The sequence below is a fragment of the Chiayiivirga flava genome, from assembly GCF_014202825.1.
Taxonomy (GTDB): Bacteria; Pseudomonadota; Gammaproteobacteria; order Xanthomonadales; family Xanthomonadaceae; genus Chiayiivirga; species Chiayiivirga flava.
Genome location: NZ_JACHHP010000004.1, coordinates 401734 through 458976, shown reverse-complemented (window position 1 = coordinate 458976; position 57243 = coordinate 401734). Strand labels below are relative to the sequence as shown.

General features: G+C 67.7%; 46 protein-coding genes (2 of these 46 cut by a window edge). 23 read left to right on the top strand and 23 right to left on the bottom strand.

Translation table 11 applies throughout. The annotated features are described in order from the left end of the window. Both HNQ52_RS12785 and HNQ52_RS12780 read left to right on the top strand, forming a co-directional pair. Positions 1–129, top strand: partial view of a putative signal transducing protein gene (locus HNQ52_RS12785; protein WP_183961556.1) — the 3' portion only. The gene continues 312 nt to the left of window position 1, outside the view; only the last 129 of its 441 coding nucleotides appear in the window; its start codon lies off the left edge, out of view; it ends in the stop codon at positions 127–129. Positions 130–150: 21 nt separating this feature from the next. Further along, the gene (locus tag HNQ52_RS12780; protein ID WP_183961555.1) at positions 151–1377 is read left to right on the top strand and encodes a sigma-70 family RNA polymerase sigma factor; all 1227 of its coding nucleotides are present in this window, start codon (positions 151–153) and stop codon (positions 1375–1377) included. Between the two features lie 7 nt (positions 1378–1384). On the opposite strand, the gene miaA is transcribed toward HNQ52_RS12780, so the two are convergent. After that, positions 1385–2338, bottom strand: a complete 954-nt coding sequence (gene miaA / locus HNQ52_RS12775) for a tRNA (adenosine(37)-N6)-dimethylallyltransferase MiaA (RefSeq protein WP_183961554.1) — start codon at positions 2336–2338, stop codon at positions 1385–1387. A gap of 118 nt (positions 2339–2456) precedes the next feature. On the opposite strand from miaA, the gene HNQ52_RS12770 reads away from it, so the two are divergent. The 6 genes from HNQ52_RS12770 to HNQ52_RS12745 all read left to right on the top strand — a co-directional run bounded on the left by HNQ52_RS12770 (position 2457) and on the right by HNQ52_RS12745 (position 9777). Then, complete coding sequence (locus HNQ52_RS12770) at positions 2457–3119, top strand: peptidylprolyl isomerase (protein ID WP_183961553.1); 663 nt, start codon at positions 2457–2459, stop codon at positions 3117–3119. A 307-nt stretch (positions 3120–3426) separates the two neighbouring features. Next, a complete protein-coding gene (locus HNQ52_RS12765; protein WP_183961552.1) occupies positions 3427–4611 on the top strand; it encodes a hypothetical protein in 1185 nt (394 codons plus the stop codon). A gap of 142 nt (positions 4612–4753) precedes the next feature. Further along, a complete protein-coding gene (gene dxs / locus HNQ52_RS12760; protein ID WP_183961551.1) occupies positions 4754–6658 on the top strand; it encodes a 1-deoxy-D-xylulose-5-phosphate synthase in 1905 nt (634 codons plus the stop codon). Between the two features lie 193 nt (positions 6659–6851). Next, positions 6852–7085: a hypothetical protein gene (locus tag HNQ52_RS12755; RefSeq protein WP_183961633.1), complete on the top strand. Its 234-nt coding sequence runs from the start codon at positions 6852–6854 to the stop codon at positions 7083–7085. Between the two features lie 131 nt (positions 7086–7216). Then, complete coding sequence (gene yjjJ / locus HNQ52_RS12750; protein WP_183961550.1) at positions 7217–8590, top strand: type II toxin-antitoxin system HipA family toxin YjjJ; 1374 nt, start codon at positions 7217–7219, stop codon at positions 8588–8590. 485 nt (positions 8591–9075) lie between these two features. Further along, on the top strand, positions 9076–9777 hold the full coding sequence (locus HNQ52_RS12745; RefSeq protein WP_183961549.1) for an alpha/beta fold hydrolase: 702 nt from the start codon (positions 9076–9078) through the stop codon (positions 9775–9777). Positions 9778–9796: 19 nt separating this feature from the next. On the opposite strand, the gene prmC is transcribed toward HNQ52_RS12745, so the two are convergent. Then, positions 9797–10660, bottom strand: a complete 864-nt coding sequence (prmC, locus tag HNQ52_RS12740) for a peptide chain release factor N(5)-glutamine methyltransferase (RefSeq protein ID WP_183961548.1) — start codon at positions 10658–10660, stop codon at positions 9797–9799. A gap of 9 nt (positions 10661–10669) precedes the next feature. On the opposite strand from prmC, the gene HNQ52_RS12735 reads away from it, so the two are divergent. After that, the gene (locus HNQ52_RS12735) at positions 10670–11650 is read left to right on the top strand and encodes a hypothetical protein (protein ID WP_183961547.1); all 981 of its coding nucleotides are present in this window, start codon (positions 10670–10672) and stop codon (positions 11648–11650) included. 6 nt (positions 11651–11656) lie between these two features. Here the strand turns inward: HNQ52_RS12735 and HNQ52_RS12730 are convergent, their stop codons facing one another. Then, the gene (locus tag HNQ52_RS12730; RefSeq protein WP_183961546.1) at positions 11657–12220 is read right to left on the bottom strand and encodes a Pycsar system effector family protein; all 564 of its coding nucleotides are present in this window, start codon (positions 12218–12220) and stop codon (positions 11657–11659) included. Positions 12221–12312: 92 nt separating this feature from the next. On the opposite strand from HNQ52_RS12730, the gene HNQ52_RS12725 reads away from it, so the two are divergent. After that, a complete protein-coding gene (locus tag HNQ52_RS12725; protein ID WP_183961545.1) occupies positions 12313–13203 on the top strand; it encodes an alpha/beta hydrolase in 891 nt (296 codons plus the stop codon). 9 nt (positions 13204–13212) lie between these two features. Here the strand turns inward: HNQ52_RS12725 and HNQ52_RS12720 are convergent, their stop codons facing one another. The 3 genes from HNQ52_RS12720 to HNQ52_RS12710 form a co-directional block, all read right to left on the bottom strand. Further along, the gene (locus tag HNQ52_RS12720; RefSeq protein WP_183961544.1) at positions 13213–13884 is read right to left on the bottom strand and encodes a hypothetical protein; all 672 of its coding nucleotides are present in this window, start codon (positions 13882–13884) and stop codon (positions 13213–13215) included. A 49-nt stretch (positions 13885–13933) separates the two neighbouring features. Beyond that, complete coding sequence (locus HNQ52_RS12715; RefSeq protein WP_183961543.1) at positions 13934–14299, bottom strand: FmdB family zinc ribbon protein; 366 nt, start codon at positions 14297–14299, stop codon at positions 13934–13936. 91 nt (positions 14300–14390) lie between these two features. Then, complete coding sequence (locus HNQ52_RS12710; protein ID WP_183961542.1) at positions 14391–16292, bottom strand: ATP-binding cassette domain-containing protein; 1902 nt, start codon at positions 16290–16292, stop codon at positions 14391–14393. Between the two features lie 94 nt (positions 16293–16386). On the opposite strand from HNQ52_RS12710, the gene HNQ52_RS12705 reads away from it, so the two are divergent. Continuing rightward, positions 16387–17079, top strand: coding sequence for a YceH family protein (locus HNQ52_RS12705; protein WP_183961541.1), 693 nt, complete (start codon positions 16387–16389; stop codon positions 17077–17079). 103 nt (positions 17080–17182) lie between these two features. Continuing rightward, on the top strand, positions 17183–18892 hold the full coding sequence (gene ybaL, locus HNQ52_RS12700; protein ID WP_183961540.1) for a YbaL family putative K(+) efflux transporter: 1710 nt from the start codon (positions 17183–17185) through the stop codon (positions 18890–18892). A 3-nt stretch (positions 18893–18895) separates the two neighbouring features. On the opposite strand, the gene HNQ52_RS12695 is transcribed toward ybaL, so the two are convergent. The 8 genes from HNQ52_RS12695 to HNQ52_RS12660 all read right to left on the bottom strand — a co-directional run bounded on the left by HNQ52_RS12695 (position 18896) and on the right by HNQ52_RS12660 (position 31270). After that, positions 18896–19261, bottom strand: coding sequence for a cupin domain-containing protein (locus HNQ52_RS12695; RefSeq protein WP_183961539.1), 366 nt, complete (start codon positions 19259–19261; stop codon positions 18896–18898). 79 nt (positions 19262–19340) lie between these two features. Beyond that, positions 19341–19766 (bottom strand): type II toxin-antitoxin system VapC family toxin, encoded by a 426-nt coding sequence (locus HNQ52_RS12690; protein WP_183961538.1) that lies wholly within the window; start codon positions 19764–19766, stop codon positions 19341–19343. Next, complete coding sequence (locus HNQ52_RS12685; protein ID WP_183961537.1) at positions 19763–20053, bottom strand: ribbon-helix-helix domain-containing protein; 291 nt, start codon at positions 20051–20053, stop codon at positions 19763–19765. The genes HNQ52_RS12690 and HNQ52_RS12685 overlap by 4 nt, the downstream gene beginning before the upstream one ends. A 123-nt stretch (positions 20054–20176) precedes the next feature. Then, positions 20177–22792: an ABC transporter permease gene (locus HNQ52_RS12680; protein ID WP_183961536.1), complete on the bottom strand. Its 2616-nt coding sequence runs from the start codon at positions 22790–22792 to the stop codon at positions 20177–20179. Further along, positions 22789–23133, bottom strand: a complete 345-nt coding sequence (locus tag HNQ52_RS12675; RefSeq protein ID WP_183961535.1) for a PadR family transcriptional regulator — start codon at positions 23131–23133, stop codon at positions 22789–22791. The genes HNQ52_RS12680 and HNQ52_RS12675 overlap by 4 nt, the downstream gene beginning before the upstream one ends. Positions 23134–23290: 157 nt before the next feature. Beyond that, the gene (gene clpB, locus HNQ52_RS12670) at positions 23291–25879 is read right to left on the bottom strand and encodes an ATP-dependent chaperone ClpB (RefSeq protein ID WP_183961534.1); all 2589 of its coding nucleotides are present in this window, start codon (positions 25877–25879) and stop codon (positions 23291–23293) included. Between the two features lie 69 nt (positions 25880–25948). Continuing rightward, positions 25949–28711, bottom strand: coding sequence for a serine/threonine-protein kinase (locus HNQ52_RS12665; RefSeq protein WP_183961533.1), 2763 nt, complete (start codon positions 28709–28711; stop codon positions 25949–25951). A gap of 132 nt (positions 28712–28843) precedes the next feature. Next, entirely contained in the window at positions 28844–31270 is a 2427-nt protein-coding gene (locus HNQ52_RS12660; protein WP_183961532.1) for a serine/threonine protein kinase, read from the bottom strand. 737 nt (positions 31271–32007) lie between these two features. Between HNQ52_RS12660 and otsB the strand changes: the two genes are divergently transcribed. From otsB to otsA, 3 genes are read left to right on the top strand one after another with little or no spacing between them, the layout of a single operon-like run. Beyond that, positions 32008–32784: a trehalose-phosphatase gene (otsB, locus tag HNQ52_RS12655; RefSeq protein ID WP_183961632.1), complete on the top strand. Its 777-nt coding sequence runs from the start codon at positions 32008–32010 to the stop codon at positions 32782–32784. Beyond that, positions 32781–34574: a glycoside hydrolase family 15 protein gene (locus HNQ52_RS12650; RefSeq protein WP_183961531.1), complete on the top strand. Its 1794-nt coding sequence runs from the start codon at positions 32781–32783 to the stop codon at positions 34572–34574. Before otsB ends, HNQ52_RS12650 begins: the two co-directional genes overlap by 4 nt. After that, positions 34571–35938: an alpha,alpha-trehalose-phosphate synthase (UDP-forming) gene (gene otsA, locus HNQ52_RS12645; protein ID WP_183961530.1), complete on the top strand. Its 1368-nt coding sequence runs from the start codon at positions 34571–34573 to the stop codon at positions 35936–35938. The genes HNQ52_RS12650 and otsA overlap by 4 nt, the downstream gene beginning before the upstream one ends. Positions 35939–35992: 54 nt before the next feature. On the opposite strand, the gene HNQ52_RS12640 is transcribed toward otsA, so the two are convergent. From HNQ52_RS12640 to rluD, 4 genes are read right to left on the bottom strand one after another with little or no spacing between them, the layout of a single operon-like run. After that, complete coding sequence (locus HNQ52_RS12640; protein WP_183961529.1) at positions 35993–36400, bottom strand: thiol-disulfide oxidoreductase DCC family protein; 408 nt, start codon at positions 36398–36400, stop codon at positions 35993–35995. Beyond that, complete coding sequence (locus tag HNQ52_RS12635) at positions 36397–36942, bottom strand: DUF4166 domain-containing protein (RefSeq protein ID WP_183961528.1); 546 nt, start codon at positions 36940–36942, stop codon at positions 36397–36399. The genes HNQ52_RS12640 and HNQ52_RS12635 overlap by 4 nt, the downstream gene beginning before the upstream one ends. After that, entirely contained in the window at positions 36939–37718 is a 780-nt protein-coding gene (pgeF, locus tag HNQ52_RS12630) for a peptidoglycan editing factor PgeF (RefSeq protein WP_183961527.1), read from the bottom strand. The genes HNQ52_RS12635 and pgeF overlap by 4 nt, the downstream gene beginning before the upstream one ends. Next, positions 37715–38695, bottom strand: coding sequence for a 23S rRNA pseudouridine(1911/1915/1917) synthase RluD (rluD, locus tag HNQ52_RS12625; RefSeq protein WP_183961526.1), 981 nt, complete (start codon positions 38693–38695; stop codon positions 37715–37717). Before rluD ends, pgeF begins: the two co-directional genes overlap by 4 nt. Before the next feature lie 192 nt (positions 38696–38887). On the opposite strand from rluD, the gene HNQ52_RS12620 reads away from it, so the two are divergent. Then, positions 38888–39781, top strand: coding sequence for an outer membrane protein assembly factor BamD (locus HNQ52_RS12620; protein WP_183961525.1), 894 nt, complete (start codon positions 38888–38890; stop codon positions 39779–39781). Positions 39782–39983: 202 nt separating this feature from the next. Here HNQ52_RS12620 and HNQ52_RS12615 read toward each other — a convergent pair whose 3' ends face one another. From HNQ52_RS12615 to sucC, 4 genes are all read right to left on the bottom strand, one after another. Continuing rightward, entirely contained in the window at positions 39984–41609 is a 1626-nt protein-coding gene (locus HNQ52_RS12615; protein WP_183961524.1) for an NAD+ synthase, read from the bottom strand. A 5-nt stretch (positions 41610–41614) separates the two neighbouring features. Beyond that, positions 41615–42004: an endonuclease domain-containing protein gene (locus HNQ52_RS12610; protein ID WP_183961523.1), complete on the bottom strand. Its 390-nt coding sequence runs from the start codon at positions 42002–42004 to the stop codon at positions 41615–41617. 450 nt (positions 42005–42454) lie between these two features. Then, on the bottom strand, positions 42455–43330 hold the full coding sequence (sucD, locus tag HNQ52_RS12605; RefSeq protein WP_183961522.1) for a succinate--CoA ligase subunit alpha: 876 nt from the start codon (positions 43328–43330) through the stop codon (positions 42455–42457). 13 nt (positions 43331–43343) lie between these two features. Beyond that, positions 43344–44507, bottom strand: coding sequence for an ADP-forming succinate--CoA ligase subunit beta (gene sucC, locus HNQ52_RS12600; RefSeq protein WP_183961521.1), 1164 nt, complete (start codon positions 44505–44507; stop codon positions 43344–43346). A 641-nt stretch (positions 44508–45148) separates the two neighbouring features. Between sucC and HNQ52_RS12595 the strand changes: the two genes are divergently transcribed. Together HNQ52_RS12595 and HNQ52_RS17470 are read left to right on the top strand one after the other, a co-directional pair. Further along, on the top strand, positions 45149–46807 hold the full coding sequence (locus HNQ52_RS12595; RefSeq protein WP_183961520.1) for a sensor histidine kinase: 1659 nt from the start codon (positions 45149–45151) through the stop codon (positions 46805–46807). A 334-nt stretch (positions 46808–47141) separates the two neighbouring features. Next, a complete protein-coding gene (locus HNQ52_RS17470; protein ID WP_281378029.1) occupies positions 47142–47270 on the top strand; it encodes a hypothetical protein in 129 nt (42 codons plus the stop codon). A gap of 396 nt (positions 47271–47666) precedes the next feature. On the opposite strand, the gene HNQ52_RS12585 is transcribed toward HNQ52_RS17470, so the two are convergent. Further along, complete coding sequence (locus HNQ52_RS12585; protein ID WP_221282062.1) at positions 47667–52166, bottom strand: RHS repeat-associated core domain-containing protein; 4500 nt, start codon at positions 52164–52166, stop codon at positions 47667–47669. 406 nt (positions 52167–52572) lie between these two features. Here HNQ52_RS12585 and HNQ52_RS12580 point away from each other — a divergent pair, with 406 nt between their 5' ends. The 5 genes from HNQ52_RS12580 to HNQ52_RS12560 all read left to right on the top strand — a co-directional run. Beyond that, the gene (locus HNQ52_RS12580; protein WP_183961518.1) at positions 52573–53964 is read left to right on the top strand and encodes a sigma-54-dependent transcriptional regulator; all 1392 of its coding nucleotides are present in this window, start codon (positions 52573–52575) and stop codon (positions 53962–53964) included. A 50-nt stretch (positions 53965–54014) separates the two neighbouring features. Continuing rightward, positions 54015–54785 carry a TfpX/TfpZ family type IV pilin accessory protein gene (tfpZ, locus tag HNQ52_RS12575; protein WP_183961517.1) on the top strand — a complete coding sequence of 257 codons (771 nt, stop codon included), beginning with the start codon at positions 54015–54017 and terminating at the stop codon, positions 54783–54785. A gap of 275 nt (positions 54786–55060) precedes the next feature. Continuing rightward, positions 55061–55480: a pilin gene (locus HNQ52_RS12570; protein WP_183961516.1), complete on the top strand. Its 420-nt coding sequence runs from the start codon at positions 55061–55063 to the stop codon at positions 55478–55480. Between the two features lie 111 nt (positions 55481–55591). Then, positions 55592–56005 (top strand): pilin, encoded by a 414-nt coding sequence (locus HNQ52_RS12565; RefSeq protein ID WP_183961515.1) that lies wholly within the window; start codon positions 55592–55594, stop codon positions 56003–56005. Positions 56006–56060: 55 nt separating this feature from the next. Continuing rightward, a protein-coding gene (locus HNQ52_RS12560) for a hypothetical protein (RefSeq protein ID WP_183961514.1) crosses the window boundary here: on the top strand, positions 56061–57243 show its 5' portion. Its footprint extends 644 nt past the window's final position; 1183 of the gene's 1827 nt are visible here — the first part of the coding sequence; it begins with the start codon at positions 56061–56063; its stop codon lies beyond the right edge, outside the window.

The following is a 57243-nucleotide window of genomic DNA, read 5'->3' as shown; positions in this document are numbered from 1 at the left end:
ACCCGCATCCTCGCGCTGGCCGCGATCGGCGTGGCGGTGGTGGTCACGGTCAACCGGGGTTGCAGCCGCCCCGACGCGCCGCCGCCCGATCGCAGTCACATCGTGCCCGTCGATCTGTCTCAGGCCTGACGCCGCCCCTTTCGAGCCCCCATGCACGCCGACGCCCTCGCCGACCTGATCGAACAGCACCTGCCCGCGGCCAAGGCCGGCGACCGCGCCGCGTTCGGGCGCATCGTGGTCGGGTGCCAGAACGGCATCACCGCGATTGCCCTGGCCATCACGCGCGACGTGGCCACGAGCGAGGACATTGCGCAGGACGCCTTCCTCAACGCCTGGAACAACCTCTCGCGCCTGCGCAACCCGCGCAGCTTCCTGCCGTGGCTGCGGCAGATCACGCGCAACCTCTCGCACGACGCACTGCGCCGGCGCAAGGCCGAGCGCCGCGTCGACGGCGACCTCGACGACATCCTCGCCGTGGTGGCCGACCCCACCCCGGACCATCCCGAGCGGCTGGCACGGCACCAGGAAGAATCCGTGGTCGCCGACCTGATCGACGAACTGCCCGAGGAAACGCGCGAAATCCTGCTGATCTACTACCGCGAAGGCCAGTCGTCCAAGCAGGTCGCGCATCTGCTCGGGATGCAGGACGCGGCCGTGCGCAAGCGCCTGTCGCGTGCGCGCCAGAGCCTGCGCGACGACCTGCTGGCCCGCCTGGGCGAGCTTGCGCGCACCACGGCGCCGACCGCCGCCTTCACCGCCATCGTCGTCGCCGGCCTCACCATCAGCCAGCCGGCGGCCGCCGCGGGGCTTGCTGCGGCCGGCGCGAGCGTTGCCGGCGGCCTGGTCGGCAAGGCGTCGAGTGCCGTCGCTGCGCTCGGCAAGGGCCTGGGCAAGAGTGCGTTCGGCACGGCGCTGGTCGGCAAGGGCGCGAGCCGTCTGCTGATCGGCGCGGTCGGCGGCATCGTGTTTGCCCTGATCGCGGGCATCGCGGGCGTGATCTTCGGCGTGCGCCGGCACTGGATCACGGCCATCGACGAGCAGGAAAAACGCGACCTCGCCTGGTTCGCCGCCGCCGGCATCGGCACCGTGTTCCTGTTCACCGGCCTCATGGCGGTGTCGCTGCTGCATGCGTCCGCATGGCTGCCGACGGCGAGTTTCGTCGGCCTGATGGTCGCCATCGGGGCGATGAACCTGACCTGGTTGCCGTGCATCCTCGCGCGCCGCCACGCGCGCGAACACGACAACGACCCGATCCGCGCCGCGCGCGAACGCGTCGCCGAACGCCGCATGGCATGGTCCGGCATGCTGATCGGCGTGCTGCTGGGCGGCAGCGGGCTGCTCGTCGGGTTGCTGACGAGCGGCCGCATGGTGGTCTGACCGGCCACTACGGCCGCGCGAGAAATCCGTCGGCCGCGCGCTCCAGCTCGACACGGTCGGTGTCCGGATCGAGCCAGCGCGCGTCCAGCTCCCCGCGCAGCCAGGTCAGCTGGCGCTTGGCCAGTTGCCTCGTCGCGGCGATGCCGCGTTCGCGCAGATCGGCACGCGTGCCGGCGCCGTCGAGGAACTCCCACGTCTGGCGATAGCCGACGGCGCGCATCGAGGGCAGGTCCGCATGCAGGCGCGGATCCGTGCGCAAGGCCCGGACTTCCTCCACCAGCCCGTCGCGCAGCATCTGGTCGAAGCGCAGCGCGATGCGTGCGTGCAGCACCGCACGATCGCGCGGCGCAAGCACGAGCTTCAACACCCGGTACGGCAGCGGCGTCGGCATGGCGCTGCGTTGCCAGTCCGAGATCGTGCGGCCGGTGCGGCGCCACACTTCGAGCGCGCGCTGGATGCGCTGCGCATCGTTGGCGCCGATGCGCGCGGCCGCCTCCGCGTCGATCGCGGCGAGCATCGCGTGCAGCGCCGGCCAGCCGCGGATCGCCGCGTCGGCCTCCAGCTCCGCACGCAGCGCGGGATCGGCGTCGGGCATCGGCGCCAGGCCCTGCAGCAGTGCGCGAAAATACAGGCCCGTCCCGCCGACCAGCAGCGGCAGTCCGCCGTCGGCGACGATGGCCGCGATCTCGCGCAAGGCGTCGGCGCGGAAGTCGGCCGCCGAGTAGATCTCGTGCGGGTCGCGGATGTCGATGAGCCGGTGCGGCGCGCGCGCAAGAAGGGCGGCATCGGGTTTGGCGCTGCCGATCTGCAGGCCGCGGTACACCAGCGCCGAATCGACGCTGACGATGCGCGCACCGCGACGCTGCGCCCAGTCGGCGGCCAGCGCGGTCTTGCCCGACGCCGTCGGCCCCATGAGGGCGATCAGCGGCGGGCGGGCATCGGTGCGGGGCGTGGCGATCATCGCTGGCGGGTCTGGCGTGTTCCCAAGCATATCCGCGGCGCGTGCCGGAGCGTCGCTTGGCGCGGGTCGGTGCCGGACTTATGATGCGGGCAGCATCTACCTTTTCCGGAGACACCCGATGTTGAAACACCTCGCCCTGCTGGCCGCGGTCTCGCTGCCGCTCGCCGCGTTCGCCCAGACGCCGGCCGCGCCGTCGGCCGCCGCGCCCGCGGCGGAACCGGCCCCTGCCACTGCCGCCGCGGGCCCGCGTGTCGCACTGCGCACCACGGCCGGTGACATCGTGATCGAACTCGATCCCGGCAAGGCGCCCGTCTCCAGCGAAAACTTCCTGCAGTACGTGCGCGACGGCCATTACAACGGCACGATCTTCCACCGCGTGATCGACAACTTCATGGTTCAGGGCGGCGGCTTCACGGCCGATCTGCAGCAAAAGCCCACGCGTGCGCCGATCAAGAACGAGGCCAACAACGGCCTGTCCAACCTGCGCGGCACGGTCGCGATGGCGCGCACCAACGACCCGAACTCGGCCGCCGCCCAGTTCTTCATCAACGTGGTCGACAATCCGCGCCTGGACTACGTCAGCGACCAGAACGGCTTCACCTGGGGCTACGCGGTGTTCGGCAAGGTGGTCGAGGGCATGGACGTGGTCGACAAGATCCGCGCCGTGGAGACCGGACCGCAGGGCCCGTTTGCGCGCGACGTGCCGAAACAGACGATCACGGTCGAACGCGCCGAGGTGCTCGCAGGCGACGCCGCCTCGGCGGACGCGCCCAGGGGCTGAACCCTCCGCGGGGAACGGTGCTGCCGTTCCCCGCTCCGCACCGGTCCTGCATGCGCGCCGCCGCCAGGGGCGCTGCGTTTTCGAATCGCGGATGGCCGGATGCCGCCCGGGCAGCGATGGCAAGCGTGCCGCCGCTGCCGGATGTGCGGAACCGTGACCTCCGGCGTTGACGCGCCCGACCCTTTCGACAACACTGCGACCGGCTCGGCCCGGCTGTCCGGACGTCGCTCCTGCGCGGCCTGACCGGGTTCGCGCCGGGGTCCGTACGCTCCACAGACCGGACCGCCGATGTCTTCACGGGGGGAGCATGACCAATCGCAAAACCGTGTGCTTCACGGGGATGGAAGCCGCGGAGCAGGAACGGCTGACCGCGTTGTTCGCGGAGGCCAACCGCCGTCTGTCGAATCAGTGGAGCCTGGCGCCGGAAAACGAGGCGCAGATGCTCGTGATCGACGTCGATTCGCTGTACGGCCACATGTCGTGGCTCAAGGTGCACAACTCGGGCCGCACCGTGGTCGCGATGTCGAGCAGCCCGCAGGCCGACGCCGACCATCTGCTGTCGCGTCCGGTCACGCTCGACGCCCTGCAGGCCTTGCTCCGCCAGCACGGCGGTGACGGCGACGGGCACGCGCCCCACGCGCCGCAGCCTGCGAGCGCAACGCCCGCCGAAGACGCACACGCCGCCCGTCCCGATCCCGGCGCGCAGGTGCGTGCCGTGTCGGCGGAGCAGAAGGCCGTGCCGCGCCGCGTCTCTGCCGAACAACCGGCCGTGCCGCCGCGCCGTGTGTCGGCCGAACAGCAGGCCGTGCCCGCGGGCGGCCCGCCGCGTTCCGCGACGACGGACGCAGCGCGCAGGACGCCGCCCCCGGCCGTCGCGGCGACATCGACATCGGCGCCGGCAGCCGCGGTCGCAGCCCCCGCGCCGGAGCCGCGCCTGGCGGACTATCTGCAACCCGGCGCCCTGCCCGGCCCGGTGAAACTTGCCCGTGGCGATGCGCCGCTGCTCGTGCTCGATCCTGCCGCACGCGTCTATTTCGGTGGCAGCGGCTTGAAGGACTACCTGCCGTACACGCGCGAGCCGATCGCACCCGGCGCCTGGACCGTGGTCCCGGCTTCGGAGCTTGCGAAGCTGCGCCAGGAACTGGGTGGAGCGCAGCCGTTCGCGCGCCTGCTGTGGCTGGCGGCGCTCACCGGCGGCGGTGGCGAACTGGCGCCCGGCCTCGACCCCAACGCGCGCTACCGTCTCACCAAGTGGCCGCAGATCGAACGCGAGTTCGCCAAGCACTTCCGCATCGCCACCACGATGATGAAGGGCCTGCTGAGCGTGGCCGAGATCGCGCAGCAGAGCGGTGCCTCGACGCAGGACGTGGCCGACTTCATCAACGCGAGCCTGGCCACGGGTTTCGCCGAATCGGACGCCATTCCCGAGGGCGGCGATGCCGCCGCCGTGGTGCGCGGCGGCCTGTTCGGACGCCTGCGCGGCGGTCGCTGAGCGCGCGGCGGCCGGCGTATGCGCCCGGCTGCCGTCGTCGCCCGTCCCGCAGCCGCCTGAACCGCGCCCGCTGCCCGCCCCACCTCGCCTTGCCCGCATTGTCCCGAGGGCGGACAATTCGCGTTCATAGATGAGCGTTCCCATGATCGATTCCGAGCGATACCCGCGGCTGGCGCGCATCGGCGCGCCGGCCGACCTGCGCAGCGTGCCCGAGGCGGACCTGCCGGCCGTGGCGGCCGAGCTGCGCGGCTACCTGATCGACCGCGTGGCGCAGGTCGGCGGACACTTCGGCGCCGGCCTCGGCGTGATCGAGCTGACGGTCGCCCTGCACTATCTGTACGACACCCCGCACGACCGCCTGGTCTGGGATGTCGGCCACCAGAGCTACCCGCACAAGATCCTCACCGGCCGCCGCGACACCATCCACACGGTGAAGCAGAAGGACGGCGTCGCACCGTTCCCGCGCCGCGAGGAAAGCGAGTACGACACCTTCGGCGTCGGCCATTCGTCCACGTCGATCTCGGCCGCGCTCGGCATGGCGATCGCGTCGCAGGCGATGGGCGACGAGCGCCACGTCGTGGCCATCATCGGCGATGGCGCGATGACGGCCGGCATGGCCTACGAAGCGCTGAACCACGCCGGCGGCATGGAGCCCGAGCCGAACCTGCTCGTGATCCTCAACGACAACCGCATGTCGATCTCCGAGAACGTCGGCGGGCTGACCAAGATGCTCGGCAAGCTTACCGGCAGCCGCACGCTCAACGCACTGCGCGAAGGCGGCAAGAAGCTGCTCGGCGACAAGAATCGCCCCACCGCGCGCTTCATGCGTCGCTGGGAGGAGCACTGGAAGGGCATGTTCGTGCCGTCCACGCTGTTCGAGGAAATGGGTTTCCACTACACCGGCCCGATCGACGGCCATGATCTTCCGGCTCTGCTGTCGACGATGAAGACGCTGAAAGGCCTCAAGGGCCCGCAGCTGCTGCACGTGATCACGACCAAGGGCAAGGGGTACGAACTGGCCGAAGGCGACCAGATCGAATACCACGCCGTCGGCCCGTTTGATCCGAGCGTGGGCCTCGTGAAGAAGCCCGGCAGCGGCAAGCCGACCTACACCCAGATCTTCGGCGACTGGCTCTGCGACATGGCCGCCGCCGATCCCAAGCTCATGGGCATCACGCCCGCGATGCGCGAAGGCTCGGGCCTGGTGCGTTTCAGCAAGGAATACCCGGCGCGCTACTTCGACGTGGCCATCGCCGAGCAGCACGCGGTGACGCTCGCGGCCGGCATGGCCTGCGAAGGCGCGAAACCGGTGGTCGCGATCTATTCGACTTTCCTGCAGCGCGGCTACGACCAGCTGATCCACGATGTGGCGCTGCAGAACCTCGACGTGCTGTTCGCGATCGACCGCGGCGGCATCGTCGGCCCGGACGGCGCCACGCACGCGGGCACGTTCGACCTGTCCTACCTGCGCTGCATCCCGAACATGGTGGTGATGGCGCCGGCGGACGAAAACGAATGCCGCCGCATGCTCAGCACCGGGCACGAATACGTGGGCCCGGCCGCGGTGCGCTACCCGCGTGGCACGGGCCCGGGCGTGGCGCTGGAGGCCGGCCTCGGCACATTGCCGATCGGCGAGGCCGACGTGCGTCGTCGTGGCCGCAACGTGGCGCTGCTGAGCTTCGGTGCGCTGTTGCCGATCGCGGAGAAGATCGGGCGCGCGCTCGATCTCACCGTGGTCAACATGCGTTTCGTGAAGCCACTCGATGCAAACCTGCTGCGTGAGCTTGCGCGCACGCACGAGGGCTTCGTCACGCTCGAGGACAACGCCATCGCCGGCGGCGCCGGCAGCGGCGTGGCGGAATTCTTCGCCGGCGAAGGGCTGACGCCGACGATGCTGCATCTCGGCCTGCCGGATGCCTTCCTCGAACACGCCTCGCGCGAGCAGGTGCTGGCCGAGGCCGGGCTCGACCACGACGCCGTGCACGCGGCGATCGTGCAGCGCTGGCCGCAGCTCGTGCAGCCCACACCGGCACGCGCCGCGGGCTGATCGCGTGGCGCGGCGGCGAGCGGGCTCGTCGTCGCATGATGCCGGTGCAAAGCGTTCCGGCAACAGCGGAGCGGCAGGCCCACGCCACACCACCCGCGCGCCGTCGCGAGCCAAAGGCATGCCCCGAAGCGCGATCTCTTCCGCGCGCGGCAAGCACCCGTGGCTGCACCTGTCCGGCGACGCACTGCACGCGCTGCCGTGGCAACGCTATCGCACCACGCGCGGCGACAGCGGCGTGCGCGCGTTCGCCTTGGCAGCCGATGCCATCGCGGTCGTCTTCGTCAACGGCAGCATATACCTGTACACCGACGCATCCGCCGGACGCGCGTGCATCACGCGGATGCGTGACGCTGCGCTGGCCGGACGCGGGCTCAGCACCTTGATCAGTCGGACCGTGAAGGCCCGTTTCGCCGCTCGGCTTTCATGAATTAATCTATTCACGAGTTCCCGCCAAGGTGCCTCCAGTCCTGACTTTATCGCTGATTTCATCGCGGAAATTCGATTCAATTGTGATTTCATGACTTGACTATCTATTCATAAATCTATTCAATCAAGACCATGCCCCGCGCCCATGGTCCCGCCATCGAAGCCCAGTTGCGCCTGCACGGCCCGCGCACGGCCCTGCAGCTGGCGGAAGCACTCGGCGTCAGCCAACCCACCATTTCGCGTGCCATCGCGTCGCTCGGCGATGACGTTGTCCGCCTCGGTCGCGCACGCTCTGCGCGCTACGTGCTCGCGCGCCCGCTTGCACGCGCCGGCGACCGCTGGCCACTGCACCGCATCGATGCCGACGGCCGCCCGCACACGCTCGGCGAATTGCGCGCACTGCACGGCGACCGCTTCCAGTTCACGTCGACCGCCCCGCGCCCGGTGCTGCTGCAGGGCGAATTCCGCGACGGCCTCTTCCCCGGCCTGCCGTGGTTCCTCGACGACCAGCGCCCGCAAGGCTTCCTCGGCCGCCAGCTCGCGCATCGCGTCGCAGCCGACATCGGCGCCGTCGACGATCCGCTGCGCTGGACGCCGGACGACATCGTCCTGTGCCTGCTGCGCTACGGCGACGATGCACCGGGCGACCTCGTGCTGGGCGACACCGCACTGCAGTCGGCGCTGCAACACGCCCTCGCACCGCAGACGATCGACGCCACGCAACGCCAGACGCACTACCCGATCCTCGCCGACGCCGCACTGCGCGGCGAGATCGTCGGCTCGTCCGCTGCCGGCGAGCAGCCGAAGTTCGCGATCATCCTGCGCGACGGCGACAGCCACCGCCCCGTGATCGTGAAGTTCAGCGAACGCAGCGGCACACCCGCCGGGCGTCGCTGGGCGGATCTCCTGCGCTGCGAACACCTTGCTGCCGCCGCGCTGCGCGCGCACGGCCAGCCTGCGGCGGAGAGCCAGGTGTTCGAAGCCGACGGCCGCGTCTTCCTCGAATCCACGCGCTTCGACCGCACGCCCGCACTCGGCCGCCGCGGCTTCGTCTCGCTCGCCGCGCTCGATGCCGCGTTCTACGGACACGGGCGCATCGACTGGTGGCGCTTCGCGCCGCTCCTGCAACGCGACGGCTGGCTCGATGCCGCCGACGCGCAGCGGCTTGCCGTGCTCGGCTGGTTCGGCACGCTGATCGCGAACGCCGACATGCACCTGGGCAACAGCGGCCTGCACCTCGCCGACGCCGCTCCGCTCGCATTGGTGCCGGCCTACGACATGTTGCCGATGGCCTTCAGGCCGGCGTCGAACGGCGAGCTGGTGGCGCGCGACTACGCCGTGGTGTTGCCGACCCCCGAACAACGCGAGCCCTGGCAGACCGCAGCGGTCATCGCGCTTGCATTCTGGAGCGCGGTGGCGGACGACCCGCGCATCTCCGTCGGATTCCATGCGATCGCGCGTGGCGCACACGAAACGCTGAGGCGCGCGCTCGATCGGCTGCGGTGACGTGCCGACAGCGCCCGATCCGCGCGATGGACGCGCTCCGGAAAGCTGCATCGGTGAGGGGACTGGTCGCAGCGCACCCCCTTCCGGCTGCCGCCACCTTCCCCCGCGACGCGGGAGAAGGATTCTGTTGGTGAGGCTGCCGTGGTGTCGGGATCAAGGCACTGGCATGGGTGCACTACCTGGCGCGATCGAGGTGCAACCCACTCGCGGTCACAGGCGCATGCGCCGTAGCGACTGTACCCACCACCGAGCCCGCGCGGCGACGGCACCAATCGAAGTTCCTTCTCCCGCGCAGCGGGGGAAGGTGGCGGCAGCCGGAAGGGGGGCGTTCTCCGGCCACGCCCGACTTCCACCAGAACGACGCGAGGTCGCGCCGCGCCCCGCGCCCGCTGGACTTTCGTACAGCTGCGGCAAGCGCCCGCTGCCGCTAGCGTCTGCCCCGCATGCCGGGCGATCCCGTCCGGCGCAGTCTCTGGGAGGGGACCATGCGCACAATGAAAACGTTTGCCGCGATTGCGTTGGCAGGGGCACTCGCGTTAGCGGGCAGCGCATCCGCTGCCTGTGTCGACAACGTGGTCCTGGTGCACGGCAATGCCGGCTCGCCGTCGGACTTCGACAACACGTACAACACCCTCGTCGCGCGTGGCTACACCGCTGCGCAGATCTTCCGGCCGAACTGGGGCAGCAAAGTGTGCCCGGCCTGCAACGATCACAACGGCAGCGAGGAAACGCCGGTGGAAGATGCGTTGATCGATGCGATCGCGTCCTCGTGCACGGGCCGCATCGACGTGATCGGCCACTCGATGGGCGTCACGCTCGCGGCGCGACAGATCGCCAGGGACGGGCTCAAGCCGTACGTCGATGCGTTCGTCGGCATAGCGGGTGCTTACCGCGGGCTGTGGTCGTGCGGAACCTATCCCTGGAACGTGTACACCTCCACGTGCGGCTACTACGGCCTGTCGGTCGGCAGCCCGCTGGTCAACTCGCTCGCGGGGAAGAAGCCGGGAGCGCGCGCGTATTCGATCAAGTCGTACACCGACCAGATCGTCTGCTCGACCGGCGTCTGCACGGTCGGCGGCGTGCATTCGTCGACGGTGCCGGGCGAAAACGCGAGCTACACGTTTGCGACGGGGCATTTCGGCCTGCTGACAGGCACCGCGACGACGCAGGCGAACCTGATCCAGTGACGCCTCCGGTCGCGCGCGCTCAGCGCGCGACGCGGCCGAGCGTGACGCGGTCGCGCCGTTCCAGGTCCTGCCGCGTGTCGCAGGACGCGAATCCGGCGGCGTCGAACAGCGCACGTACCGACGCGCCCTGGTCGAATCCGTGTTCGAGCAGCAACCAGCCGCCCGGGCGCAAAAAGCGCGGCGCCTCGGCGACGATGCGGCGGATCGCATCGAGGCCGTCGTGGCCGCTCGCCAGGGCCGACAGCGGCTCGAACCGCAGGTCGCCCTGCCACAGGTGCGGATCGCCGGCCGCGATGTACGGCGGATTGCTCGCGATCAGGTCGAAGCGTTCGCCGGCGAGCGGTGCGAACCAGTCGCCGTGGCGGAACTCGACGGTATCGATGCCGTTGCCCGCGGCGTTGTCGCGCGCCACGCCGAGCGCGGCGGCGCTCGCATCCGTGGCCACCACGCTCGCGCGCGGGCGTTCGCAGGCCAGCGCGAGGGCGATCGCACCGCTGCCAGTGCCCAGATCGGCGATCCGCGCCGGTGCATCCGCCGGCAGGCACGCGAGCGCGAGTTCGACCAGCAGTTCGGTCTCCGGGCGCGGGATCAGGGTGTCGGGCGTGACGCGCAGCTGCAGGGTCCAGAAGCCGCGCGTGCCGGTCAGATGCGCGATCGGCACGCCACGCACGCGTTGCGCGACCAGATCGTCGAAACCTGCTGCCGCGGCGGCATCGACGGTGTCGCCGGCATGGGCGAACAGCCAGGCGCGATCGCGTCCGAGTACGTGTTCGAGCAGCAGTTCGGCGTCGCGCCGGCTGTCGCAGTGCGCGAGCCGTGCGGCGCCGTGCGCGAGCAGCGCCGCCACCGTGGACAGCGCGGGCGTGGGGGACGATTCGGGCATGATGTGCGCATGGTAGCCGAGCCGACCTCCGCCCCTTCCGCTGCCGACGTGCGCCCGGTCGGCGCACTGATCGAAGCGACGTTCGCGCTGTGGCATCGCAGCTGGAAACGCACGTTCGCGTTCGGCGTGGTCTACGGTCTTGCAGCCCTGCTCCCGGGCGTGGCGCTGCAAGGCGTGTTTTCGCAGGTGGCGCTTGCGTCGATCGCGCTGCTCGGCGGCCAGCTGCTGCCGGCGCTGCCGCTGCCGCTTCCGCTGCCGCTGCCGTCGGCCGATCCGCTGGCGGTGCTCGGCAGCGCACTGTTGCGGCTCAATACGCCGTCCACGTGGCTGCTGCTGGCGTCGAGCGTGCTGGGAATCGTCGCGAGCACCACCGCGCTGATCGCCGGGCAAGGTGCCATCGCGCGCGGCGAGCCGTTTCGCGCGGCGTTACGGCGCGGGTTCGCGCGCACGCCGGCCACCCTCGGCGCCTGGCTGGTGTACACCGTGCTGGTGCTCGTCGCGGCGCTGCCGTTCTTCGCGCTGCTGGTCGGCGCCTTCGTCGCCGCGCTCGGTGGCGACGTGGTGCTGCTGATGATCGCGCTCGTGGTGGTGCTGGTGGGTGGCTTGCTGGCATCGGTGCCGCTGGCGTGGGCAAGCATCGCATTTGCCCTGTCGCCGTTTGCGAGCGCGCTCGATGGCAGTGGCCCGATCGCCGCGCAGTTGCGCAGCCGCGCGCTCGTGCGCGGGCACTGGTGGCGCTGCGCGACGGTGGTCTCGCTGCCGCTGCTGGTGTACCTCGGCGCCGGCGGCACGGCGTCATCGCTGCTGCTGATGGCCTGCGGCGGCGTGGTGGTGCTGCGCGATGGCTGGATGGGGCTGCTCGATCCGGGCTGGCTGCTGTGGTCGCAACTGCTCGCGGTCCCGCTGCAGGCGGCACTGCTGCCGCTTGCCTTCGCCGGCGGCGTGGTGATGTACGAGGACCTGCGTCCGCACCGCGCCGCCGGCGCGTAGAACGCATCAGTGGCGCAGCAGCTGCACCGCCTGCACCACGCAGGAGAGCAGGAACCCGCTCAGGAAAAACAGGTAGCTCAACCGCAGATAGGGATATTTGTGCCGCGCAAGATACAGGCCGATGCCGTAGACATCCTTCGCCACCGTTTCGTAGGCACGACCCGGCGCCATCGCATCGGCCAGTTCGCGCACGAAGCGGTCGCGGTCCAGGCTCGTGAAGTGGCCGAAGAACAGCACGTTGAACCACGGCGGCAGCGGCCCCTCGTGTTTCTTCACGCCGCGGAACTTCGGCACGACGGCGAGGATGGCCAGCAGCAGCGCGACCAGCGTGAACGCGCCGAGCACGAGCAGGCCGGGGCGCAGCACCGGGTCCTGCAGCCGGCCCATCACCAGCGTGAGCACGATCGACGACACCGTGATGATGATGTTGGCCTTCGTGTCGGCCATCGCGGAGAGCTGCACGTGGTGGTTCTGCACGATGCGCAGGAGATGATCGCCACTGCTGCGTTCGGGCACGGCGGCAAACGCGGGACGCGGGCTGTCGGCATCGCGGGAGTCGTCGTGCTGCATCGTGGGTCCTTGCTGGTCGGCGCGATCATATCGCAGCGTCCGGCGCGGCTGCGGCCGCAGCGCCGGGCGTGCGGGCCGGACGGACGCGCGGCATGACGCTGCGTCGTTTGCGTGCGTTGCTCGTCTGCGTGGTTGCCGTCGCGGCGTCGGGCTGCGCCGCCGGCCTGTTCTCGGCGATCAATCTCGGCGGCGGCGACATCGCGCAGCGCGACGTGCTGTTCGACCCCGCCCACGGCCTGCAGCTCACCGTGCACGCCGCGCCCGGGGCCGATGCGACGACTCCGGTGGCGCTGTTTTTCTACGGCGGCAGCTGGCAGCGCGGGGCGCGCGAGGACTACGCCTTCGTCGGCCGCGCGCTGGCGCGCTGCGGCGTCACCACGGCGGTGGCGGACTATCGCAAATCGCCGGACGTGACCTTTCCCGCGTTCGTCGAGGACGCCGCGCGCGCGCTCGCGTGGACGCGCGCGCAGCTTACGCCCGCAGCCGCGGACGGCTCGCGCGCGCCGCTGTTCCTGATCGGGCATTCCGCCGGAGCGCATGTCGGCGGCCTGCTCGCCACGGACGCGCGTTTTCTGGCGGCGGTCGGCATGCGTGCGCGCGATCTCGCCGGCGCGATCGGCGTGGCCGGACCGTACGACTTCCTCCCGATCACCGACCCCGCGATCCAGGCCGTGTTCGGCCCCGAGTCCGGCTGGCCGGCCACGCAACCGATCAATTTCGTCGACGGCGACGAGCCCGCGTTCCTGCTGCTGCACGGCACCGACGACACGGTGGTGTGGCCGCGCAACAGCGAGCGGCTTGCGGCAAAGCTGCAAACGCTCGGCGAACCGGTCGAACTGCGCACCTACCCGGGCGTGGGCCACATCCGCGCCGTGCTTGGCTTCCGCTACCCCAGCCTTGCGCCGACGCTGCGCGACACGCTCGGCTTCATCGCCGCGCGCGGCGGCCGCGTCGATCCGGCGTGCCTGAGCGCAAAGGACTGAGCGTGCCCGTCAGCCTTCGGTCGCGCCCCACGGCGCGGGCGGCAGCGGCGTCACCGGCGCGGTGAGGTCGAACTCGACGCGGAACAGGCGCCCCGGCCGTCCAAGTTCGTACACGAAGCGCCGGCCGGGTTCGATCTCCATCGCCCAGAGATTGGTCACCGAGGCGGCGAGGCCGTTCTTCTCGAACGAGGCGATCGATTCGGCGTCGACGGGAAATTCCTGCCGCTGCGCGGTCCCGGGCGCGGTCGTGTCGCCGCCGTACATCGTGACTGCGTCATGGCTGCCGTCGGCATGGCGGTGGTCGTGCTTGAGGCGCAGGCCGGTGTCGGTGCGCGTCAGTACCCAGGTGCGCGAGTGGTCGTCGCCGACGTGGAACGGGATGCGCATCACCGAGGCCTCGCACTCGCGCACGTGCATCACGAGCGGTTTGCCGTCGAACGGATCGGCGGTCTCCGGCGGCGGCTCGTTCGCCGTGATGCGGCCGGCGAAGGCCTGCCCGCAGTGCGGGCGCAGCGCGGCGAGAAACGCGTCGACCGGTGCCGGCGCCGCCGGCTCAGGCGCGGCGACCGGCTGCGGAGCCGCTGTCGGCGGCGCTGCCGGCGCAGTCGCCGGATCGGAGGACTTGCCGCAGGCGGCAAGGGCAAGCGCGCTGGCGAGCGCGGCGATACGGAGCAGGATCATGTCCCCAACGTAACCGGCAACACGCATCGCGGCAACCGCCGCCGACGAATCACGCGGTGCCGGGCTTGCCTTCCGCCGGCTTCGCGGACGCGGCGGGTGCGGGCGCGGCTGGCTTGGCGTCGGCCTTGCTTTCCGACGTACCGCCCGACGTTGCATCCGCCTTGGCCTCGGGCTTCGGGGCCGATGCGTCGCCGCCATCGCTCTTGTCGGCGAGATTGCGTTTCCTGTCGCCGTCCTTCTTGAAGTCGGTCTCGTACCAGCCGCCGCCGGCAAGGCGGAATTGCGGCGCGGTCAACTGGCGGCGTACGCCGCTCTTGCCGCAGGCCGGGCAGGTGTCCGGATCGGGATCGGACAGTTTCTGCAGGCGGTCGAAGTGGTGGCCGCAGTGATCGCAGGCGAAGGCGTAGATCGGCATGGCGTGGCTCGTGGATGTGCGGGCGTCGCGCAGACGCGGACGGCGGCAAGGTAGGTGCGGCAGCGGCACGATTCAAGCGCAGGCCGCAGATTCAGGCGGATTCGATGGTTTCCATCAGCTGCATCCACTCCGCTTCGAGCGTCGCGTGGTCGTGCTGCAGCCGACGTTGCGTGTCGGTCGCGTCGGCCAGCGCCGTCCCGCCCGCGGCATACAGCGCGGGGTCGGCGAGTCGGGCGTTGGCGGCATCGAGCTCGGCCTGCACCTGCGCCATTTTCGTTTCCACTTTCGCGAGGCGGCTGCGGGCCTGCTTCTGCGCCTGCGTCTCCCGCGGTGCGGCCACGGGTTTCTGCTGCGCGGGCGCCTGCAGTTTCGGTGCGGCGGCGGCCTTCTTTTCTCCCTCGCCTTCGCCCGGGCGCGAGCGCAGCCACGCGGCGTATTCGTCGAGGTCGCCGTTGAACTCCTCGACCTTGCCGCCGGCCACGCGCCAGTAGGTGTCGCTGACGAGCCCGATGAGGTGGCGATCGTGCGACACCAGCACGATGGCGCCGGCGAAGTCCGACAGCGCCTCGGCCAGCGCCTCGCGCATGTCGAGATCGAGGTGGTTGGTGGGTTCGTCGAGCAGCAGCACGTTGGGACGGCGCCAGGCGATCAATGCCAGCGCGAGGCGCGCGCGTTCGCCGCCCGAGAAGCCGTCGACGTTTTCGAAGGCGCGGTCGCCCGGGAAGAACCAGCGGCCGAGAAAATCGCGGAACTCCTGCGTGGACGTGGTTGGCGCCATGTCGCGCAGGTGGTCGACCGGACTCCAGCCATCGTGCAGCGATTCGACCGTGTGCTGCGCGAAGTAGCCGATGCGCAGATCGGGATGCGCATTGCGTTCGCCGTCGATCACCGGCAGTTCGCCCACCAGCGTTTTCACCAGCGTTGACTTGCCCGCGCCGTTCGGGCCGAGCAGGCCGACGCGGTCGCCGCTTTCCAGGCCGAAACCGACATCGCGCAGGATCGTCGTCACGCTGCCGTCGTCGCCGCGGTAACCCGCGGCGACATGGTTGAGGCGAATCAGCGACGTGGGCAGCTTCTGCGGTTCGCCGAACTGGATGTGCAGCGAACGTTCCGCGCGGATCGCCTCGGTGCCGGCGAGCTTGGCGAGGCGCTTCATGCGGCTCTGCGCCTGCTTGGCCTTGCTCGCTTTCGCCTTGAAGCGGTCGATGAATTTCTGCAGGTGCGCGCGCTCCACCTGTTCCTTCTCGAACGCGATCTGCTGCAGGCGCAGGTGCTCGGCGCGCTGGCGTTCGAAGCTGGTGTAGTCGCCGGTGTAGAGCTTGGCGCGGCCTTCGTGCAGGTGCAGGGTGTGGGTGCTGACGCCATCGAGGAATTCGCGGTCGTGCGAGATCAGCAGCAGGGTGCCGGGGTATTTCAGCAGCCACTGTTCGAGCCAGAGCACCGCGTCGAGATCGAGGTGGTTGGTGGGTTCGTCGAGCAGCAGCAGGTCGCTGGGCGTCATCAGCGCGCGCGCAAGATTCAGGCGCACGCGCCAGCCGCCGGAGAATTCGGACACGGCGCGCGAGTGGGTTTCGGCCGGGAAGCCGAGGCCGTGCAGCAGGCGGCCGGCGCGAGCTTCGGCGTCGTAGCCGTTGATCTCGGCGAGGCGCTGGTGGCAGTTGGCAACGGTTTCGTAGTCCTCGCGCTCCATCGCGTCCTTCTCGGCGCGCAGCACGCCGGCCACGTCGGCGTCGCCGGAGAGCACGAAGTCGAGCGCGGCGTCCGGCAGCGACGGCGTTTCCTGCGCCACGCTCGCGATGCGGACTTTCGTGGGCAGATCGAGATCGCCGACGTCCGGCTCGATCTCGCGCATCAGCGCGGCGAACAGGCTCGACTTGCCGGCGCCGTTGCGGCCGATCACGCCCACGCGCCAGCCCGCGTGCAACGCGAGGTCGACGTTGGACAGCAGCAGGCGTTGCCCGCGCCGCAGGGCAAAATTGCGGAACGAAATCATGGGAACCGGCGGTTCGACGCGCGAAACCGCGTATTCTAGCCGATGCGACGCTGCCGCCGCGCGTCCGCCGACCCCGACACTTCCCGGCACCGCCATGCACGATCACACGCCCGACGCTCCCGACACGCAGACCGGCCTCGGCCCGGACCTCACCCTCGGCGCCACCGAAGCACGCATCCTCGGCTGCCTGATCGAGAAGGAAGCGACTACGCCCGAGCAATACCCGCTCACCGAAAACGCGCTGGTGGTCGCCTGCAACCAGAAAACCAGCCGCGATCCGATCATGGACCTGAGTCCGGGCGAGGTGGGACACGCGCTGCGCCAGCTCGAACCGCGGCACCTGCTGCGCAGCGTGCACGGCGCACGGGCACAACGGTACGAACACCGCTTCGCGCAGGCCTACGGCATCACGGCGCCGCAGCAGGCCGTGCTCGGCGTGCTGCTGCTGCGCGGGCCGCAGACGCTCAACGAGTTGCTCACCCGCACCGAGCGCATCGGCCGATTCGACGATGCCGAGGCGCTGCGCCACACGCTCGATCGCCTGATGCAGCGCGAACCGGCCCTCGTGGTGCGCCTGCCGCGCGCCGCGGGCCAGCGCGAGGAACGCTTCGCGCATCTGCTGTGCGGGCCGATCGATGTCGAGGCGCTTGCGGCAGCGGCGCCAACGGCGTCGACGCCCGCCGCACCCGGCAGCGCGGCACGCAGCGCGCTGGAAAACCGCATCGCTGCGCTCGAAACGCGCATCGCGGCACTGGAGCAGGCGCTGGGCGTGGAACCGCCGGCATGATCGCGTTGCAATCGATCACCGCCGCCCCCAACTCGACCGGCTGACGTTCGAGCCGTCATCGCGAACCGACACACTCCCGCCACACCCGCCGCCAGGAGCGCCGATGCCCCATCACACCGACCTGATCGACATCGTCGCCATCGGTCTTGCCGTGGCCTTCGTGTTGGGATTCGTGGCGAACAAGCTCCGGCTTTCGCCGCTGGTCGGTTATCTGTTCGCCGGCATGCTGGTCGGTCCGTTCACGCCCGGCTTCGTCGCCGATCCGGACCTCGCGTTCCAGCTGTCGGAACTGGGGGTGATGCTGCTGATGTTCGGCGTCGGCCTGCACTTCTCGCTCGACGATCTGATGGAAGTGAAATGGATCGCGATTCCGGGCGCCATCGCCCAGATCGCGGCCGCAACGCTGATGGGCTGGGCGCTGACGTGGTACCTGGGCTGGCCGACGCTGCAGGGGCTGGTGTTCGGGCTCGCGTTGTCGGTGGCGAGCACCGTGGTCCTGCTGCGCGCGATGGAGGAGCGCCGCCTGCTCGACACACGCCGCGGGCGCATCGCCATCGGCTGGCTGATCGTCGAGGATCTGGTGATGGTGCTCGCCCTGGTGCTGCTGCCGGCGCTCGCCGGCGCGCTGGCCGACGCCGGCGACGGCGACGGCATCGCATACGGCGCGCTGTTCACGAAACTCGGGCTGACGCTGCTGCAGGTGGGCCTGTTCGTGGCGGTGATGTTGCTGGTCGGCGCACGCGTGATTCCGTGGGTACTGGAAAAAACCGCCGGCACCGGCTCGCGCGAGCTGTTCACGCTGTCGGTGCTCGCGATCGCGCTGGGCGTGGCGTTCGGCTCGGCGGCGCTGTTCGGGGTGAGCTTTGCGCTCGGCGCGTTCTTCGCCGGCATGCTGCTCAACAAGTCCGAGCTCAGCCACAAGGCCGCGAACGATTCGCTGCCGCTGCGCGACGCATTCGCCGTGCTGTTCTTCGTCTCGGTCGGCATGCTGTTCAACCCGCACATCCTGCTCGACGAACCCTGGCTCGTTGCGGCGACGGCCTTCATCGTCATCGTGGGCAAGTCGGCCGCCGCGTATGCCATCGTGCGCGCGTTCGGACATCCCAATTCGACCGCACTGACGATCTCCGCGAGCCTCGCGCAGATCGGCGAGTTCTCCTTCATCCTCGCGGGCCTCGGCGTGTCGCTGCAGATCCTGCCGGCGGACGGCCGCGACGTGATCCTCGCCGGCGCGATGATCTCCATCATCGCCAACCCCATCATCTTCGTCCTGCTCGATCGCTGGCAGGCGCGCAGCGACGCCGAGGCCGCGCGTGCGGCGCCGCATGCGGACGCGACCCCGGACGCGGCAGCGGGCCCGGCCCTCGAAGGCGCCGACCATGCGATCGTCGTGGGCTACGGCCGCGTCGGCAGCCAGCTTGCGAGGCTGCTGCGCGGACGCGGGATTCCGCTGGTGGTCATCGACACCGACATCGACAACGTGCGCCGCGCGCATGCGGACGGCATTCCCGCGATCCGCGGCAACGCGGCGTCCGAGCGGGTGCTGGCCGAGGCCCGTCCGGACACGGCACGGATCGCCGTGCTCGCCATCCCGCAGGCGCTCGAAGCCGGCGAAATCGTCGCGCGCCTGCGCGAAGCCAATGCCGCACTGACCATCTTCGCGCGCGCGCACAGCGACGGCGAGGTGCGCCACCTGATCGAACACGGCGCCGATGGCGCGGTGATGGCCGAACGCGAACTCGCGTACAGCATGGCCGAGATGGTGATGGCGACGCCGCCGTACCGCGCCCTGCGCGAGGTGCCGGCCGGCTGACGCTCAGGCCCAGCGGTCGTTCTGCGCGGTCAGGGCGCCGCCCGCATCCCCGGTATTGACGACGCCGCGCGGTTCGACGATCAGCGCGTGGCATTCGCGCACCGCGCGCGTGATGTGCTCCACGCCGCGCGGCACCACGCACATCTCGCCGGCGCGCAGCGTGACATCGCGATCGCGGAATCCGATCTGCATCTCGCCATGCACCACGAGGAACACTTCGTCGGTGTCCGCATGCGTGTGCCAGACGAACTCGCCTTCGAACTTCACCAGCTTGAACTGCACATCGTTCATCTCGGCCACCACGCGCGGCGACCAGTGTTGATCGAATGTTGCGAGCTTGTCGGCGAGGTTGATGGAGGCAGCTTTCATGGTGCGACCCGTCGCAGTGAACGAACAGTCTGCGCGCATTTCGCGCGCGGCGGAGCGCCGATCTTGCCGATTCGCACGCTCAGCCGTCGGGCAGCAGCAGGTTCTCGAACGGCCGCGTGTTTTTCCAGCGATAGCCTTCGAAATCGCGCAGGTCGGTGGAGAGGATGCGGCCCTCGTCCAGTTCCTCGGCAGCGATCAGCAGCGATGCATCCGCGACATCCATCGGCAGGTTGCGGTAGCGCGCCATGAGTTCGGCGGCGCGTTGGGGCGCCTGCTCGGGAAGTTCGAACACCCGGCAGGCGCCATCGGCCACCGAGTGCATGAACGCGACGGACTGGTGCACGCCGACCCGCGCGAGCAACAGGTGACCGACCTCGGTCAGCACCGGCCACGTGGTGACGAACCCCTGCGGTGCATAGCGTTCCGCCGCCCGCAGCGCTGCGGCGTGATACCGGTCGCGGCGGTTGCCCAGGGCAATCCAGAAACCGCTGTCGGCGAGGATCATGGTTCCTGCACGCGCCAGCGATGCTTTGCTTCCAACGCGTCGTCGAGATAATGCTTGTAGCCCGCAGACAGATCCTCAGGCCCCTCGCCGCCGCCGACGAAGCCGTGCCGAGCCAGCACCGCCAGCGCATCCGGCACGGCCGGCAGATGCCGCGCGTGGTATTCGCGCAGCGCCGCTCGCAGCAGTTCGGACGCGCTCATGCCCTCGCGCTCGAGCAGCTGCGAGAAGCGCTCGGCGTCACGGCCGGTGAGGCGGGCATTGATGCGGACTTCGGCGGGCGTGGGCATGACAGGCACTCCGGGTGCGTCATAACTGTATGACGTCCGTGGTTTCGTGGCAAGCGCCCGCCCGCGCTGCCGATCGGCGTCGCAGCAGGCGGCGCAATCGACCGAGCGCGACAACCGCGGCGATCAATCGTCGCGCAACGCATCCGTCGGCGGGATGCGCGCGATCCTGCGCGTCGGCACCCATGCCGCGACCAGCGCGAGCGCCGCCAGCAGCAGCGGCACCACGAGGAACGCGACCGGGTCCGAGACGCGCAGATTCTCGATCAGCGCGAGGAACAGGCGCGCGCCGAGCAGCGCGACCGCAAGACCGATCGCGATGCCCATCGCCACCAGCCTGCCGATCTGCCCGAGCATGGCGCGCATCACGCGGCGGCTGGTGGCGCCGAGCGCAAGCCGCACGCCGATCTCGCGCCGTCGCTGCTGCACCAGATAACTCGTCAGGCCGTACAGGCCCACGCAGCTGATCGCGAGTGCCGTCCACCCGAGCGCGGCGGAGACGTTGGCCGCCACCAGGAACGGCATGTGCTGCAGGCGCAGCACGTTGCGCATCGGCATGGGTTCGCAGTCCTGCGCAGGCATCGCGGCGATGCAGGCACGCGTCACGGCATCCAGCGTGGCGGGCGAACTCTCGCGCACTCGCACGACCAGACTGCCGATGGCCGATGCGCCGATCGCGCCGGGCAGGTACACGGCGGACGGATCGACGCCATCGATGAACAGGCCGCTGACGACATCGTCCACCACGCCCACCACCTCGTAGCGTCCGGCCTGCAGTGCGCCCAGGCGCTCCTGCGGCGGCAATTCGAAGGTACGTCCGAGCGCATCCTGCCCCGGCCACAGACGCTCGGCCGTGCGCCGGCTGAGCACGGCCACCATTGCACCGTCACCCTCCTGGCGGACGAAGCCGCGGCCGCGTTGCAGGTCGATATCGAGCACCGAGAAGTACGCCGCATCCACCACGCGTACGCCGAGCGACTGCGACGACGCGCCGATGCGTGCATCCACCCGTTGCGGCATGCCCATCAGCGGCATCCGCGAGACCGCCGACACCGCTTCGACCTGGGGCAGCTCCTGCAGCGCCGAGACCAGCGCAGGCGTCGGCGTGGACACCTGCAGACCGATCACGCGACCCGGGTCGAAACCGAGCGCGAGCTGCTCGGCAAGCCGCGCATTCGACGCGATCAGCGTGGCCAGCACCAGCAGCACCACGCTCGCCGCAAGCTGCGCCACCATGAGCACCCCGCGCATGCGCGACTGCCCGGCCCGCTGCAGCGACGCCGCCGCGGGCTGCACGCTGGCACCGCGTCGCCACGGCGCGGTGGCCACGAAGGCAGGCAGGGCGCCGAACGACACCGCGGCCAGCAGCGCCAAGCCGAGGCCGTAGGCGAACACGCGCAAGTCCACTTCCACCGCGCGGAATTCCACGCCGAAATCCGCGAGCAGCGAGAACATCGCATCGTGGAACGGATTGATCGACACCGACGCCAGCACGAACCCGAACACCGAGGCCACGCCCGCAAGCACCGCGCATTCGGTCAGCAGCTGCATCGCCATGCGCAGGCGCGAGGCACCCACCGCCGCGCGCACCGCCAGCTCGCGCCGGCGCGCGGAGAATCGCGCCAGCACCAGGTTCGCGAGATTCGCCGATGCCACCACCAGCAGCAGCGCAAACGCGAGCCCGATCGGCGTGGCGATGTAGGCCAGCTCGTCCAGGTCGCCGCTGCGCAGGTAGCCGCTGCGTTCCGTCACGCGCCCGGATTCGAGCCGCTCGTCCTCCGGCTTGTCCGCGTTCAGCGCCAGCACGCGCGTGGTCAACGCGGCGGCGGCTTCTGCGGCGCTCGCGCCTTCGCGCAGGAAGCCGCCCACGTCGACGCGGGCGCTGGCGTCGAACTCGTCGGGGCGCAGGCGCTCCAGGTCGCGGTCGAGGATCCAGAACAATGCGGTCGACACGGTGGTGCCGCTGAACTCCGGCGCGGTGACGCCCAGCACGGTGAACGGCTGGCCCGCGAGTTCGATGCTGCGGCCGACGACATCGTGATCGCCGTTGGCCAGCCGTTGCCAACCGAGGTCGCTGAGCACGACGCCGCCGTCGTCGTCCGCACTGCCGTGACCGAGGAAGGTGCGTCCACGCGCCGTCCGGATGCCCAGCAGCGAAAAATAGTTGTCGGACACCGCCTCGCCCGACACCGGCCGCGCCACGTCCGCCACCACCGGCAGGCGGATGTCGCGCAGCCAGTACAGGCCCTCGACCATCGGCAAGGGATCGCGCAGCAGTGCGTCGGCGTCGGCCACCGTCCAGCGATCGAGGATGCGTTGCTGCGGCGTCGTCGATTCCAGCATCACCCAGCGCTCGGCCCGCTCCATCGGCGGCGACTGCAGCGCGTATGCGTTGAATAGCCCGAAGAGGATCACGTTGGCCGCGACGGCGGCGCCCAGCACGAGGATCGCGGTCAGGCTGTAGCCGCGATTGCGCGACAACGCGCGGAAGGCGTAGCGCAGGTCGCGCCCGACCGTGTCCAGCCAGGCGATGCCGCGCGCTCGGCGGCAGGCGTCGCGATGCAGCTGTGTCATGCCCAGTTCGAGCGTCGCCTGGCGCAGCGCTTCGCGCGGAGCAACGCCCTGCGCGACCAGATCGTCGCAGCGCGCATCGCGATGGAACGCGAGTTCGTCGTCCAGCTCCCGCTCGAAGCGCGATCGCTGCGTCAGCGCGCGCCACCACAGCGCCAGCCGCGCCTTCATGTCCGCACCTGCGCGCGCGTGGTGCCCAGGACCGCGTCCATCGCTTCGACGAGGCGTTGCCACTCGCCCACGTCGCGCGCCAGGCGGGCACGGCCCACGCTCGTCAGCGAGTAGAACTTGGCCTTGCGGTTGTTGGACGAAACGCCCCACTCCGCGCTGATGCAGCCCTGGGATTCGAGCCGGAACAGCGCCGGATACAGCGCCCCCTGCTCGATCACCAGCACGTCGCGCGACGCACGCTGGATGCGCTGCAGGATGCCGTAGCCGTGTTCGGCACCGAGCGATACCGCCTTGAGCACCAGCAGATCGAGCGTGCCGGGCAGCAACGGGGACGTGGTCATTGTTTGCTCACCTAAACTGATTAGGTAAGACTAGCGAAATTTCCGGTGCGTGCAAAGTGTCGAAGGCGCGGCGATGGGCTGGCATGTGCACACGTCGACGGGAAGGCCGGAAAGCGCCGGAACATCCCGCCGCGCTCGCACGCGGCGGGTGAACGGATCAGGCCCCCTTGCCGAAGGTCAGCGCGCCGCCCTGCGCCTCGATCCGGAGCGTATCGCCACTGCCGAATTCGCCGGCGAGGATCTTCTGCGCCAGCGGGTTCTCCAGCAGTTGCTGGATCGCGCGGCGCAGCGGCCTGGCGCCGTAGACCGGATCGAAGCCGATGTTGCCCAGCAGCAGCAGCGCGGAATCGTCGAGTTCAAGCCGGATACCGCGTTCTGCCAGCCGCTTGGCGAGGTATTGCGTCTGGAACCGTGCGATTTCGCGGATCTGTTCCTTGCCCAGCGGATGGAACACCACGATCTCGTCGAGCCGGTTGATGAACTCCGGCCGGAAATGCGCCTGCACCACGCCCATCACCGCGGCCTTGATCTGGGTGTAGCTTTCCGCAGAATCGTCGGCCGACAGTTCCTGGATCAGGTTCGAACCGAGGTTCGAGGTCATCACGATGACGGTGTTGCGGAAGTCGACCGTGCGGCCCTGTCCGTCCGTCAGGCGGCCGTCGTCGAGCAGCTGCAGCAGCACGTTGAACACGTCCGGGTGTGCCTTCTCCACTTCGTCGAGCAGGATCACGCTGTACGGACGACGGCGCACCGCCTCGGTGAGATAACCGCCTTCGTCGTAGCCGACGTATCCCGGGGGCGCACCGATGAGTCGGCTCACGGAATGCTTTTCCATGAACTCGCTCATGTCGATGCGCACCATCGCCTCCTCGGTGTCGAACAAGAACGATGCGAGCGCCTTGCACAACTCGGTCTTGCCGACGCCGGTGGGCCCGAGGAACAGGAACGACCCGTTCGGACGCGACGGATCCGACAGGCCCGCACGCGAACGGCGGATGGCATCGGACACGGCCTTCACCGCCTCGTCCTGGCCGACCACGCGCGCGTGCAGCGCCTGTTCCATCTTCAGCAGCTTTTCGCGCTCGCCTTCGAGCATCTTGCTGACCGGGATGCCGGTCCAGCGCGATACCACCTGCGCGATTTCCTCGGCCGTGACCTTGTCCTGCAGCAAAGTGAAGCCCTTGGTCTCCGCTTCCTGCGCGGCGTGCAGCTGCTTTTCCAGTTCCGGGATCGTGCCGTACTGGATTTCGCTCATGCGCGCGTAGTCCTGCCGGCGCTGCGCGGCATCGAGATCGAGCTTGGCCTGTTCGATCTGTTCCTTGATCTTGGTCGCGCCCTGCAGCGTGGCCTTTTCGGCTTTCCAGACTTCTTCCAGATCGTTGAAGTCGCGCTCCAGCGTGGCGATGTCGGCTTCGAGATCGGACAGGCGTTGCTTCGACTCGGCGTCCTTCTCCTTCTTCAGAGCCTCGCGCTGGATCTTGAGCTGGATCAGGCGGCGCTCCTTGCGGTCGAGCTCCTCGGGTTTGGAATCGATCTCCATGCGGATGCGCGACGCAGCCTCGTCCATCAGGTCGATGGCCTTGTCGGGCAGCTGGCGGTCCGCGATGTAGCGATGCGACAGCGTGGCCGCGGCGACGATGGCGGGGTCGGTGATCTCGACGCCGTGATGCACGGCGTAGCGCTCCTTCAAGCCACGCAGAATCGCGATGGTGTCCTCGACGCTTGGCTCGCCAACGAACACCTTCTGGAAACGGCGCTCGAGCGCGGCGTCCTTCTCCACGTACTTGCGGTATTCGTCCAGCGTGGTCGCGCCGATGCAGTGCAGCTCGCCGCGCGCGAGCGCGGGCTTGAGCATGTTGCCGGCGTCCATCGACCCCTCGGCCTTGCCCGCGCCGACCATCGTGTGCAGTTCGTCGATGAAGAGAATGACCTGGCCTTCCTGCTTCGCCAGATCGTTCAGCACGCCCTTGAGCCGCTCCTCGAACTCGCCGCGGAACTTGGCGCCCGCGATCAGCGCGCCCATGTCCAGCGACAGCACGCGGCGATTGCGCAGGCCCTCGGGCACCTCGCCGTTGACGATGCGCTGGGCCAGCCCCTCGACGATGGCGGTCTTGCCGACGCCGGGTTCGCCGATCAGCACCGGGTTGTTCTTGGTGCGCCGCTGCAGCACCTGGATGGTGCGGCGGATCTCCTCGTCGCGCCCGATCACCGGGTCGAGCTTGCCGGACTCGGCGCGCGCGGTCAGGTCGATGGTGTATTTCTCCAGCGCCTGGCGCGCCTCCTCGGCGCTGGCGTCGCTGACCTTCTCGCCGCCGCGGACCTTGTCGATGGCTGCTTCGAGCCTGGCCCGGTCGGCACCCGCGCCTTTCAGCGCCTGGCCGACCGCGCCCTTGTCCTCCAGCGCCGCGAGCACGAACAGCTCGCTCGCGATGAACTGGTCGCCGCGCTGCTGCGCGAGCTTGTCGGTGAGGTTCAACAGCCGCGTCAACTCGTTGCCGACGTTGATGGTGCCTTCCTGCCCGCGCACCGCCGGCACCTTTTCCAGCGCCTCGCCGAGCCGCTCGCGCAGCACCGGCACGTTGACGCCGGCCTGCGCCAGCAGCGGCCGCGTGCTGCCGCCCTGCTGATCGAGCAGCGCGACGAACACGTGCACCGGTTCGAGCATGTTGTGGTCGCGCCCGACGGCGAGCGACTGCGCGTCGCTGAGCGCCTGCTGGAAGCGGGAGGTGAGTTTGTCCATGCGCATGGGAATTCCGATGTGGCCGTGGTGCCGATGACCGCGATGCGCGGAAGCTGTGGCCGAAGCGCGCGGGTTTCAAGCACCGGCGGGGGGAACCCGAGCGCGCCGCTCGAGGATCCGGCGCGCGAACCGAACGCGGAAATCGGTCTCCGGCAGCGTTCCACGCAGCGCCTGCAGCAGCGACCTCGAACGGTCCTCCGACAACGAATTTGCCGGTTCGCCGCACACGGAAACGATGAAAGCTGCAAACCGCCGATCTTCCTCGGCCAGGTCGGGCGATTGCTGGGTGTCGCTCGCTGCCCGGTCTGCTCCCGTGCACGCCCGGTCGTCCCCGTTCCTGCTCAGCAGGAAAGTCTGTGCGATCAGCCGGGTGCGCGAAACGCGCGGATCGCCGGGCTCCGCGATCGATCCAAGCAACCCGAGCGCTTCGGCGATATCGCGGTCGGCGTCCGCGGCCCGCCCGCCGAGCTCCGCTGCGATGGCACGCCATCGCAGCACGCTGAAACGCTGGCGAGGCTTTCCCTCCGCACCGAAACGGACCAGCGCTTCATCGAGCAGATCGACGGCTTTCGCGTCGTCGCCAAGCTGCAGGTGCAACGCACCCAGATTTCCGATGACGTTCGCAAGCGCGGAGGGATCGATCTCCGGATCCGCGCGCCGCATCGAAAGGACGCGCTCCAGCGCGGCGCGTGCTTCCTGCAGCCGACCAGCTGCGTACAGTGCGGTCGCGTAGTTGTTCAGCTTCGTTCCCACGACACCGCTCTCAGGGCCGTACAGCGTCTCCATGATGTCGAGAGCCTGCCTCTGCAGGTCGAGCCTTTCTTCCATTTTCGAGTCGGGCAACGTTCTGGCCAGATTGTCCAATGCGTCCGCCATGATCCGGGGCGCGGACTCACCGGCAGCCTTCAGGTCATCGACCAAGGAGCGCATGTACCGTTCTGCCTCCGCCCTCCGGTCCGCAAGCACGAGCGAATGCGTCAACGTTCCAGTCAGATCGGCGCGCTGCCGAAGATCACGACCTCCCAATACCCGCAGCGCCTCGAGCGAAAGCTCGATCGCACGACCGTGCCTGTCCGCACTACTCTCCGCGGCCGCCTCAAGGTCCAGCGCCCGCGCCACAAGAGCGGCAAGCGCCGGATCGCGTACGTCCGTTGTGCGCCGGAGGGCATTGATCTCGTCCGAGCACCCACCCCATTTGCCACGCCAATGCCGCACCGCGCAAATTTCGACCGTCGCACCGAGCACAGCGCCCGAGTCGCCCGCACGCGCCGCCAGCGCACGCGCCTCTTCCAGCAACGGGATGGCGGCGTCGACGAGATTCAGTCCGCTGTAGGCTGCACCCATCGCAAGCAGCAACTGCGCCCGCGCCGATTCTTCATCGAATCGGGTGTTACGGATGTCACGAACGCCTTCGTCTAGGATATCCCTCACAGTCAGATTCGCTCGATCGCGTGCGCCCGGATCCGCGTTCCGAAACAGGCCGGCCATGAATTCGAGAGACGATCTGGCGGTATCACGCTGCCTTCGCGCCTCGTCCGCCTGGCTCAAGGCGGCCAACAGGCCGACGACGAGCGCCACGACGGCAAGCGACGCAATGCCGACGGTGATTGCGTTCCGTCGCAGAAAACGATCCATCACATAACGCCAGCCGCCCCGTCTCGCCATTACTACGCGCGACAGCAGAACGCTGCGCAAATCGTCGGCAAATTCTCGTACCGATGAGTAGCGCGCGTCCGGCTCCTTGCGCAGGGTTTTGAGCAGGATCGCGTCCAAGTCCCCGCGCAGCCGCGAGCGCATCTGCGCTGGCGTGAGTCCACGCAGGGCGGCGATGGCGATCGTGTCGTCTGCGGATTCGGTCGTCCGCGCGTCGGGCGAACCCACCGCGAGCGCGACGCTGGGTCGTACCGGCGTGTTCGTCAACACCGCGCGCTCCATGGCCAGCGCATTTTCGCTGGTCGCGATCCGGTAGGGCCTGCATCCGGTCAACAGCTCGTACAGGATCACTCCAAGGGCATAGATGTCGGTCGCGGGCGTGACACGTTCGCCCTGTATCTGCTCCGGCGCGGCATATCCGGGAGTGAATACGCGCATCGCCGTGCCGGTTTCGGCTGACTTGGTGTCGAGCAGCTTGGCGATGCCGAAATCGAGCAGCTTCACCTGCCCTGCGGCATCGACGAGGATGTTCGCCGGCTTGAGGTCGCGGTGCACCACGAGGCGTTCGTGCGCGTACGCGACCGCAGCGCAGACATCGAGGAACAGGTTCAGTCGCTCGCGGATGCCCAGCCGTCGGCTGTCGCACCACGCGGTGAGTGGCACGCCGTCGACGTATTCGAGCGCAAACCACGGGCCGCTGTCGCGCGTGCTGCCGCCGTCGAGCAGGCGCGCAATGTGCGGGTGTTCGAGTTCGGCCAGGATCTGGCGCTCGGACAGGAAGCGCTGCCGCGCGATGTCGTCGGCAAGATCCATGCGCAGCAGCTTGATCGCGGCCTGCTGGCGGAACTCGCCGTCCTGTCGCTCGGCCAGGTACACCATGCCCATGCCGCCGCGGCCCAGGCTGCGCACGATCCGCCAGGCGCCGAGCTGCCTGCCGATCCACGCATCCACCTGGCGGCGGTCGTCGGCCTCGGCGGCCTCGCCCAGGAACGCCGGCGAGTGATCGGCGATGCGGCTCGGCTCGCCGCGGGCGGCCAGATCGGCCTCGAGCAGGCGGCGGACGTCTTCACGCAGGTCCGGCGCGTCGGCGCAGGCCGCGGCGAGCAACGAGTCCCAGGTGTCCGGGTCGGCGTCGGCCACGGCGTCGAAGATTGCGCGTACGCGCTGCCAGCGATCAGTATCCATGCGGGTGTCGCACCACCGGCTGCATTTCGTGCGCGGCACGCGATGGCGCGGGCGGCCTGCTCGATCCGCATCGGCCTGCCCCGAAACGCCTGCAAACGCTCCATGTGTCGAGAGTGACTGGCATGCGGCCGTCTAGCGGGGCAACCCATCTGCCGCAATGGACACCGACGCAGAATCGAGCAACTCCCGATTTTCGATGCTCGCAAGAAGCGCCTCCGCACTGGTCGAATCCGCGCTGCCCGGGCCGGCGGTTTCCCGATACAGCGACAGGGCTTCCAACACGTTGTCGCGTGCGGCAGCAAGGTGGCCACGCCCGAGATTCGCGGTTGCCAACGTGTACAGGTTGTCGGCAATTCTCCGCTTCTGCGTGGAGTACTTCAGTCGCCTGACGGCGATGATCTCTTCCATGATCCGGGCGACATCATCGAATCTGCCTTGCGCCCTGAGGCAAAGTGCCAGATTCACTCGCTTCGTCAGTGCGCTCGGATGCTCCGGGCCGAACACATCCTCTGCCAACCGCAGACTCTGTCTGAAACTGCGTTCGGACTGGTCCAGTTGACCCATGTCCATTTCCACAGCCGCTACCACGGCCAAGGCTCCTGCCTGCTCCGCAATTCGTCCGCGTTCACGTGCAACCCGCAATTCTGCGCTTGCCACGGAAAGCGCCTGGGAGTAGCGCCCGAGTTCTCGCAGAATCTGCACGTAGACGGCGACTATGCCCTGGCTATGGGCAGCGAGGTTCGGTACGGCACGCCGGAGCGAGAGTGCGGAGCCGATCCACTGCTCCGCCTCCATCAACTGGTCGCTGTTGTAGTACGCCATGCCGATCTGGAAATCGAGGCTTGCCGCCTCTACATGATCGGACTGCGTGCGAATCACGAACGAATTTCGCAACGGGAGCAACCGCCTGAGAACCTCGTCGTAGCGTCCTTCCTTCTGCAACACGGGAGCGTAGTCGATCTCGCTTGCGCGAATCGCCCTCTCGTCGCCAAGGAGACGGGCCTCCGTCACCGCGGTCTCGAGCAAGGGCTTGGCGTCGCCATCCATCCCCAACCCGAGAAAGGCACTTCCCATCGCGGCCATGAGAGTGGTTCGTATCGCGGGTTCTCCTTCGAGGGACGTGCGCACCTGTTCGGCGCCCCGATGCAGAATATCGCTCGCCGTGACCGTTGCGCCGTCGGTGTTTGCCGGATCGGCCAGCTCGAACAGACTACGCATGAATGCGAGAGCTTCCCTCGATGTCGCCGCTTCGCGGTTGGCCGAGTCCCGCTGCCTGGTCGCCTCCGCCGCCTGGTAAAGCGCAGCCGTCATGCCGCCCGCGAGAGCAACGAGCGTGAGCCCACCCAGCGCTACCGCCACCACATTGCGCCGCAGGAAGCGATCGATCCGATATCGCAAGCCCCCCCGTCTCGCGAGAACGGGGCGCATGGACAGATGATTCCGGAGGTCCTCGGAGAATTCGTGGACCGACGCATAGCGTCTTCCTGCCTCCTTGCGCAGCGCCTTCATCACGATGGCATCAAGGTCTCCCTGGAGCGCCGAGCGCAGTTGCGCCATGTTGTTTGACTTGGCTGAGATTCCCAGCTTGCGATATGCGGCAACGCGACGGGTGAAGGTCGCGCTCGGGCGCAGTGGGTCGGTCTCCAGTACAGCGCGCTCGACTGCAAGCGGGCTCTGATCCATGGGATGCGGCCGCTGACCCACCAGCAGTTCGTAGAGGATGACTCCCAGCGCATAGACGTCGGTGGTGACGGTCGCGCGTTCGCCGCGGATCTGTTCGGGTGCGGCGTAGTCCGGCGTGAACACGCGTATCGCGGTACCGGTTTGATCGGTCTTCGCGTCCAGCAGCTTGGCGATGCCGAAATCGAGCAGCTTCACCTGCCCTGCGGCATCGACGAGAATGTTCGCCGGCTTCAGATCGCGGTGCACCACGAGGCGTTCGTGCGCGTACGCGACCGCAGCGCAGACATCGAGGAACAGGTTCAGCCGCTCGCGGATGCCCAGCCGTCGGCTGTCGCACCACGCGGTGAGCGGCACGCCGTCGACGTATTCGAGCGCGAACCACGGGCCGCTCTCGCGCGTGCTGCCGCCGTCGAGCAGGCGCGCGATGTGCGGGTGTTCGAGTTCGGCCAGGATCTGGCGCTCGGACAGGAACCGCTGCCGCGCGATGTCGTCGGCCAGCTCCATCCGCAACAGCTTGATCGCGGCCTGCTGGCGGAACTCGCCGTCTTCACGCTCGGCCAGATACACCATGCCCATGCCGCCGCGGCCCAGGCTGCGCACGATCCGCCAGGCGCCGAGCTGCCGGCCGATCCACGCATCCACCTGGCGGCGGTCGTCGGCCTCGGCGGCGTCGCCCAGGAACGCCGGCGAGTGATCGGCGATGCGGCTCGGTTCGCCGCGGGCGGCCAGATCAGCCTCGAGCAGGCGGCGGACGTCTTCACGCAGGTCCGGCGCGTCGGCGCAGGCCACGGCGAGCATCGAGTCCCAGGTGTCCGGGTCGGCATCGGCCACGGCGTCGAAGATTGCGCGTACGCGCTGCCAGCGATTGGCGTCCATGTCAGCGGCTCGTGAACGCAGCGCACATCCTGCGCTGCGAGAAGTGTCTGTGGTGGCGATCGAACGTCGACATGCACGGGGACCCTCGCCCGAACACCGGTTTCGATCACGGCGACCCGCCCGGGTGCCGTGCATGGTTGTTGTTTCAGACCCCACGTCTCAGCCGCATCGGTGGCGTCCGCATCCGGCGGAGGCATCGTCGCTGCGACTTCAACGCTACGCGTTTTGTCTGCCGTTTTCAAAAATCTGTGTGGCCCGTCACACATTTTCTGGACGAACGGTAGCGCTGGGCACGTGTACGGCGAATTGTGAAAATATGTGTCTTTTACGTGACGCGCGCCCGCGTCGGCTGCGGGGGCGGAAGCAGGACGACTGCAGCAGTCGGCGAAGGTCCTCGCATGTGGCGAGGTGGCCGGCCGCACCGACGCCGCTCATGTCTGTTCCGGAAAATGCCGCGCCGCCGGATCGATGACCCGCTACCACTTTCGTGCAGCAGCGCAACAAAAGCGGCGTGCGATCGCGTGACCATGCTCGCGGCGGCGGCAGCCGGGGGCGTGCGAACGGCGCCTGCGCGGCACGGCCGCAGCCGATGCGTGCTGCAGCCCGCAAGCGAGGGTTTCGAACACCATCGCGCCGTGGCGCCTAACGCATCGCGCCTGAACCTCCCCGGGTCACGCACGGCATCACACCGGCCACGCCGCGAGACATTGCGGCACAATGCACGGATGGCTGCAGCGATCTCCGACCAACGGGCGCCGCCACCCGCGCTTGACGCGCGTTGCGCACTGTTCCTCGATGTGGACGGCACCCTGCTCGACTTTGCACCGACGCCCGACGGCGTGGTGCTGTCCCCGGCGGTGCCACGGACGCTGCAACGCCTGCAGCACCACCTGCGCGGCGCGCTCGCGTTGGTCAGCGGCCGCCCGATCGCACAGCTCGACGCGTTGTTCGCGCCGCTGCGGCTGCCGGCCGCGGGGCTGCATGGCCAGGAGCGCCGCATCGAAGACGCACGCGTGGACGCGGCGGTCGATCTCGCGCCGGTCCGCCGCATCGCGTCCGAAGCGCAGGCACTGGCTCGCACCCACCCGGGCGTGATCGTCGAGGACAAGGGCGCGAACCTCGCGCTGCACTGGCGCGCGGCGCCGCAGGCCGCGGACGCGGTGCGAGCCTACGCGCATGACGCCGTGCGGCGACTGCCCGGCTACCGCCTGCAACCGGGCGACCACGTGCTCGAGTTCATGCCCGACGGCATGGACAAGGGCGATGCGGTACTCGCCTTCCTGCGTGAACCGCCGTTTCGCGATCGCACGCCCGTGTTCGTCGGCGACGATCTCACCGACGAGTTCGGCTTTGCGGCCGCCCATGACAGCGGCGGCTGGAGCGTGCTGGTCGGAGGGCGCCCGGGCAGCGCCGCGCGCTACGGTCTCGCCGGTCCGTCCGCCGTGGCTGCCTGGCTCGAGCGTTCGGCCGGCGCGCTCTCTTCCCAGTCCGACGATCGAACGGAGATCCCATGACGCAACCCACGCCCGACACCGCCACGCTCGACCTCGGCGTCATCGGCAACGGCAGCTACGGCGCACTCATCGATCCCCGCGGCCGCGTGGTGTGGAGCTGCCTGCCGACGTTCGACGGCGACCCGGCATTCTGCGCACTGCTGTCGCCGGTGCAGGCAGGCGGGGATTTCGCTGTCGAGCTGGAAGACTTCGCGCGCGCCGAGCAGCACTACATCGAAAACACGGCCATCCTGCGCACGGTGCTGCACGATGGCCACGGCAACGCGCTGGAGATCGTCGACTTCGCGCCGCGCTGGCGGCAGAACGGACGTTTCTATCGCCCGGTGATGCTGATCCGCCGCATCCGCCCGCTGGCCGGCAGTCCGCGCGTCCGCATCCTGATACGCCCGCTCGCCGACTGGGGCGCGCGCGTGCCGGACATCAGCTGGGGCAGCAACCACATGCGCTGGTTGTTGCCGGAGTTTGCGTTGCGCCTCACCGGCAGCGCGCCGATCCGCATGCTGCGCGATGCACTGCCGTTCGTGCTCACGCAACCGATCGACCTGGTGCTCGGACCGGACGAGTCGCTGCAGCGCAACGTCGGCGAGTTCGCGCGCGAAGCGCTCGAACGCACCACCGACTACTGGCGCGAATGGGTGCGCTACCTCTCCATCCCGCTGGAATGGCAGGAGGCCGTGATCCGCAGCGCGATCACCCTCAAGCTGTGCCAGTACGAGGACAGCGGCGCCATCATCGCGGCGATGACCACGTCGATTCCCGAGGCGCCGGACACGCCGCGCACATGGGACTACCGCTACTGCTGGTTGCGCGATGCGGCGTTCGTGGTGCGTGCGCTCAATCGCCTCGGCGCCACGCGCTCGATGGAAGAGTTCCTGCGCTACATCTTCAACATCGCCACCAGCGACGGTACGCTGCAGCCGCTGTACGGCATCGGCTTCGAGACCGAACTGCACGAGGAAACCGTCGACAGCCTCGCCGGCTACCGCGGCATGGGCCCGGTGCGGCGCGGAAATCTTGCGTGGGTGCAGAAGCAGCACGACGTGTACGGCAGCGTGATGCTTGCCTCCACCCAACTGTTCTTCGACCGTCGCCTCGCGCAGCCGGGCACGGCGGACACCTTCGCGCGCCTCGAACCGCTCGGCGAACGCGCCTTCGCGCTGCACGACCAGCCCGACGCCGGACTGTGGGAATTCCGCGGCCGCGCGCATGTGCACACCTACACCGCGGTGATGTGCTGGGCGGCGTGCGACCGGCTGGCGAAGATCGCCGCGCAGCTGGGCATCGCCGAACGCATCGGCTACTGGCGCGAACGCGCCGACACGATCCGCGCCCGCGTGCTGCGCGATGCGTGGAACGCACAGCTGGGGCACTTCACCGATGCCTTCGGCAGCGACCGCCTGGATGCGTCCCTGCTGCTGCTGGCGGACGTGGGGTTCATTCCCGCCGACGACGCACGTTTTGTCGCGACGGTGGAGGCCATCGGCCGCGACCTCAAGCGCGGCGACGCGCTGTTCCGCTACATCGCGCCGGACGATTTCGGCGAACCGGAAACCAGTTTCACGCTGTGCACGTTCTGGTACATCGACGCCCTCGCCGCGATCGGCCGCAAGGACGAGGCGCGCGATCTCTTCGAACGCATCCTCGCCAAGCGCAATCATGTGGGCCTGCTGTCCGAAGACCTCGCCTTCGACAGCAACGAGGCCTGGGGCAACTTCCCGCAGACCTATTCGCATGTCGGCCTCATCATCGCGGCGATGCGCCTGTCGCGCTCCTGGCAGGACGCCTCGTGAGTCGACTGGTCGTCGTCTCCAACCGCGTCGCGTTGCCGGACGAGACACGCGCGGGCGGCCTTGCCATCGCGCTGCGCGCGGCGCTGAAGGAACGCGGCGGCCTGTGGTTCGGCTGGAGCGGCCGCACGGTGAAGGACGTGCCCGGCCCGGTGCACACGCTGGCCGACGGCAACGTGCAGTACGCCACGCTCGACCTGCTGCGCGAGGACCACGAGCAGTACTACAACGGATTCTCCAACCGCACGCTGTGGCCGCTGCTGCACTTCCGCCTCGACATGGTGGACTACGACCGCGCGATCTACGCCGGCTACCGGCGCGTCAACGCGCTGTTCGCCGAGCGCCTCGCGCCATTGCTGCGCGACGACGACACGGTCTGGATCCACGACTACCACCTGATTCCGCTCGCGGCGCTGCTGCGCGAACGGGGCATCGGCTGCCGCATCGGCTTCTTCCTGCACGTGCCGCTGCCGTCGAGCGATCTGGTGGCGGCGCTGCCCGAGCACGGGCGGCTGTTTTCCGCGCTCAGCGCCTGCGATCTGGTCGGTTTCCAGACCCAGCGCGATCTCGAACGGTTCCAGGACTACATGCGCCTGTTCGGCCACGGCCGCGTGCTCGAACCGGGGCTGATCGAAGGCCCGGGCGGACGCCGCTTCCGCGCCGGCGCGTTTCCGATCAGCATCGATACCGCGCACATCGCGTCGCAGGCCGCCGCCGCGGTGAACAAGCCCGCGGTGCGCGATCTGCGCACGAGCCTTGCGCCGCGGCAGATGGCGATCGGCGTCGACCGGCTCGACTATTCGAAAGGCCTGCCGGAACGGTTCTCCGCCTTCAAGCGGTATCTCACGCGCCATCCGGACCAGCGCGGGCGGCTGACGTACCTGCAGATCGCGCCGGTGTCGCGCGGCGACGTCGACGCCTACCGCAACCTGCGGCACGAACTCGAACGCAGCGCCGGACACATCAACGGCTCGCACGCCGAGCCGGACTGGACACCGCTGCGCTACGTCAACCGCAACGTGCCGCACGCCACGCTGACCGGCTTCTACCGCGCCGCGCGCGTGGGCATCGTCACGCCGCTGCGCGACGGCATGAACCTCGTCGCCAAGGAATACGTGGCCGCGCAGGATCCCGCCGATCCGGGCGTGCTGGTGCTGTCGATCTTCGCCGGCGCCGCGCGCGAGCTCGATCAGGCCCTGCTGATCAATCCCTACGATCTGGACGGCGTGGCCGATGCCATCGCCAGCGCCGCCACCATGCCGCGCGACCGCCGCATCGAACGCTGGCACGCGATGATGGAGCACCTGCGCGCGCACGACATCGCGGCGTGGCGGCGGGATTTTCTGCAGGCGCTCGACGCGGCGTGACGGCGGGCGCGATCCGCACCCGGCAGCGCGGACGACCATGAACTCCTCGGGTTGTCAGGGCAGGAATCGCACCCGGTCGACGGCGTCGGGCACCAGACAGGTCGCGCGCCGTCCGAACAGCCGATAGCGATTGCGTGCGATCAGCCGATACAGCGGATCGCGCAGCCCGCGTGGCACGAGGCGCAGCACGGCGGCCAGACGCCACGCGCCGCCGAGGCCGCACAGTACCTGCACGATGGCGTCCGAATCGGTCCACGCGCGCGCCGGCGAGACGAGCAGGAACGACACCAGATCGTCGGCATCCAGGCCATGCTGCGCCAGCAGCGTGCGGCCGCTGTCGGATTGCATCGCGGCGAAGCGATACCTCCCGCGCCGATCCACGCGCAGCAGAAAACGCACCCAGCCGCTGCACAGCAGGCACACGCCATCGAACACGATCACGTGCTCGCCGGGATCGTTCATGCCGCCGGCACGCCGACCGGCGCGTCCACGTCGAGCCAGCCGCGGTAGTGCACCAGCGTGCCGATCCGCGGCAGCACGGCAACCACGTCGTAGCGATAACGGCCGTCATCCTCGAATTCGCGGGCGCCGACGCCGGCGAACCAGCGCGCCGGCAACGGCAGCCCGAACAGATGCACCGAGCGCACCCGCCAGTGCAGGGTCGCATCGCGCACGGCCAGCACAAACACGAAACGCAGCGGGCCGAGTCGCTCCATCAGTCCATCCGTGTGCCGCTGCAGCCGCGACGGCATCGCATGCCTGCCGAAGCGGCGGATCCAGCGTTCGTCGCGCGCGGTGGATTGCATGTCGACGGCCATCGCGCCGGAGAACGCCGGCGGCAGGCGCGCCACCGCGCAGCACAGCCGCGCGAGCGGGTGCGCGCCGCGCCGGACCTCGCCGTGGCCGAGGTAACGACGCTCCCCGCACGCGGCATGCAACCGCTGCACCGTTGGCGGCAGGCGTGCGAAATCGGGACCGAGCAGCGCCTCGAACAACGCACTCACGGCTGCAGCCACGCCAGCGTCGCCATGCGTCCGCCGCGGCCGTCGCGACGGTGCGAGAAAAAGCGCGCCGGGTCGGAGAGGGTGCACGACTCGCCACCGGACACCTGCGCGATGCCGAGCGCGGCGAGACGGTCGCGCGCGAGCCCGGCGAGGTCCATCAGCCAGTGCCCCGGACGCGTGGCAACGAACCGGCGTGCGGCGGCGCCGTCCGCCGCGACAAACACGTCGCGCACGGCATCGCCCACTTCGTATGCGGCGGCGCCGGCGGCCGGCCCGATCCACGCGATCGTCTCGCCGCCGGGCACGCGCATCGCGGCCACGGTGGCCTCGAGCACGCCGGCCGCAAGCCCGCGCCAGCCGGCATGCGCGGCGGCGATTGCGCTGCCGTCGCGCGCCGCGAACAGCACAGGCAGGCAATCGGCGGTGAGGATCGCGAGCACCACGCCCGGGGTCGAGGTCACGGCGGCGTCGGCCTCGCCGAACGGCGCAAGCGGGTCGGCCGGCTCGCGCAGGGCTGCGTCGCCGTCGAAGCGCAGCACGTCGATGCCGTGCATCTGCCGCAGCCAGCGCGGCGCCGACGGCAGCGCGGCGATCTGCCGCAAGCGTGCGCGGTTGGCAGCCACGGCATCGGGCATGTCGCCGCACGCCGCGCCGAGGTTGAATGCATCGAACGGCGCCTGCGACACGCCCGCGCCACGGCGCAACGTGCTCACCGCGCGCACCATCGCCGGCGCGGGCCAGTCCGGCTGCAGCAGCGCGGCGTGGCCGGCGGTCATTCCTCGGCGGCGTCCTGGCGCAGCGTTGCGATCAGCGCCGCAAGATCGGCCGGGCGCGGTGCCTGCGCCTCCACCGTGTCGCCGGTGCGCGGATGCGCGAACACGATGCGCTCGGCATGCAGCGCCTGCCGCTTGAAGCCGCGCAGCGCCTCGGCCAGCGCCGGCGTCGCGCCTTTGGGCAGCCGCAGCGACCCGCCGTACAGCGAATCGCCGACCAGCGGGTGCCGCGCGTGCGCCATGTGCACGCGGATCTGGTGGGTGCGGCCGGTTTCGAGCTGGCACTCCACCGCCGTGTGCGCACGGTAGCGCTCGCGCACGCGGTAGTGCGTGACCGCCGGTTTGCCGGTGTCGACCACCGCGCGGCGCAGGCGATCGACCGGATGCCGGTCGAGCGGCGCATCGACCGTGCCGCCGGAAATCAGTCGTCCGTAGACGATGGCTTCGTACTGGCGGTGGATCGTGCGCGCCGCCAGCTGTTCGACCAGCGCGGTGTGTGCCTGCAAGGTGCGCGCGACGATGAGCGCGCCGGAGGTGTCCTTGTCCAGCCGATGCACGATGCCCGCGCGCGGCAGCGCAACGAGCTGCGGATCGCGATGCAGCAGCGCGTTGACCAGGGTGCCGGCCGGATTGCCCGCGCCCGGATGCACCACCAGCCCGACCGGCTTGTTCACCACGAACACGTCGGCGTCCTCGTACAGCAGGTCGAGCGCGATCGACTCGGGCGCCGAATCGGTGGCGATGCCCAGACGCACGTCGAGCTCGACGGACTCGCCGCCGCGCACCGCTTCGCGCGGCCGGACGGTCTTGCCGTCGAGCCGCGCATCGCCGGACTTGATCCACGCCGCGAGGCGCGAGCGCGAGAATTCCGGGTAGAGGGCCGCGAGCACCTGATCGAAGCGCTGTCCGGCCGCGTCGAACGGCACCTGCGTTGCGCGGCGTTCGGGCGGGGTGTCGGTGTCGGCGGGCTGGGTCGTCATGCGTGTTCCTTGGCGAAAACCGCCGTGTGCGGCGCAGCGCGTACGACCGCGTTCCCGCAGGCCATCTGAATGGCACATGGACGCATCCGGCGCCCGGCACGGCTTTATGGGTTCTTAATGGAGCCGCTTCCGGCCTTTGGGCTATTATGCCCCGCTACACACCGGCCCTCGCGGCGCCCAGCAGATTCCTCAATGACCCGACACACCGGCCTCCTGCGCCTCGCCATCCTGTTCGTCGTCGTGCTGGCCCTCGCGGGCTGCAGTCGGTTCAAGTGGTTCCAGAAGGACGATCCGCTCGAAACCCTGCCGGTCGACCAGCTGTACGACACCGGCAAGACGGCGCTGGAAAACGGCAACCTGTCGCGCGCCCGCCGCTACTACCAGCGTCTCATCGCGCGCTTCCCGTACGGCCCGTACACCGAACAGGCGCAGCTGGAACTGGCCTACGCGCAGTACAAGGGCAGCAACCCCGAAGACGCCACCTCCACGGTGAACCGCTTCATCCGCACCTATCCGACGCATCCGCACATCGACTACGCCTACTATCTGAAGGCGCTGATCAACTTCAACCGCGAAAACGCCTTCCTCGACCGCATCGCGCGCATCGACATGACGCAGCGCGACCAGGGCGCCCCGCGCCAGGCGTTCAACGACTTCGCCGAGCTCATCAACCGCTATCCGAACAGCATCTACGCGCCGGACGCGCGCCAGCGCATGGTGCACCTGCGCAACCTGATGGCGCGGCACGAGATCAACGTGGCCACGTACTATCTGCGCCGCGGCGCCTGGGTCGCGGCTGCCAACCGCGGGCAGTACATCCTCGAGCACTATCCGCAGAGCATGCACGATGCCGATGCGCTGGCCGTGATGACCGAATCGTATCGCCGTCTCGGCCAGGACACGCTCGCCGCCGACACGCGCCGCGTGCTGGAGCTCAACCACCCCGAGCATCCGTACCTGCGCGGCGACTGGCCGGAGAAGCGCAGCCTGTTCAAGCGCCTGTGGCCGTTCGACGACGAAGGCGACGATGCGGACGAAGACGACGCGGAGCAGGACGCGGTCGCGGCGCTTCCGCCGTCGGCCTGAGACGCACGAGCCGCCGTCGTGCGTTGCGTGGGTCCATCGAGCGCCCTGTAGACATTCCGCGCTGACGCTGAAAGCCCTTCCCCCTTGACGGAGGAAGGGTTGGGATGGGGGTGGCTCTGGATCCTCGCCTGCCGCTGCTTTTGCCGCCGGACGCCCCCCGGTGTCGATCCGACGAGCGCCCGCCATATCGTCTGCCGCTCAACTACCCGGAGTATCCCGACGTGATCGGATACCGCCGCTCGCGCCCGAACGCGCGGCGCGACACCTTCGGTCCCGGGGCGGACTGCCGCCGCTTCCATTCCGCGATACGCACCAGCCGCAGCACGCGCTCCACCGTCGCGGCATCGAAGCCTTCGGCCACGATGTCCTCGTACGACGCTTCGAGATCGACATGGCGGAAGAGGATCGCGTCCAGCACCTCGTACGGCGGCAGCGAGTCCTGGTCGGTCTGGTTTTCGCGCAGTTCCGCGGTGGGCGGCCGCGCGATCACGGCCTCCGGCACCCGTTCGCCGTCGCCCTGCGCGTTGCGCCAGCGGCACACGGCGAAGACCTCGGTCTTGTACAGATCCTTGATCGGCGCGTAGCCGCCGCACATGTCGCCGTAGATGGTGGCGTAGCCGACCGCGTACTCGCTCTTGTTGCCGGTGGTCAGCAGCATGCCGCCGAACTTGTTCGACAAGGCCATCAGCAACGCGCCACGCGTGCGCGACTGCAGGTTTTCCTCGGTGGTGTCGACCGCATGGCCTGCGAAGACGGGCGCCAGCGCATCGAGGAAGCCGCTGAACGGCGCCTCGATCGATAGCGTGCGGATCTCGACGCCGAGCGCCAGCGCCTGCTGCTGCGCGAGATCGTTGCTCAGATCGGCGGTGTAGCGCGACGGCAGCCGCACCGCGGTGACGTTCTGCGCGCCGACCGCGTCCACCGCGATGGCCAGCACCAGCGCCGAATCGACCCCGCCCGACAACCCGAGCAGCACCTTGCCGAAGCCGTTCTTGGCAAGGTAATCGCGCGTGCCGCGCACGATGGCGCGGTAGGCAAGGCTCTCGCGGCTCTCGTCGGTTTCGTGGACCCACGCCGCCGGCGTGAACCGCCGCGTGTCGGGATCGAAATCCGCCACGAGCCAGTGGTCCTCGAAGGCCGGCGCCGAGAGGTGCACGTTGCCGTCGGCGTCCGCCAGCGTGGAGCCGCCGTCGAACACCAGTTCGTCCTGCCCGCCGACCACGTTGAGGTACGCGATCGCGACGCCGGCTTCGGCGACGCGCTCGGCCAGCAGACCATCGCGCTGCAGGTTCTTGTCGCGTTCGAACGGCGAGGCGTTCGGCACCACCACCACCTGCGCGCCGTGCGCGACGGTGTCGGCCAGCGGCTCGGCGAACCACAGGTCTTCGCAGATCAGCAGGCCCACCGTCACACCCTCGACATCGAACACGCAGGAGCCACCGTCCGGGTCGACCGCGAAATAGCGCCGCTCGTCGAACACGTTGTAGTTCGGCAGCTCGCGCTTGCGGTAGGTGCGCTCGATGCGACCGTGGCGCAGCACGCTGGCCGCGTTGTAGATCACCGAACCGGCCGACTCGGGCCAGCCCACCACCGCCACGATCCCCAGCGCGGCCTGCGCGATGGTGTGCATTGCGGCCTCGCACTCGCGCAGGAAGCTCGGACGCTGCAGCAGGTCCTCGGGCGGGTAGCCCGACAGCGCCAGCTCGGGGAACAGCACCAGATCCGCACCGTGGGTGTCGCGCGCCTCGGCGATCATCGCCGCGATGCGCTGCGCATTGCGCGTGATCGCGCCGACCGGGAAATCGAATTGGGCTAGCGCGATGCGCATCGGGTTCAGGAATCCGTGGCGTGCTCCGCGGGGGTTGGCGTCGGGAGCGGAGGACTGGCGTTCAGTGCCGCGATGATAGCGGCCAGCGCGGCATCAGTCTGCGCGAGCAGGTCGGTGTTCCACAGGCGGAGGATTCGGAAGCCTTGCGATTGGAGCCAGGCGTCGCGGCGGCGGTCGGTTGCCGAGTCCGCATGCTGGCTGCCGTCGGCTTCGATGACGAGCCGGGCGTCGAGGCAGACGAAATCGGCGATGTAGGGGCCGATCGGATGCTGGCGGCGGAAATGGTGGCCGGTGAGGTTGCGGCGCAGGTGGAACCAGAGGCGCTGCTCGGCGTCGGTCATCGTCTTGCGCAGGCGGCGCGCCGTGGCTTTCTTTGCATGGGGGCGAATCGGCATTACGCACCCCCTCCCCAACCCTCCCCCGCTTCGCGGGAGAGGGAGCAAGGCCCGGTCTCGGGCCCGGGCCCGGGCCCGGGCCCGGGCCCGGTCTCGGTCTCGGTCTCGGTCTCGGTCTCGGTCTCGGTCTCGGTCTCGGTCTCGGTCTCGGTCTCGGTCTCGGTCTCGGTCTCGGTCTCGGGCTCGGCGAAGGCAGCCGCGTCCAGCCGCCGCCAGCCCGTCAGAGCGAATCCTTCTCCCGCACAGCGGGGGAAGGTGCCGGCAGGCGGAAGGGGGTCAGCAAAGCCGACGCCGTGCACGCAATACCACCACCACATGGTCCAGGGCCCTTTTGACCAAAAGAACCCCTACATACGCGGCCCACACCCCGCACAGCTCACACGCCACCCAAAAAACGAAAGGCCGCCGAAGCGACCTTCCGTGAAACAGCAGCGCCGACGCGGCCCCGCCTCACCCCGCCATGATCTTCGCCAGCGTCTTCCCCAGATCGCCCGGCGACTTCACCGTCGTCACCCCTGCCTTCTCCAGCGCCGCGAACTTGCCCTCGGCCGTGCCGGAGCCGCCGGATGCGATCGCGCCCGCATGCCCCATGCGCTTGCCCTTCGGCGCCGACGCGCCGGCGATGAACGCCACCACCGGCTTGGTCACGAACTCCGCGATGAACTCGGCCGCTTCCTCTTCCGCGCTGCCGCCGATCTCGCCCACGAGAATGATGCCCTCGGTCTGCGGATCGTCCTGGAACAGTTTCAGCGCATCGATGAAATTGGTGCCGTTGATCGGATCGCCGCCGATGCCGATGCACGTGCTCTGGCCCAGGCCCGCGTCCGTGGTCTGCTTCACCGCTTCATAGGTGAGCGTGCCCGAACGCGAAACGATGCCGACCTTGCCCGGCTTGTGGATATGCCCCGGCATGATGCCGATCTTGCACTGCCCCGGCGTGATGACGCCCGGGCAGTTCGGCCCGATCAGCACCACGTCGTCGTAACCCTTCAGCGTGTTCTTCACGCGCAGCATGTCGAGCACCGGAATGCCCTCGGTGATGCACACGATCACGCGGATGCCGGCATCGGCCGCTTCGAGAATGGCATCGGCCGCGAACGGCGGCGGCACGTAGATCACCGATGCATCGGCGCCGGTCTCGTCCACCGCTTCCTGCATCGTGTTGAAGACCGGCAGGCCGATGTGCTCGGTGCCGCCCTTGCCCGGCGTCACGCCGCCCACGACCTTGGTGCCGTATTCCAGCATCTGTTCCGCATGGAACGTGCCCTGCGTGCCGGTGAAACCCTGCACGAGGACCTTGGTGTTCTTGTCGATCAAAACGCTCATGGTGTCGTGGTCCTCAGGCTGCGATCGCGGCGACGGCTTTCTTCGCGCCGTCGTTGATGTCGTCGGCGGCTTCGATGGCAAGCCCGCTCTTGCGCAGCAGTTCCTTGCCGAGCTCCACGTTGGTGCCTTCCAGGCGAACGATCACCGGCACCTTCACGTCGACTTCCTTCACCGCCGCGATGATGCCCTCGGCGATCATGTCGCAACGCACGATGCCGCCGAAGATGTTGACGAAGATCGCCTTCACCTTGTCCGACGACAGGATCAGCTTGAACGCCTCGGTGACGCGCTCCTTCGTCGCACCGCCGCCCACGTCGAGGAAGTTGGCAGGCTCCCCGCCGCTGAGCTTGATGACGTCCATCGTCGCCATCGCAAGCCCTGCGCCGTTGACCATGCAGCCGATGTTGCCGTCCATGGTCACGTAGTTGAGGTCGTACTTGCTCGCCAGCACCTCGGTTTCGTCTTCCTGCGCGATGTCGCGCATCGCCACGAGATCCGGATGGCGGAAGCTCGCGTTGTCGTCCGAGTTCACCTTGCCGTCGAGCGCCATCAGGTCGCCGTTCTTGAGGATCGCAAGCGGATTGAGCTCCACCAGCGCGAGGTCCTTCTCGTTGAACAGCCTGTACAGGCCCAGCATGATCTTCGTCAGCTGCCCGACCTGCTTGGCGTTGAGCCCGAGGGCGAAGCCCATCTTGCGGCACTCGTACGGCTGCAGGCCCTGTACGTAGTTGACGTTGAGCGTCTGGATGGCGTCCGGCGTTTCGGCCGCCACCTTCTCGATGTCCACGCCGCCTTCGGCCGACGCGATGAACGTGATCGAGCGCGTGCCGCGGTCGACCAGCACCGAGAGATACAGCTCCTTGGCGATGTCGGTGGCCTCGCAGATCAGCACCGAATCCACCGGCAGCGCGACGCCGCCGGACTGGTAGGTTTCCATCGTCGTGCCGAGCATGGCGGCGGCATAGGCCTTCACCTCGTCGACGGTCTTCGCGAGCTTCACGCCGCCGGCCTTGCCGCGCCCGCCGGCGTGGATCTGCGCCTTGACCACCCAGAAATCGCCGCCGATGGCCTTGGCCGCGTCGACCGCCTCGTTGGGCGAGCGCGCCACCCGTCCGACCGGAACCGAAATGCCGTACTTGGCAAACAGTTCCTTGGCCTGATACTCGTGAAAGTTCATGCATCACCCTGTTCGATGTGGGGAGTTTTCGCGGAGATCCGGCGCGGGAGGATGCGCCGGACTCGAAGACGACCGGGCGGAGCCGGTCGCGGCCGCCTATTTTGGGTCACGCGGCAGGCAAAGGCAAAACGGCGGGTGTGGCGCATCGATATTTGTTGCTGCCCGCACGCCTGCTGTGGTTGGCGAGGTGCAGGTGGCTCGCACTTCCGCGCTGGGAGCAAGCAGTTCGGCTGCTTCGGGGACGGTCCCGGCGCCGGGGCAGCCGATTCCTTCTCCCGGCGGGAGAAGGGTGAAAGCGGCTACCGCCGGCCGAACGCAGCCGGATGGGCGGCACGTGTGCGGATGTCGAGGTCTGTGATCCGAACGATTGGCCAGCAGCGCGTCGCCCGATATGTCGACTCAGCCCGCCAGGTGACTCCCTCATCCGGCTGCCGCCACCTTCTCCCGCGGGGAGAAGGGATACCTTGACGTGGCGCCTTGAAATTCTTCGACGTCGCCAGCGTGAACTCCTTCTCCCGTCGGGAGAAGGTGGCGGCAGCCGGATGAGGGATGAGCGCCACACCGGAACCGCACCCACGGCGCCACCCACGGCGCCCCCAAATCCCCACCGCTATACTCTCGACCACCGAAGCGGAGCCCGCATGGTCGACACGCTCTACGAACGCACCGCCGCGCCCGAGCGCTCCAGCGACACCGCGCTGCGTCGCGAGCTCTACTTCTTCACGCTATATCGCGCCCTCGTCGCGGCCCTGTTCGGCCTACTCGCCTTCAGCCAGCTCTCGGTCGAGTGGATCGAGCTGCGCGAACCGCTGCTCGCGCGCGCCGTGGCGATCGCGTACCTGGTCCTAGCCGGCGTGCTCTTCCTCACCGGCCGTCGCCCGCGCTTCGGCCTCGCCCGGCAAGTGGCGTTCGGCCTGGCCGCCGACATCCTCGCCACCACGCTGATGCTGCATGCGCTGGCCGAACTGCAGACCGGCATCGCGCTCGCGCTGGTGGTGAACATCGCCGCCGGGGCGATCCTGCTCTCGCTGCGCGGTGCGCTGTTCTTCGGCATCGGTGCGGGCGTGCTGGGGCTGATCGAATACCTCGTCGGGCAGACCGGCGGCGTCACCACGCGCAACCTGGCCGAAGTGCTGATGTTCGGCGCGGCCTACGTCGCCGTGACCGTGCTCGGCCACCTGCTCGGCCGGCAGATGCGCGAATCGCACGAGCTCGCCGAACAGCGCCGTGCGGAAGTCGCCAACCTCGCCCAGCTCAACGAACTCATCATCCGCCGCATGCGCACCGGCGTGCTCGTGGTCGACGTCACCGGCGTCGTGCACCTGAGCAACGAGGCGGCCTGGGGCCTGCTCGGCCAGCCGCACCCCGGCGGCATGGAACTCGACCAGCTCGCCCCGCAACTCGCGCGCCGCCTGTTCCTGTGGCGCGTGGAAAACAAGAACGACATCTCGCCGATGGCCGTGGGCAAGGACATGCCCGAATTCGTGCCGCGGTTCGCGCGCCTGTCGGTGAGCAACGAACTGTTCGTCATCTTCCTCGACGACACCTCGCTGATGTCGCGCCGCGCCGAGGAACTGACCCTCACCAACCTCGGCCGCCTCTCGGCCAGCATCGCGCACGAAATCCGCAACCCGCTCGCCGCCATCAGCTACTCGGCGCAATTGCTGGAAGAGTCGCCGGACATCCCCGAGGCCGACCGCCGCCTCGTGGAGATCATCGTCAACCACTGCCACCGCATGAACGGCATCATCGAGAACGTGCTCAATCTTTCGCGCCGCGAACGCTCGCGGCCCGAATCGGTGGACCTCTCGCAGTGGGTGACGCAATTCGTCGACGACTACAAGAACGGCCACCACCTCGAACGCGACGAACTGCGCGGCGTGGCCCAGACCCGTCACCTGCACGCGATGGTGGATCCGCAGCAGCTGCACCAGGTGGTCACCGCGCTGGTGCAGAACGCCCTCAACCACGGCCGCCTGCCCGGCGAGGCGGCACGCGTCACCGTCACCTCGCGCAAGATCAACGACACCAGCCCGCCGCTGGTGGAAGTGATCGACCGCGGCCCCGGCATCCCGGCCAAGGTGGCCGACACCATCTTCGAACCCTTCTTCACCACGCACGAACACGGCACGGGGCTGGGCCTCTACATCGCGCGCCAGCTCTGCGAAGCGAACCAGGCCTCGCTCGAATACGTGCCGGTGGCCGGCGGCGGCAGCTGCTTCCGCATCAGCCTGCCGCACGCGCAGCGGCTGGACAATCTGCCGACGACGCGGCCGCGGCCTGGGCGCGTGGAAGGCTGATGCCGGCGGAACAGGCGGCAACTCCCCGCCTGCGCAACGACCCCGATCGATTCGGCACAGGCGCCTGCAGCAAGCAACGTGCGGCCTCGATCACAGCGCAGCCGAGCTGCGCTCGAAACGCAGCTACTCTTTGCGAGGACGTTTCTGCCTTTCCGTGGCACCGATCCGCCTGCTTCGACGCCAACCGAAATTCGGAATGCCCCCTGCAGACACTCGCCCCTCCCGAAGGAACATCGATGGAACATATCGTCAATCTGCATATCGAGCGCCTCCCGGAAGGCGTTTATCTTGCAACCAGCGATGATGTGCCCGGCCTCGTCGCTCAGGGCGCACCGTGACCGAGACGCTCGAAATTGCACGCGATGTCGCCAAAAAGCTGATCGAGGCGCAGCACGAACGCGCCGGAGGCATACCTCTGGCCGAGTTGAGAGACGCCTTCGACTACCCGCTCGTGCTCGGCTGACCCCAGCATGGGACGCCTGGCCGGCTTCCGCTACCGCGAGATCGTGCGGCGGCTCAAAGCACTGGGCTTCGCATTCGATCGCCAAGCCACCGGCTCGAGACAGCCAGCTCGATGATTCGGCTCGGACTCTAAATTTTGTCTGAGCTCTTGCTCCTCCTGCTTGCTACCTCCGCCTATTCCCCACGTGGCTCACCGGGTGGTAGTTCTGTGAAAAATTCTAATCCGACCCAGCTTTGCATGCCGCAGGGACGGGGCGCCGGAAATCCAATACTGACAAACACCGCTTGCGGTGCGCGCGGACAATGGCTACTTGAGAAAAAGCACTATTAGCGCAACTGCGATAGCCTCCAGGATAGCCAAGAGAACAATTTTTTTCTGGCGCTGGGTCATAAGCCATCACTCTTCGCACTGATTGCTGCAGTGGGCTTCACAGCCACCGAGCACCGCCAAACGACACCCTGAATAGGCCATTCCTGCTTCAATCGGATCACTGTTAGCGGCTGTCGCAATGGGGCCGCATATTAGGCCGACCCACAAGTTGCAGGATTGTTGGCAAGTAAGTTTTCTATTTGGCAGGATGCCGCTAGCGCATTCACCGGTGACGCAAATTCTCTCATCTGGATCGCTCTCAGGGTCGGATAGACAAAGCCACGAGCTCGAGGAAGGATTGTTGGGGTTTGGTACTGCTCGATAACCCGGCCCGCAACGCAAGTCAGCAAGGCCGAAGGGGTCGGTCAGCAATAGCGGCCTCCCCCGCACATAGGAGTAGGTGCTTATTCCACCTACCAGCCCAATTGGATCACTTTCAATATATCGCCCTTCGGGCGGGCTGTAGTCTCGGAAGTAATTGTAGTGCAGCCCACTCTCCGCATCGAAGTACTGCCCCGGGAACCGCAGGTTGAACGTGAAGTGGGTCGCATCGCCGTCCGGGTCGGTGTGCGGGGCGTGGTCGCCGAAGGCGCTGCCGTTGAAGTCCCAGCGCCAGATGGTGGCATTGGCGGCGGCCGGGCGGGTGATCGCTCGTGGCGTGCCGAGGTGGTCGGTGTGGATGTGCAGCCACTGGGCGGCGTAGGCGCCGGTGTGGGCGTAGACGGCCACCGGGCGGTCGTCGAGCCAGACGTAGCTGCGCAGCGCGGTCGGTGGGGTGGTGCTCGGGTCGAGCTCCGCGATCAGGTGGCCGGCTTCGTCGTAGACGTACTGCGTGGTGACGCCGGCCACCGTCTTGCTCGCGCGTTCGCCGCGGGCGTTGTAGGTGTAGGACGCCGTCGTGCCGAAGGCGGACAGGCGCTGGCGGTCGTCGTAGGTGAAGGTGTCGGTGCCGCGTGCGGTGAGGCTGCCCATTGCATCGTAGCTGCGCAGCTGGGCGTCGATCGATGCGAGGCGGTGGCTGTCGGGCGGGTAGCCGTAGGTCTGCGTGCCGCCACCGGTCTGTCTGGTGAGGCGGTTGCCGGTGCCGTCGTAGGTGAAGGCTTCGATCAACGTATTGCTGCCGGTTTCGATGTCGGTCAGGCGCGCGAGCGGGTCGTAGCTGTAGAGGCGTGCGCTGGCCGGCGCGGGATCGTTGGCGGCCGTGATGTTGCCGGTGGCGTCCAGGGTGAAGTCCAGGTCCAGCGCGGTGCCGATGACGCCGTCGGTCCAATAGTTCTGGTCGTGTTCGAAGGTTTGCGTGGCGCCGCCTGCGAAGGTGAGCGATTGCAGCGGGCCGAAGGGCAGGTAGGTGGCGGCGGCGACGATCGATTGGCTCGGCGTGGGATCGGTGCGCTTGACCGATGTGATCTGTCCCAGTCCATTGCGTTCGTAGGTCAGCGCCAGTCCGGTCGGCAACGTGATCTTCTGCAGGCGATCGCCTCTTGTGTATGCATACTCGGTCGTGAGCGTCTTGCCCGACGCGATCCACTTCTTGCTGACCACGTTGCCGCGCTGGTCGTAGCAGTAGGACGTGGTACCGCTTGCGTCCGTCGATGCCGCCAAACGACCGATTCGGTTGCCACACCCCTTGCTGGTTGCCGAATCGTAGACGTACGCGACGTTGAGGCTGCTGTCCGGATACGTGGTGGCGGTGAGCCGGTTCAGCGCGTCGTACGTGTGCGTGGCCGTGATGCCGCGGGCGTCGGTCTGCGTGTGGCGGTTGCCGGCGGCATCGTAGGTGTACGTGGTGATTCCGGTGTCCGGGCTGTCGAGCTGGGTCAGGTTGCCGAGGCCGTCGTAGGTGTAGTGCGTGTCCAGGCCCTTCGGGTCGGTCACCGTCACCAGGCGGTCGAGCGCGTCGTAGGCGTAACCGGTTTCGACATCGAGGCCGGCGTAGTCCTGGATGGTGTTCTTCAGGCGGTTGAGCGGGTCGTACTCCTGCCGGGTTTCGACATTCAGCGCGTCGACGATGGCGGTCTGGTTGCCGTTGGCATCGTGCTCGAATGCGGTGGCGCGGTTCTGTGCATCGAGCTGTTCGTCGAGGCGGCCGAGCTGGTCGTAGACGCGGGTGAGCTGGCGCTTCACCACGGCGGCGGCGTCGGAGGTGGTTTCGGCGGTGCGGTTGCCGGCAGCGTCCAGGGTGTAGTCGATGCGGTTGCCGAGCGCGTCCTCGATGGCAACCAGGCGGTGCGCGGCATCGTATTCGTAGTCGAGATAGTCGCCGTCCGGCTGCGTGATACGGGTGACCTGGCCGACGGCGTCGTAGGCGTAGGTGGTGGTGGCGTCCGCGGGTGCGGTGGCGCCCTTCACCGTGCGCACCGTCAGCCAGCCGCGCGGGTGCCAGGTGAACTCGGTGACGATGCCGTTCGGATCCTTCGACGCGCGCACGCGGCCGGCGCGGTCGTAACGCAGCGTCTCCGTCACGTGGCCGAGGGCGTTCGTCACTTTCCACAGGTCGCCCTTGCGATGGCAGGGGCCGGTGGTGGCGCAGCCGGATTCGTCGGTGGCGGGGTAGTAGGCGTAGGTGGTGAGGTCCGCGATGTCGGTGCGGGGGCCGTCGATGGATTTGATCAGGCCGAGGATGGGGCAGGTGGAGTTCGGCAGCGCGACGTCGGAGGGTTCGCAGTAGGTGTAGGTGGTGATGCGAGTGGCGAGCGTCGAAGGATCGGTTGCGGTTTGCGTCAAGACTTGGCCGCGCGTGTTTTGCTTCCAGTTCGACTTTGCGACCAACACGTTGCCGGCGTTGTAAGTGCGACGCTCGGTTGGGACGGCGAACGTAGCGTGCCAGTCGGTCTCGGCACGACTCTCTTCCTGCTCGCCCGCCGCACGGACCACGGCAGTTCGATGCGTGTTCGAGTATTCATATTCTTCGACAGTGCCGTTGCGATCAGTCATCGCCGTGATGCGGCCCTGCCCATCGCGAACGTAGGATTGCGACCCTTCGACGCCGTCGACGGATTCGAGTCGGAAGAAGGTCGAACTGTGGTCGAACAGATAATCGACCACTTCACCATTCGACCGCGTGACACGGGTTTTGCCTTCCTCCAGGTAGACCAGCTCAACCCGTTCGGCGCCGCCAGCGTGTTCGCTGGATGTTGCGCGACTCTGATCGTCATAGGTGTAGGTGGCATAATCCGCGTTGAGTTCATCAATGATGCCAGTGATCAGGTTTGACGTGGGTGAGGCGTAGATGTAGTTCACAGAAGCGCCGCCGGGGTATGTAACCGATTCGAGGCGGTTCAATGCATCGATGGTATACTCGACGACGCTGCCATCCGGCGCGGTAAGGCTGGCGAGCTTTCCGACATTGGAATATGCCAAGCTCAGGCTACGCCCCGTTGGGTTCGAGATACTGGCAAGTCGGCCGGCAGCATTGTAAGTGAGCGTGTTTTCGGTAGACGGGTCGGTACCGAGCGAGCGCGTCCAGATCAGACGACCGCCGGAGTCGAAGCCCTTGGCGGCGCCGCTCGCGCGCAGCAGGGTCACACTGCCGTTGACGGTGAGCACATCACCTGGCGCATTAACGCTGCGATAGAGATTTGCGCTGACGAGCTTGAATTGCTCGAGGTTGCCGCTGCCGTCGATCAGGTAGATGGTCGGGTAGGTGCCGTAGAAGTGGCCTTCCAACCGATCCGAATAGGCGTGCGTCCACCCTGTGGGCATGCCGGGCGTGCTGAAGTTTGCCATGCTGTTGTAGGTGCGGTTGAAGGACAGCGCTGGCGTGGTGATGTCACTTGCCGTGATGGTCTTGTTGCCGGTGGTAGGCGAGCAGGGATTGCCTTCGCCGGCGGCACATATCTGGCGGATGCGAGTTGTAATGGTAGCCGTGCGGTTGTTTATACAGAATGCATGGGGCCAGTCTTGGCCATTGTTCGTAGTCGTATAGAATGGTGGGCATTTGGCCTGTGTACGTCGAGACATTGAGGCCCCCAACGTCGGGTGCGGATTGCAAGCGGGCGGCGAACTCGAAGATCCAAGCTCGACAATCCACCCGCCCCTAACATGTTGAACTGTAAAATAAAACACGTTGTCAACCATCTCGAGCGGGGAGATCAATCCATGCAATGCATATGGATTGCTCGGCTCTGTGATTTCAACGTTGCAAAAATTCGAGTTTTCCAGCAGGGCAATATAGGTGTCCACGGCTTCTGATTCCGAGCCGCAGAATCCGTAAGGATCCCAGGGACTCCCTACTTGGCAATATCCGTACCCATTACCTGCAAGCATCCACCATTCCGCCAAAATGGATGGCGGCTTCGGCGTGATGTGGTATCGAATAGTGGTGTTAGGCTCGCTCAGGATGTCTTCGTCTTTACGCTCCATATCGGCGTTGCCGGGCACCGCGCGCATCGCTTCTTCCGCGCACTCAAGCGTTGGATAAGCAACCCCGCTGAAAACCCAGGCAATTTCGGCATTTTCCTCCGCAGGTAGGCAGCCGAGCTCGGGATTCGCAGGCGCGATCGAAGGCAGCAACATCAGAAAGATCAAGGCGCACAGTAGACGACACATGAATTTCCCCAGGACCGATGACGTTGGGAGCAAAGATCTGATGTACCGATTTGCGGTCGGTTCGTTTGTCGGCGCAACACACGTATGTCGCAAGCACCCGTGCTCTGGAGCGTTCGCTCTAGCCACGAGAGCTTTTCCGCGGCCAACAGGGGGAGCTTTCATCCAGCAACCCTCCGACAGGCGCAAAGGGAAAGATTGACACATTGATCGGAGAGAACCGTGACGCCGGCTGCACAACGAAAAACCGCCGCCCATCGGGTCCGGGTTTTTCGTATCCGTTCTACGAGTTCGTTCGAGCGCCCCTGTGTCAATGCTCAGTTGGCTTTCCCCCCGCCACCCGTTAAGGTTCCGCCACTCGCACTCAGTCCGCGCTGACCTACCCGCCATGCCCACCCCCCGCACCGCCCTGATCGTCGACGACGAACGTGACATCCGGGAGCTGCTGGTGCTCACCCTCGGCCGCATGGGCCTGCGCGTGGACACCGCGGCGGATGTGGCCAGCGCGCGGCAGCAGCTGGCGGCGAACAAGTACGATCTGTGCTTCACCGACATGCGCCTGCCGGACGGCTCCGGGCAGGATCTGATCGAGCTCATCGCCACGCGCTACCCGGACACGCCGGTGGCGATGATCACCGCGCACGGCAACGTCGACGCCGCGGTGGATGCGCTGAAGGCCGGTGCGTTCGATTTCGTCTCCAAACCCGTGGATCTGCAGGTGCTGCGCCGCCTGGTGCAGAACGCGCTGCAATTGTCCGAACAGCGCCGCGCGCAGCAGCAGACCTCCAACAACCGCCTGCAGGGCGAATCGGCCGCGATGAACGCGCTGCGTGCCACCATCGCGAAGGTGGCCCGCAGCCAGGCACCCGTGTACATCAGCGGCGAGTCGGGCGTGGGCAAGGAGCTGGTGGCGCGCCTGATCCACGAGCAGGGTCCGCGCAGCGCCGGGCCGTTCGTGCCGGTGAACTGCGGCGCCATCCCCACCGAACTGATGGAAAGCGAGTTCTTCGGCCACAAGAAGGGCAGCTTCACCGGCGCGCAGGGCGACAAGGAAGGCCTGTTCCAGGCCGCGCACGGCGGCACGCTGTTCCTCGACGAAGTGGCCGAACTGCCGCTGCACATGCAGGTGAAACTGCTGCGCGTGATCCAGGAAAAATCCGTGCGCGCCGTCGGCGCCAACGCGGAGCTGCCGGTCGACGTGCGCATCCTCTCGGCCACGCACAAGAACCTCGCCGCGCTGGTGGAAGACGGCCGCTTCCGGCACGACCTCTTCTACCGCATCAACGTGATCGAACTCGTGGTGCCGCCGCTGCGCGAGCGGCGCGAGGACATCCCCGCCCTCGCCCACAATGTGCTCGCGCGCTTGGCGCAGGAACTCGGCGAACCGGCCCCGAAGATCGCGCCGGACGCGGTGCAGATGCTCACGGACTACCCGTTCCCCGGCAACGTGCGCGAGCTCGAAAACATCCTCGAACGTGCGCTGGCGCTGTCGGACGGCACCGTCATCTCCACCGACGACCTGCGTCTGCCCACGCCCCGCGCCGCCGGCACGCCCGGCACCACGCCCAGCCCCGCCGGCGGTGTCGGCAAACCGGTGTACATCACCGGCCAGCAACCGGCCGTGCCGGCCGACCTGCCGGACTACATCGAACGCCTGGAGCGCGACGCCATCGTCAAGGCGCTGGAAGAGTGCCGCTACAACAAGACCAAAGCCGCGGCGAAGCTCGGGATCACGTTCCGGGCGTTGCGGTACAAGCTCAAGAAGCTTGGGATCGACTGATCCGACGACACGCTCGACACCACACTCTCAAAGCCGCTCTAGGTATTCGAATGACACGCTGGAAAGCAGCCGGGATCCACCTTGCCATCAGCGCGGTTGTGATCATTGCGTTGCTCGGCATTGTGCTGTCGCTCTGGTATCCACCCGAGCTTCTGCACATGAGCAAAGTCGACGCGCTGATTGCGATCATTGCAGTTGTCGACATCACAGCCGGCCCGCTCCTAACCCTGATCGTTTACAAGAAGGGCAAACCCAGTCTGCGGATGGATCTGGCGGTCATCGGCATGATCCAGGCCGCCCTTTTGGCTTACGGTGTCTACACTCTCGCGCAGGTGCGGCCGGTGTTCCTCGTGGGCGTGATCGATCGCTTCAATCTCGTCGCAGCAAACGAGATCGATCCGAGAGATCTCGCACAAGGCAAGGAACCGTACAACCGCCTGTCGTGGTCCGGACCTCAGCGGGTTGGGGCCGTCCTTCCACTCGATGCAGCACTACGCGCGAACATTTTCGAGCGAGCCGTCGCTGGAAACGATGTGCATACGCTGCCGCGCTATTACGTGCCTTTCGACGAAGTCCAGGAAGGTTTGCTGGCACGTGCACCGCTCGTGTCCGAAATTTTCGCGCAAGCCAGCAGCGCAGAGCAGGCTGCGTTGTTGCGTGTCGGCGGCGAAGATGTGCGCAACTTGCGCTACCTGCCTCTGCAGGGAGCGCGCGGAACCGCGCTGATGTTGCTCGACCCCGCAACCGGGACGCCAATTGCGCCCGTGGACCTGAACCCATGGGCTACCCGCACGCCCAAAGCTGACCAAGATGGTCAATAAATGACGCAATGGTGAGGTCGCGAGCCCTTAGCGCATCGTGCGCATTTGTGACGAAGCTCACACTTCCGGACCGATCGCGCGCATTCTGCGGTAGGCCGGATTGCAACAAACTGTTTCCGAAGCTGTTTTTTCAGCTCTTAGCAGCTGGCACGCCTCGTGCTAGTGCTCCCGCGACCGCGACGTGGTCTGGTCTTCTGAGGCCAGGGATCCAGGCGATGAGCCAGTCGGCGTTGCGGCGACTTGTTAGCTAACTACCACACCTCTTGGGGAATTCCATGAAGAACATGCAGAAAGGCTTCACCCTCATCGAACTGATGATCGTCATCGCGATCCTCGGCATCCTCATCGCCATCGCCCTGCCGGCATATCAGAACTACACCATTCGCACGAAGAACGCCGAATGCCTGAACGTCGCTGCGGGCGCGAAACTGTCGGTCGCCGAGACGGCGCAGGACCGTGGTTCTCTTGCTGCGGTTACGACCACCAATACCGGCTTCTCGTTTACCGCCAGCGACTATTGCGCCTCGGTCGACATTGCTAACGGTGGCAATATCACTGCTATCACCGGTGCAGCTACCGGCGGCCCGGCCGTGACGTTCACGTTGGCACCGACTGCCGCCGCGGGCCGCATCGAGTGGGATTGCTCTGCCACGGGCCAGGCAAACGACGCGCAGATTCCGGCGGAATGCCGCTGATAATTTAGAGATCGGCTTCAGGAAGGAGCCCCGGATTTCATCCGGGGCTCTTTTTTTTGCAGCAGACTTATACACACAGATCTATCCGTATCGTTGCCTTCAGGGGGCTGCATGAAGCGCCAGGCAGGATTCACTCTGATCGAACTGATGATCGTGATCGCGGTCATTGGAATCCTGGTTGCATTGGCGCTGCCGACGTACCTTGACTACATCGCGCGCACCAAGAACACCGAGTGCCTGAACGTCGCCGCTGGCGCAAAGCTCGCCGTATCCGAGACCGCTCAGGATCGCGGCTCGCTGTCGGCTGTGACATCCACGAATACCGGCTTCCAGTTCGTGGCATCGGACAACTGCACAAGCGTGAACATCGCCAACGGCGGGATCATTACCGCGGCGACCTCCACTCCCAACGGTGCTGTCACCTTCACACTCACGCCCACCGTCATCAGCGGGGGCTTGGAATGGCGTTGCACCGTCCCCGGGGGAACGAATCTGGTCATCGTTCCCGCAGAATGTCGACCGTGAATTTGTTGACGGCGGGAGTCGTCGGGCAGACCCGGTGACACCGCCCATACCGCGGATGTCGCGCGCGACCGCGGGAATGTGTGCTGCCTTCATCGTCGCAGCACTCATCTATAGCGCCGGCTTGCCCGGCCCCTTCCTTTTCGATGATGCGGTCAACCTTCAACCGATAAAGCTCTGGCTGGACGGGGAAGCCAGTTGGTTCGCCGTTGTCAGCGGAAACGAATCGGGAGCCCTCGGGCGCCCAGTCGCTATGGCGACTTTCACGTTGAGCGCCTTAGCCGGCGGCGTCGACCCGTTCGCCTACAAGACCGGGAATCTTCTGATCCACCTTCTGACGGCAACGGCGATCTGGTTGCTATTGCGGATAGCGCTGCAGAATGACTCCCAACTGTCACGGCATGCTGCCGGCCTGGCAGCATTGCTGACCGCTATTTGGGTATTGCATCCTTTGCACGTCAGCACCGTCCTGTATGTCGTGCAGCGGATGGCGCAGCTGAGCAGCCTGTTCGTTCTGCTCGGTCTCTGTGCCTACCTCCGGGGCCGCGCTCTACTGGCTCACTCCGAAAAAGAACACGCACGATGGTGGCTTTTCCTCTTTTTCCCGCTCATGTGGGGGCTCGGAATGCTGAGCAAGGAAAACGCCGCTGTTGCATCGTCTCTGTGTCTAGTGTTCGAAGCCGCGTATTTTTCCGGTCATCGCCCGAAGGAAGTCAAGATCTTTTTCATCCTCTTTCTCGCACTCCCGCTCGCCGCGGGGTTGCTGATGTTCGCGTGGTCGCCACGGACATTTCTGGGAGGCTACGAATTCCGGGATTTCACACTATACGAGCGGCTGTTGTCGCAAGGGCGGGCATTGGTCGAGTACATCGGCATGACCGCCGTTCCTCGCGGAAGACTCATGGGCGTATACACCGACGACTTCGCCATTTCAAAAGGGTTGTTGTCGCCGCCGGGAACTGTGTGGTGCTGGATGGGAATTGCTACAACTTCCTGGATTGCTGTCGCAGTCCGTAAGCATCTTCCCGGATTTTTCGCAGGGTGGTTCTTCTTCGTAGTTGCGCATGGCGTCGAGTCGACCGTGCTACCGCTGGAGCTTTACTACGAACATCGCAATTACCTCCCGAGCGTTGGCCTTTTGCTGGCTGCAGCCTCTGTTTTCGCGTGGCTGATCAAACGTGCCCGCGTTTCACGTACCCGGGCGATACTTGTTGCCAGCCTGTCGATCGCCTACTTTGCCG

What these genes read in the sequence shown, in the direction of transcription:
- HNQ52_RS12780 (WP_183961555.1), top strand. Translation starts at nt 151, where the DNA reads ATGCACGCCGACGCCCTCGCCGACCTGATCGAACAGCACCTGCCCGCG.
- miaA (WP_183961554.1), bottom strand. Translation starts at nt 2,338, where the DNA reads ATGATCGCCACGCCCCGCACCGATGCCCGCCCGCCGCTGATCGCCCTC.
- HNQ52_RS12770 (WP_183961553.1), top strand. Translation starts at nt 2,457, where the DNA reads ATGTTGAAACACCTCGCCCTGCTGGCCGCGGTCTCGCTGCCGCTCGCC.
- HNQ52_RS12765 (WP_183961552.1), top strand. Translation starts at nt 3,427, where the DNA reads ATGACCAATCGCAAAACCGTGTGCTTCACGGGGATGGAAGCCGCGGAG.
- dxs (WP_183961551.1), top strand. Translation starts at nt 4,754, where the DNA reads ATGATCGATTCCGAGCGATACCCGCGGCTGGCGCGCATCGGCGCGCCG.
- yjjJ (WP_183961550.1), top strand. Translation starts at nt 7,217, where the DNA reads ATGCCCCGCGCCCATGGTCCCGCCATCGAAGCCCAGTTGCGCCTGCAC.
- HNQ52_RS12745 (WP_183961549.1), top strand. Translation starts at nt 9,076, where the DNA reads ATGCGCACAATGAAAACGTTTGCCGCGATTGCGTTGGCAGGGGCACTC.
- prmC (WP_183961548.1), bottom strand. Translation starts at nt 10,660, where the DNA reads ATGCCCGAATCGTCCCCCACGCCCGCGCTGTCCACGGTGGCGGCGCTG.
- HNQ52_RS12735 (WP_183961547.1), top strand. Translation starts at nt 10,670, where the DNA reads ATGGTAGCCGAGCCGACCTCCGCCCCTTCCGCTGCCGACGTGCGCCCG.
- HNQ52_RS12730 (WP_183961546.1), bottom strand. Translation starts at nt 12,220, where the DNA reads ATGCAGCACGACGACTCCCGCGATGCCGACAGCCCGCGTCCCGCGTTT.
- HNQ52_RS12725 (WP_183961545.1), top strand. Translation starts at nt 12,313, where the DNA reads ATGACGCTGCGTCGTTTGCGTGCGTTGCTCGTCTGCGTGGTTGCCGTC.
- HNQ52_RS12720 (WP_183961544.1), bottom strand. Translation starts at nt 13,884, where the DNA reads ATGATCCTGCTCCGTATCGCCGCGCTCGCCAGCGCGCTTGCCCTTGCC.
- HNQ52_RS12715 (WP_183961543.1), bottom strand. Translation starts at nt 14,299, where the DNA reads ATGCCGATCTACGCCTTCGCCTGCGATCACTGCGGCCACCACTTCGAC.
- HNQ52_RS12710 (WP_183961542.1), bottom strand. Translation starts at nt 16,292, where the DNA reads ATGATTTCGTTCCGCAATTTTGCCCTGCGGCGCGGGCAACGCCTGCTG.
- HNQ52_RS12705 (WP_183961541.1), top strand. Translation starts at nt 16,387, where the DNA reads ATGCACGATCACACGCCCGACGCTCCCGACACGCAGACCGGCCTCGGC.
- ybaL (WP_183961540.1), top strand. Translation starts at nt 17,183, where the DNA reads ATGCCCCATCACACCGACCTGATCGACATCGTCGCCATCGGTCTTGCC.
- HNQ52_RS12695 (WP_183961539.1), bottom strand. Translation starts at nt 19,261, where the DNA reads ATGAAAGCTGCCTCCATCAACCTCGCCGACAAGCTCGCAACATTCGAT.
- HNQ52_RS12690 (WP_183961538.1), bottom strand. Translation starts at nt 19,766, where the DNA reads ATGATCCTCGCCGACAGCGGTTTCTGGATTGCCCTGGGCAACCGCCGC.
- HNQ52_RS12685 (WP_183961537.1), bottom strand. Translation starts at nt 20,053, where the DNA reads ATGCCCACGCCCGCCGAAGTCCGCATCAATGCCCGCCTCACCGGCCGT.
- HNQ52_RS12680 (WP_183961536.1), bottom strand. Translation starts at nt 22,792, where the DNA reads ATGAAGGCGCGGCTGGCGCTGTGGTGGCGCGCGCTGACGCAGCGATCG.
- HNQ52_RS12675 (WP_183961535.1), bottom strand. Translation starts at nt 23,133, where the DNA reads ATGACCACGTCCCCGTTGCTGCCCGGCACGCTCGATCTGCTGGTGCTC.
- clpB (WP_183961534.1), bottom strand. Translation starts at nt 25,879, where the DNA reads ATGCGCATGGACAAACTCACCTCCCGCTTCCAGCAGGCGCTCAGCGAC.
- HNQ52_RS12665 (WP_183961533.1), bottom strand. Translation starts at nt 28,711, where the DNA reads ATGGATACTGATCGCTGGCAGCGCGTACGCGCAATCTTCGACGCCGTG.
- HNQ52_RS12660 (WP_183961532.1), bottom strand. Translation starts at nt 31,270, where the DNA reads ATGGACGCCAATCGCTGGCAGCGCGTACGCGCAATCTTCGACGCCGTG.
- HNQ52_RS12650 (WP_183961531.1), top strand. Translation starts at nt 32,781, where the DNA reads ATGACGCAACCCACGCCCGACACCGCCACGCTCGACCTCGGCGTCATC.
- HNQ52_RS12640 (WP_183961529.1), bottom strand. Translation starts at nt 36,400, where the DNA reads ATGAACGATCCCGGCGAGCACGTGATCGTGTTCGATGGCGTGTGCCTG.
- pgeF (WP_183961527.1), bottom strand. Translation starts at nt 37,718, where the DNA reads ATGACCGCCGGCCACGCCGCGCTGCTGCAGCCGGACTGGCCCGCGCCG.
- rluD (WP_183961526.1), bottom strand. Translation starts at nt 38,695, where the DNA reads ATGACGACCCAGCCCGCCGACACCGACACCCCGCCCGAACGCCGCGCA.
- HNQ52_RS12620 (WP_183961525.1), top strand. Translation starts at nt 38,888, where the DNA reads ATGACCCGACACACCGGCCTCCTGCGCCTCGCCATCCTGTTCGTCGTC.
- HNQ52_RS12615 (WP_183961524.1), bottom strand. Translation starts at nt 41,609, where the DNA reads ATGCGCATCGCGCTAGCCCAATTCGATTTCCCGGTCGGCGCGATCACG.
- HNQ52_RS12610 (WP_183961523.1), bottom strand. Translation starts at nt 42,004, where the DNA reads ATGCCGATTCGCCCCCATGCAAAGAAAGCCACGGCGCGCCGCCTGCGC.
- sucD (WP_183961522.1), bottom strand. Translation starts at nt 43,330, where the DNA reads ATGAGCGTTTTGATCGACAAGAACACCAAGGTCCTCGTGCAGGGTTTC.
- sucC (WP_183961521.1), bottom strand. Translation starts at nt 44,507, where the DNA reads ATGAACTTTCACGAGTATCAGGCCAAGGAACTGTTTGCCAAGTACGGC.
- HNQ52_RS12595 (WP_183961520.1), top strand. Translation starts at nt 45,149, where the DNA reads ATGGTCGACACGCTCTACGAACGCACCGCCGCGCCCGAGCGCTCCAGC.
- HNQ52_RS12580 (WP_183961518.1), top strand. Translation starts at nt 52,573, where the DNA reads ATGCCCACCCCCCGCACCGCCCTGATCGTCGACGACGAACGTGACATC.
- tfpZ (WP_183961517.1), top strand. Translation starts at nt 54,015, where the DNA reads ATGACACGCTGGAAAGCAGCCGGGATCCACCTTGCCATCAGCGCGGTT.
- HNQ52_RS12570 (WP_183961516.1), top strand. Translation starts at nt 55,061, where the DNA reads ATGAAGAACATGCAGAAAGGCTTCACCCTCATCGAACTGATGATCGTC.
- HNQ52_RS12565 (WP_183961515.1), top strand. Translation starts at nt 55,592, where the DNA reads ATGAAGCGCCAGGCAGGATTCACTCTGATCGAACTGATGATCGTGATC.